This window comes from Streptomyces sp. NPDC091377 (genome assembly GCF_044757045.1).
Lineage (GTDB): Bacteria > Actinomycetota > Actinomycetes > Streptomycetales > Streptomycetaceae > Streptomyces.
Map to the genome: position 1 here is coordinate 171,256 of NZ_JBIVUE010000007.1, position 57,671 is coordinate 228,926.

Annotated in this window: 41 protein-coding genes and 1 tRNA gene (2 of these 42 only partly in view); 15 read left to right on the forward strand and 27 right to left on the reverse strand. The window is 71.3% G+C overall.

Annotation, left to right across the window (positions count from 1 at the left end):
* Both ACIQNG_RS17725 and ACIQNG_RS17730 read left to right on the forward strand, forming a co-directional pair.
* On the forward strand, window positions 1-621 hold the 3' portion of the coding sequence (locus ACIQNG_RS17725; protein ID WP_401485918.1) for a GntR family transcriptional regulator. It extends 156 nt beyond the left edge of the window; 621 of the gene's 777 nt are visible here — the last part of the coding sequence; its start codon lies off the left edge, out of view; the stop codon is at window positions 619-621.
* A gap of 680 nt (window positions 622-1,301) precedes the next feature.
* Complete coding sequence (locus ACIQNG_RS17730) at window positions 1,302-3,371, forward strand: hypothetical protein (RefSeq protein ID WP_401485920.1); 2,070 nt, start codon at window positions 1,302-1,304, stop codon at window positions 3,369-3,371.
* 372 nt (window positions 3,372-3,743) lie between these two features.
* Here the strand turns inward: ACIQNG_RS17730 and ACIQNG_RS17735 are convergent, their stop codons facing one another.
* Window positions 3,744-4,601: a phosphotransferase gene (locus ACIQNG_RS17735; protein WP_401485922.1), complete on the reverse strand. Its 858-nt coding sequence runs from the start codon at window positions 4,599-4,601 to the stop codon at window positions 3,744-3,746.
* A 608-nt stretch (window positions 4,602-5,209) separates the two neighbouring features.
* Window positions 5,210-5,386 carry a hypothetical protein gene (locus tag ACIQNG_RS17740; protein WP_401485924.1) on the reverse strand — a complete coding sequence of 59 codons (177 nt, stop codon included), beginning with the start codon at window positions 5,384-5,386 and terminating at the stop codon, window positions 5,210-5,212.
* Between the two features lie 320 nt (window positions 5,387-5,706).
* Here ACIQNG_RS17740 and ACIQNG_RS17745 point away from each other — a divergent pair, with 320 nt between their 5' ends.
* Window positions 5,707-6,855 carry a helix-turn-helix transcriptional regulator gene (locus ACIQNG_RS17745; RefSeq protein WP_401485926.1) on the forward strand — a complete coding sequence of 383 codons (1,149 nt, stop codon included), beginning with the start codon at window positions 5,707-5,709 and terminating at the stop codon, window positions 6,853-6,855.
* Between the two features lie 563 nt (window positions 6,856-7,418).
* On the opposite strand, the gene ACIQNG_RS17750 is transcribed toward ACIQNG_RS17745, so the two are convergent.
* The 4 genes from ACIQNG_RS17750 to sucC form a co-directional block, all read right to left on the reverse strand.
* Window positions 7,419-7,503 (reverse strand) — tRNA-Leu (locus ACIQNG_RS17750).
* A 186-nt stretch (window positions 7,504-7,689) separates the two neighbouring features.
* Entirely contained in the window at window positions 7,690-9,237 is a 1,548-nt protein-coding gene (locus ACIQNG_RS17755; protein ID WP_401485928.1) for an aldehyde dehydrogenase family protein, read from the reverse strand.
* Window positions 9,238-9,556: 319 nt separating this feature from the next.
* Window positions 9,557-10,441: a succinate--CoA ligase subunit alpha gene (gene sucD / locus ACIQNG_RS17760; protein ID WP_401485930.1), complete on the reverse strand. Its 885-nt coding sequence runs from the start codon at window positions 10,439-10,441 to the stop codon at window positions 9,557-9,559.
* 12 nt (window positions 10,442-10,453) lie between these two features.
* Window positions 10,454-11,584, reverse strand: coding sequence for an ADP-forming succinate--CoA ligase subunit beta (sucC, locus tag ACIQNG_RS17765; RefSeq protein WP_401485932.1), 1,131 nt, complete (start codon window positions 11,582-11,584; stop codon window positions 10,454-10,456).
* Window positions 11,585-11,741: 157 nt separating this feature from the next.
* Between sucC and ACIQNG_RS17770 the strand changes: the two genes are divergently transcribed.
* The 4 genes from ACIQNG_RS17770 (at window position 11,742) to ACIQNG_RS17785 (ending at window position 18,438) form a co-directional block, all read left to right on the forward strand.
* Window positions 11,742-13,436: a thiamine pyrophosphate-binding protein gene (locus tag ACIQNG_RS17770; protein WP_401424725.1), complete on the forward strand. Its 1,695-nt coding sequence runs from the start codon at window positions 11,742-11,744 to the stop codon at window positions 13,434-13,436.
* A gap of 11 nt (window positions 13,437-13,447) precedes the next feature.
* The gene (gene frc / locus ACIQNG_RS17775) at window positions 13,448-14,689 is read left to right on the forward strand and encodes a formyl-CoA transferase (RefSeq protein ID WP_401485934.1); all 1,242 of its coding nucleotides are present in this window, start codon (window positions 13,448-13,450) and stop codon (window positions 14,687-14,689) included.
* A 93-nt stretch (window positions 14,690-14,782) separates the two neighbouring features.
* Complete coding sequence (locus tag ACIQNG_RS17780; protein WP_401485936.1) at window positions 14,783-16,927, forward strand: acetate--CoA ligase family protein; 2,145 nt, start codon at window positions 14,783-14,785, stop codon at window positions 16,925-16,927.
* Between the two features lie 125 nt (window positions 16,928-17,052).
* Window positions 17,053-18,438 carry an OFA family MFS transporter gene (locus tag ACIQNG_RS17785; RefSeq protein WP_401485938.1) on the forward strand — a complete coding sequence of 462 codons (1,386 nt, stop codon included), beginning with the start codon at window positions 17,053-17,055 and terminating at the stop codon, window positions 18,436-18,438.
* Window positions 18,439-18,671: 233 nt separating this feature from the next.
* Here the strand turns inward: ACIQNG_RS17785 and ACIQNG_RS17790 are convergent, their stop codons facing one another.
* From ACIQNG_RS17790 to ACIQNG_RS17880, 19 genes are all read right to left on the reverse strand, one after another.
* A complete protein-coding gene (locus ACIQNG_RS17790; RefSeq protein WP_401424731.1) occupies window positions 18,672-19,724 on the reverse strand; it encodes a sugar phosphate isomerase/epimerase family protein in 1,053 nt (350 codons plus the stop codon).
* 43 nt (window positions 19,725-19,767) lie between these two features.
* Entirely contained in the window at window positions 19,768-21,225 is a 1,458-nt protein-coding gene (locus tag ACIQNG_RS17795; RefSeq protein WP_401485941.1) for a nucleotide pyrophosphatase/phosphodiesterase family protein, read from the reverse strand.
* Window positions 21,222-22,391, reverse strand: coding sequence for a metabolite traffic protein EboE (gene eboE / locus ACIQNG_RS17800; protein ID WP_401424733.1), 1,170 nt, complete (start codon window positions 22,389-22,391; stop codon window positions 21,222-21,224). The genes ACIQNG_RS17795 and eboE overlap by 4 nt, the downstream gene beginning before the upstream one ends.
* A gap of 3 nt (window positions 22,392-22,394) precedes the next feature.
* Window positions 22,395-23,243: a TatD family hydrolase gene (locus ACIQNG_RS17805; RefSeq protein ID WP_401424735.1), complete on the reverse strand. Its 849-nt coding sequence runs from the start codon at window positions 23,241-23,243 to the stop codon at window positions 22,395-22,397.
* Entirely contained in the window at window positions 23,243-23,920 is a 678-nt protein-coding gene (locus ACIQNG_RS17810) for an EboA domain-containing protein (protein ID WP_401485944.1), read from the reverse strand. The genes ACIQNG_RS17805 and ACIQNG_RS17810 overlap by 1 nt, the downstream gene beginning before the upstream one ends.
* Complete coding sequence (locus ACIQNG_RS17815; RefSeq protein ID WP_401485946.1) at window positions 23,917-24,822, reverse strand: sugar phosphate isomerase/epimerase family protein; 906 nt, start codon at window positions 24,820-24,822, stop codon at window positions 23,917-23,919. Before ACIQNG_RS17815 ends, ACIQNG_RS17810 begins: the two co-directional genes overlap by 4 nt.
* A complete protein-coding gene (locus ACIQNG_RS17820; protein ID WP_401486312.1) occupies window positions 24,819-25,730 on the reverse strand; it encodes an SCO3242 family prenyltransferase in 912 nt (303 codons plus the stop codon). Before ACIQNG_RS17820 ends, ACIQNG_RS17815 begins: the two co-directional genes overlap by 4 nt.
* Window positions 25,731-27,280: 1,550 nt before the next feature.
* Window positions 27,281-28,450, reverse strand: a complete 1,170-nt coding sequence (locus ACIQNG_RS17825) for an inositol-3-phosphate synthase (protein ID WP_401485947.1) — start codon at window positions 28,448-28,450, stop codon at window positions 27,281-27,283.
* Between the two features lie 204 nt (window positions 28,451-28,654).
* Window positions 28,655-32,377: a ThuA domain-containing protein gene (locus tag ACIQNG_RS17830; RefSeq protein WP_401485949.1), complete on the reverse strand. Its 3,723-nt coding sequence runs from the start codon at window positions 32,375-32,377 to the stop codon at window positions 28,655-28,657.
* Window positions 32,378-32,643: 266 nt separating this feature from the next.
* Window positions 32,644-33,642, reverse strand: a complete 999-nt coding sequence (locus tag ACIQNG_RS17835; RefSeq protein ID WP_401485951.1) for a sugar phosphate isomerase/epimerase family protein — start codon at window positions 33,640-33,642, stop codon at window positions 32,644-32,646.
* A 13-nt stretch (window positions 33,643-33,655) separates the two neighbouring features.
* On the reverse strand, window positions 33,656-34,987 hold the full coding sequence (locus ACIQNG_RS17840) for a Gfo/Idh/MocA family protein (protein ID WP_401485953.1): 1,332 nt from the start codon (window positions 34,985-34,987) through the stop codon (window positions 33,656-33,658).
* 1,732 nt (window positions 34,988-36,719) lie between these two features.
* Window positions 36,720-37,760 carry a substrate-binding domain-containing protein gene (locus tag ACIQNG_RS17845; protein WP_401424744.1) on the reverse strand — a complete coding sequence of 347 codons (1,041 nt, stop codon included), beginning with the start codon at window positions 37,758-37,760 and terminating at the stop codon, window positions 36,720-36,722.
* 17 nt (window positions 37,761-37,777) lie between these two features.
* Window positions 37,778-38,797: an ABC transporter permease gene (locus ACIQNG_RS17850; RefSeq protein ID WP_401424746.1), complete on the reverse strand. Its 1,020-nt coding sequence runs from the start codon at window positions 38,795-38,797 to the stop codon at window positions 37,778-37,780.
* Window positions 38,794-40,311: a sugar ABC transporter ATP-binding protein gene (locus ACIQNG_RS17855; RefSeq protein ID WP_401485955.1), complete on the reverse strand. Its 1,518-nt coding sequence runs from the start codon at window positions 40,309-40,311 to the stop codon at window positions 38,794-38,796. Before ACIQNG_RS17855 ends, ACIQNG_RS17850 begins: the two co-directional genes overlap by 4 nt.
* A gap of 311 nt (window positions 40,312-40,622) precedes the next feature.
* Complete coding sequence (locus ACIQNG_RS17860; protein WP_401424749.1) at window positions 40,623-41,804, reverse strand: ROK family protein; 1,182 nt, start codon at window positions 41,802-41,804, stop codon at window positions 40,623-40,625.
* Between the two features lie 206 nt (window positions 41,805-42,010).
* Window positions 42,011-42,688, reverse strand: coding sequence for a GntR family transcriptional regulator (locus ACIQNG_RS17865; RefSeq protein ID WP_401424750.1), 678 nt, complete (start codon window positions 42,686-42,688; stop codon window positions 42,011-42,013).
* Between the two features lie 280 nt (window positions 42,689-42,968).
* On the reverse strand, window positions 42,969-43,907 hold the full coding sequence (locus ACIQNG_RS17870) for a beta-ketoacyl-ACP synthase III (protein ID WP_401424752.1): 939 nt from the start codon (window positions 43,905-43,907) through the stop codon (window positions 42,969-42,971).
* Window positions 43,908-44,047: 140 nt separating this feature from the next.
* A complete protein-coding gene (locus ACIQNG_RS17875) occupies window positions 44,048-44,182 on the reverse strand; it encodes a hypothetical protein (RefSeq protein ID WP_401485958.1) in 135 nt (44 codons plus the stop codon).
* The gene (locus tag ACIQNG_RS17880; RefSeq protein ID WP_401485960.1) at window positions 44,151-45,536 is read right to left on the reverse strand and encodes an OFA family MFS transporter; all 1,386 of its coding nucleotides are present in this window, start codon (window positions 45,534-45,536) and stop codon (window positions 44,151-44,153) included. The genes ACIQNG_RS17875 and ACIQNG_RS17880 overlap by 32 nt, the downstream gene beginning before the upstream one ends.
* Before the next feature lie 376 nt (window positions 45,537-45,912).
* On the opposite strand from ACIQNG_RS17880, the gene ACIQNG_RS17885 reads away from it, so the two are divergent.
* The 5 genes from ACIQNG_RS17885 (at window position 45,913) to fdhD (ending at window position 52,532) form a co-directional block, all read left to right on the forward strand.
* Entirely contained in the window at window positions 45,913-46,884 is a 972-nt protein-coding gene (locus ACIQNG_RS17885; protein WP_401485962.1) for a 2-dehydropantoate 2-reductase, read from the forward strand.
* Entirely contained in the window at window positions 46,881-48,896 is a 2,016-nt protein-coding gene (locus ACIQNG_RS17890; protein ID WP_401485964.1) for a molybdopterin oxidoreductase family protein, read from the forward strand. The genes ACIQNG_RS17885 and ACIQNG_RS17890 overlap by 4 nt, the downstream gene beginning before the upstream one ends.
* Before the next feature lie 5 nt (window positions 48,897-48,901).
* A complete protein-coding gene (locus tag ACIQNG_RS17895) occupies window positions 48,902-50,734 on the forward strand; it encodes an NADH-ubiquinone oxidoreductase-F iron-sulfur binding region domain-containing protein (RefSeq protein ID WP_401486314.1) in 1,833 nt (610 codons plus the stop codon).
* Window positions 50,731-51,591, forward strand: coding sequence for a 2Fe-2S iron-sulfur cluster-binding protein (locus ACIQNG_RS17900; RefSeq protein ID WP_401485966.1), 861 nt, complete (start codon window positions 50,731-50,733; stop codon window positions 51,589-51,591). Before ACIQNG_RS17895 ends, ACIQNG_RS17900 begins: the two co-directional genes overlap by 4 nt.
* 92 nt (window positions 51,592-51,683) lie before the next feature.
* Window positions 51,684-52,532, forward strand: coding sequence for a formate dehydrogenase accessory sulfurtransferase FdhD (gene fdhD / locus ACIQNG_RS17905; RefSeq protein ID WP_401424759.1), 849 nt, complete (start codon window positions 51,684-51,686; stop codon window positions 52,530-52,532).
* Window positions 52,533-52,813: 281 nt separating this feature from the next.
* Here fdhD and ACIQNG_RS17910 read toward each other — a convergent pair whose 3' ends face one another.
* Window positions 52,814-53,251 carry a MarR family winged helix-turn-helix transcriptional regulator gene (locus ACIQNG_RS17910; protein ID WP_401485968.1) on the reverse strand — a complete coding sequence of 146 codons (438 nt, stop codon included), beginning with the start codon at window positions 53,249-53,251 and terminating at the stop codon, window positions 52,814-52,816.
* A 123-nt stretch (window positions 53,252-53,374) separates the two neighbouring features.
* Between ACIQNG_RS17910 and ACIQNG_RS17915 the strand changes: the two genes are divergently transcribed.
* Both ACIQNG_RS17915 and ACIQNG_RS17920 read left to right on the forward strand, forming a co-directional pair.
* Complete coding sequence (locus ACIQNG_RS17915) at window positions 53,375-55,261, forward strand: exo-alpha-sialidase (protein ID WP_401485970.1); 1,887 nt, start codon at window positions 53,375-53,377, stop codon at window positions 55,259-55,261.
* Between the two features lie 11 nt (window positions 55,262-55,272).
* Complete coding sequence (locus ACIQNG_RS17920; RefSeq protein WP_401485972.1) at window positions 55,273-56,508, forward strand: DUF4185 domain-containing protein; 1,236 nt, start codon at window positions 55,273-55,275, stop codon at window positions 56,506-56,508.
* On the opposite strand, the gene ACIQNG_RS17925 is transcribed toward ACIQNG_RS17920, so the two are convergent.
* Entirely contained in the window at window positions 56,441-57,469 is a 1,029-nt protein-coding gene (locus ACIQNG_RS17925; RefSeq protein WP_401486316.1) for a bile acid:sodium symporter family protein, read from the reverse strand. The two genes, ACIQNG_RS17920 and ACIQNG_RS17925, sit on opposite strands and share 68 nt — an antisense overlap.
* Before the next feature lie 174 nt (window positions 57,470-57,643).
* Between ACIQNG_RS17925 and ACIQNG_RS17930 the strand changes: the two genes are divergently transcribed.
* Window positions 57,644-57,671, forward strand: the 5' portion of a protein-coding gene (locus tag ACIQNG_RS17930; protein ID WP_401485974.1) for a LysR substrate-binding domain-containing protein. Its footprint extends 836 nt past the window's final position; the window shows 28 of its 864 coding nt (coding positions 1-28); it begins with the start codon at window positions 57,644-57,646; the stop codon falls past the right edge of the window.

Sequence of the window (57,671 nt, forward strand, 5' to 3'; positions counted from 1 at the left end):
GCGCTCGCGCGCCTCGAACACACCGGTCTGGTACGCCGCGAGGCGCTCAAGGGCTACCGCGTCGCCCCGCTGTTCAGCGAGAGCGAACTGGTCAAGCTGATGGACGCGCGTCTGGCGCTGGAGCCGACCCTCACCTACGAGGCGGGCCGCCGGACCACTCCCGAGTTCCTCCAGGACGTCGCCGACAGCGTCGAGGAGTTGCGGCGGTGCGCGGCGAGTGGCGGTACGACGTCGGTGCACGCCTATCTGTCGGCCGACGAGCGCTTCCATCTGCTGATCGCCAAGCAGTCGGCCAACCCGTTCCTGGAGTCGGCCTACCGCTCGCTGAGCGGCCATGTGCAGCGCTTCCGGCTCTTCACCGAACTCGGCTCCTCCGACGCGGAGTCCCCCGCGCACGACCACGCCGCCGTCCTCCACGCCCTGACCGCCGGGGACGCCGAGGGGGCCGCCGACCTGATGCGGCAGCACATCGAGAACGCGAAGGCACGCGCGCTGAAGGACCGTCAGGCGGTGGCGGGCGACCGACCCGGCCACACAGGGGGCGGGCGCGCACCGGGTGGTGGACACGACGCGCCGCCCGGCTCCGGCACGAACGTCCGGCTCCGGCACGACGGGAAGTGAACGTACGGGAGAGAGCGGGACCGCTCTGTGCGCCCTCCCCGCGTCCCAGGACTCTCCGGCCTCGCGGCGTCGCCTGTTCCGCCTCTACAGCGACGCCACCGCACCCGACGGGCCGCCGCCACCGACGCCCTGACCGCCCGGAGGCTCGGTGCGTGAGCGACACAGCGCACTCCCCCGCTCAGCTGCGGGCCGCCGGACCTCTGGCCAGCCTGGTCGAGTGGGCCCGAAGCATCTGCATGCCCACCCGGCCCCGAAGCATCTGCATGCCCACCTGGCCCCGGATTGCTCGGCGGCCCGCGGCAGTGAGCGACCTGCTCCGATCCGCTCCGCTCCTCCCCTCGGGCGCGTCCCGGAGCGCCCCACGGCCCACAAGCGGGCGGCCACGCCCGGGAACGACCCCACGACCCACAGGTCACCGTCCAGACCTGCGTCAAGAACCATGTGAACCAGCAGTGGGACCTGCACTACGTCCGGTCCGTGGGGTCCTGATCCCCTCCCGACGACGACGCCCCACAGCCTCCCGCCCGCCGACGGCCTGCCCTCGCCCCGCGGCAACGGCTCCTGCCGCCGTCCCGCTGAGCTGCGAGCCGTCGGACAGCTGGCTAGCCTGGTGACCTGGGGGCTTCGTCAAAACACTGCAGCACGGTACACACGTACACACGGCACTCCCGGGAGTTCCCATGGCCGCACCCGTACGCCCCGCCCCGACCGCCGACGAGACCACGTTCCCGATCGACGAATCGTTCACGGCCGGACATCCGGTCAATCCGCACTGGGTCCTGCGCGGCGACGCGAAACTGACCCCTGGACCCGACGGCTGTCTGCAATTGACGCCCGACGAAACGAACAAGGCCGGCACCGCCTACCTCGACCAGCCGTTCTCCTCGCACCTCGGCGTCAGTATCGAGTTCGACTACGCCTGCGAGGGCACCGCCCCCGGCTACTTCGGTGACGGATTCTGCCTCTACCTGATCGACGGCAAGCGGACCACGGACACCGGCGCCTACGGTGCGGCGCTCGGCTACTCCCGCATGGGCGCGCATCCCGGCACGGCGATTCCGGGAGTCACCGCGGGATACGTGGGCGTCGGCTTCGACAACTACGGCAACTTCGCCTCCGACCTGGCCGGCCCCAACGGGCCCGGAGGCATGCCCGACACGCTCGGTGTACGCGGTTCCGGCACCCTGCGGGAAGGGTTCCGCTGGCTCATCGGCGCGGCGGTGTCCGGCGGCTTCCGGGCGGGCTGGCAGAAGCGCGCCCACGTCCAGATCAGCATCATCCAGGGAAGGTTGACGGTACGTCACACCATGGGCGTCGACACCGCGCTCCTCATCGACGCCTACGACCTCACCACGGCCGCCGGGCAGGTCACCCTGCCCGCCACGTTCAAGCTCGGTCTCTCGGCCAGCACGGGTGGGGCCAGGGCGGCCCACTCGATCAGGAACCTGCACGTCGCGCTGCCCGCCGACCTGCCGCTCGTCATGCAGGGCCCGGCGAAGGCCAAGGTCGGCGACAAGGTCAGCTACACGATCACGGTGGAGAACAAGGGCCCGAACGACGCCCCCGACGCGGAGGTCAACGGCACGATCCCCGCCGGCCTCTCCGACGTCACGGTGACGTACGAGATGAACGGCGCGGCGTTCGTCGAGACCGGCTCCCCCGACCACAGGTTCCGTCAGCCCGTGAACCTCCCCAAAGGCGGCAGCGCGCGGATCACCGTCCGCGGCACCCTTGCCCGCGGTGCCGCGGGAAGCACTCTCACGGCCTCCGCCCGGATCTCCTCGCCGACCCGCGCGAACACCTCCGCCCACTCCTCCGCCACGGTGGACACGCAGGTGCCGGCCCTCCCCGTGCCGGTCGGCGGCCAGGTCGTCGCGCGCAAGGGCGGGACAGGGTGGGTCCAGGGTCCCGACGCGACGACCCTCGCCGTCATCGTGGAGTCGGGCCAGGAGGGTTTCGAGGAGACCCCCGTCCACGTCGCCTCCGTCGCGGGCCACCGGTACGTGGCGAACCTCGGCGCGGTCGGCATCCACAAGACGTCCCGGAGCGGGTTCGAGGCCGGGCTGCGCTGGGTCGACCAGGCCGACCTGGACGTCGCGGAGGCGGAGGACCACGGGTTCCGGCTGGACTGGATCGCCTGCCCCCGGGACGTCGAGGGCGTCGCCTGCGGCCGGACGGATCCCGACGCCTGGCGGCAGGAGAAGGACGAGTCCCGGGTCGTCCTGGTCGACGTGGACACCAGCCACGCGGGCTTCACCACGACACCCGTGGTCGTCGCGTCGGTGGTGGGCGACCAGCTGACGGCCGACCTCAGTACGGTCGCGGTCGTCGACGCCCGCCGCGACGGCTTCACCGTCGGCATCCGCCTCAGCAACCAGAGCAACCTCAGCCCCCAGACGGCGAAGAGCAGGGGACTCCGCATCCACTGGATCGCCTGCCCCGAGACCGCCACGGCCTTCGCCGCCGGCCGCACCACCCCCGACACCTGGAAGCAGGGCAAGGACACGGGAATCCTGTTCACCGAGGCCGTGGCGCAGCGGTCGGACCTGCCGGACAGCCCCGCGTTCGTGGCCACCGTCGCGGGCGGCATCAGGGCCGCCGAACTGTGCGCCCCCGGAATCTACGGCCCCGAGCGCACGGGGTTCACCGCCGGCGTCCGCCTCAGCGACCAGGCCGCACTGCCCCCGTCCTTCGCCCACGACAACGACATCGTCGTGAACTGGATCGCGTGCGTGCACCCGACGAAGTGACCCGCCGACCCACATGACCGGTCACCCCGGGAAACCCTCACGCCCCTCCGGACAAGATCCCCCACACAACGAAGAGCCCTCAGCCCGGACAACTCCATGCTGAGGGCTCTGTGAAAGCGACCTGGGTATGTCTACGAAATACCCTTGGCCCTTGCTTGATGTCCGAGGGGGGACTTGAACTCTCCACTCGGGCAGCAGCCTGTTAGTGAGCTGAGCTGCGAAGACGTACCCGCTGATCCCTCTTCGGAGGTGTGCGGTTCGGTCATGCTCACCTGCTGTTTCTGCCCGTTCCCGGCCGCTGTTGGTCATGCGTGGGTCACGTGGCCGACCGTTCCTGAGACAGCAAGGAGCCCCTCACTGTTCAGGGCCGGCTCACAGGGTCCGTAGGCGGCTGCGGCGTTCCTTGCCCGGCTTCTGGTGGGGGTAGCCGAGGAGCTGGCAGAACCGGCCGTTGCTCGCCCGTGCGTTCTTCGCTCCCGCCTGCGCTGTCCACTGGCGGCACGTCGCCCTCACGTACGCCTCGACGGCTCTGGGGTCGGCGGTCTGCCACGGGGTGAACGCGCTCAGCCAGTCCAGCGCGGCGGTGGCGTCGTGGCCGTCCTCCATGAGCCGGACGGCCGTGTTCGCGGCATCCACCCAGACGGGGCCCAGGACGGGCCTGGCCCAGTCGACCAGGTACGCCTCACCACCCCGAACGGAGATCAGGATGTTGTGCGGATTCGTGTCCGTGTGAAGGAGACTCGTCCCCTTCAGCAACTCCTCTTCCCCGTCCTCCAGGAACCCTCCCACCCGGCTGGTCAGCTGGGGAAGGTCGCACGCCTCCAACCGGTGCTGGCTCTCCGCCCCCAGGCGGCTCATGCGGGTCAGGGTCCAGCGCACAGCCGCCAGGTCCTCGGAGCCCGGACTCAGATCGGCATGGCGTCCCTCGATGTGGATGAACGCCAGGCAATGCCATCCGGCCGTCCGGAACTGATGACGGATTCCGGGGCCGCAGCCGGTCACCACCTGATTGACCATGGCTTCGTGGCGCAGGCCGCGCATGCCGTCGTGATCCGACTCCCGGACTCCCTTGAGGAACAGGCGTCCGTGGCGGGCCGTCTCCAGGACCAGGGCGACGGAACAGTTCAGGCCCGTCGGGACGACGGCAGATCTTCGTACCGTTCCCGTCTTCGCCTCGATCTCCTGGCGTAACCCGGCCGGGAGTTCCTCCCAGAAAATGCGCTCGTTCATTGCTTCCCGTGGGCAGATGGGAAGGGGGCCGGGAGTCCAGCCCCCTTGAGTTGGTTGATCAGTTCTGAGTCGCGCCGCACTTCCGGCAGCGCTGTTTGCCGGACCATTCGGTCCACTGGTGGTCACACTCGCGCAGAACCCAGGGGTTCGGAACCTTGGGGACCATGGATGCGCTTCCCTTCACTCGACTCCTGGTTTCAGCCCCGTCCCGTCTACGGCCAGCCGCGCAGAGGACGGTTACGGGGGTCGTTGGGGTGTCCCTTGTGCATGTGGATGTGCATGGCCGTGATGACGCTTCGAACTCCCGCCGCATATCCGTCCTTCACGACGGCGGACAGCACTTCACGAAGCTGTCGGCAGACCCGGCACGTCTCGGGGCTCACGGGGCCGGGCCGGGGCGTGCTGATGTCAAGCAGCACCGCCGCCACCCTCCAGCGCGCCGGGCGGGAAGCGCAGGGCTCCGCTCACCGGGTCGCGATACCCGCCGAACTGTTCCCACCATGGGCACTGAGAGGCCCCCTGCGGGCCTGTGGGCGCGTCCGTGAGCGTGACCAACTCCGGGGCCGGGAGCCCACTCACACGGGCGTCCGCGCGCCTCTCAGGGGTCGTCACGATCCCTCACCGGTCAGTGCCTTGTACAACTCGACCTGTGCGCGGACATCGGCGCACAACCGCTCCCATGACTCCGAGGCCACCGTGTGGCACAGCTCGTACGCGTTCCTGCCGTGCTCGGCCTTGATCGCGTCCACCAGGTACGGGGAGGTCGCGTACCAGTGGCTCTCCACCCCGCCATCAGAAACGGAAGCGAACGAAGACCAGCCGCCAGGCAGTACTCCCGTACGGCCTCTGCCAGATGCGCCGCCGGTGCCCCCAGTGCGCTGGTGATCTGCCGAATGCGTGGCTGTAGGTTTGGGCACGTCGTCAACCCCTTGATGGTTGGGTGGCCATGCCCCCGGACGTTCGCGCGTCGCGGGGGTCCCTGCTGTCTTGAGACTCAACCGAAGGACAGCGGTCAGTGCCACAGCAGAACTGCCCTATCCAGGCTGCATTTTGGCCGCAGGGGGTACCCTCACCAGGGAAGACGGCAACCGGACGGAGTACGGGCATGGCAGGCAGGCGGGAGCGCCTAGCACAGCGCCGGAAGACACGTGGCTATACGCAGGAGTCGTTTGCCGAAGCCCTGCGGGTAGATCGCAGCACAGTGCAGCGCTGGGAGCGTGGGGAGGTCGAACCCCAGCCGTACCAGCGACTAAGAATGGCCAAACTTCTGCACATTGATCCCGAGGAACTTGACGCACTTTTGGTACCTGACAGCCCGGGGCTGCCCGTACTCAATAGCGACGGGGGGGAAGGTCTCGCGCACGCTATCCGTGAAATGTCACAGCGTCTCGTCATGCTGGACAACGAATTGAATGGCCTGCCCATTGCGGATGTAGCCGCACGCTCCTTCAAGAAGGTGCACCGCCGCTTAGGGGAAGGGGATTACGACCGAAAAGCTGAACACGATATTCAGGCGGCGGCAGCCGAGTTGGCTGAAGTCGCAGGATGGGCACTTTTCGATGCCGAAAAACAAGGCCCTGCCCGCAGGTTCAACCAAGAGGCACTATTCTTGGCGAAACTCTCAGGAGATCGAGCAATTGAACTGCTGATCATGCAAAATATGGCCATGCAGGCAGGGTGGGTAGGGCGCCCCCGCGAAGAATTTGCAATTGCGCGATCCGTGATCGAGAGAGGGCGAATCTCCCCTCGCGTCGAAGCTATCTTCAGAGTCCGCGAAGCGAAAGGGTTGGCCGGGTCAGGTTACGAGACGGAAGCGGCCCGCGCCTTCGATCATGCACGTTCCCTCATCCAGGAAAGCGCACGGAGCGACGATCCTCATTGGGCGTGGTGGGTTACCGCAGACGAGATCAACGGACATCAGGGATTCGCATTCCAGGAAACCGAACAGTGGAAGCAGGGTATTCCCTACCTGCAAAGCGCTTGGCTTCAGGAGTCAGGGGTAAGAGTGGGCTACAGGCTCATTCGGGCTGTGCGACTCCTCGACTGTTTTCTTAGGGCGCAGGCGTGGCGGGAAGCTGAGGATTTGACCGAATCCCTTATCCCTGTAATTGGTGAGACATCTTCTACTCGTACACTTAGGCTTCTCACCAAGGCTGCACAAAATGGCAAGTCCGCGCACGGCGCGCCGAGTAACCTGCGGGACGCGCTAGACCACATCGAATCCGTGATAAGGGAAGACCCGTACGACATTTAAGAAACCGCGCTGGAAACAAAGAAGGATGGCGACCACAACGCGGTGATCTACGTGGATCAGGCCCGTCATGAACATCCTGAACTGGCAGAGAAGCAGCGCCAGGACACCGAGCGGAAGCGGCTCGGCATCGCCTGGACGGATCGTGACTCGTGTTCGCCCGCGACGGCTTCAAGCTGTACCGGGGTGAGGCGGGTGGCCCCCAGGACCCGGAGAAGGTGTCTGCCCGGTGGCGCACCCTGCGCACCCTGCGCACCCGTCTGAACCTCCCTGACGGCTTCAGGGTCCACGACTGGCGGCACAGCAAGGTCACCAACGATCTCGACTCGGGCGAGAACCCTGTAGAGGTCTCCGCGAAGTCCGGCACCACTCGCCGGGCTACACCATGGCCAAGTACGGCCACTCCCGTAAGGACGGGGCGCGGAAGCTCGCCGCTGCCGGTGCGGGCCGTATCGGCCCGTCATCCCTGGTCTGACCTGGGAAATCTCCAGGCTGTTGGTCACGTGGTTGGTCACACCACAGCCCGGAAATGCAAGAAACCCCACATGAAGTGGGGTCTCAGCCGGTGTCCGAGGGGGGACTTGAACCCCCACGCCCGATAAAGGGCACTAGCACCTCAAGCTAGCGCGTCTGCCATTCCGCCACCCGGACAAGGTGTCCGTCGCCTGGTGCGGGGGCCTCCCCGCGGCGACATGGACAACAATACCAAGGTTTCGGAGCACCTCTCACCTGCGTTTTCCGTACCTCCAGCACCCCCGGAGGGGACGGGGGTGCCCGAGGCTGCACGGACTCGGGGAGGCTCACCACTCGGAGTGACGAAACCGTCACCTCTCGTCGTCAAGGCATCAGGTGGTACTCCGGGAAGTTCCCCGGCAGCCGCTCCCCCGCCGGACCCTGGGTCACGGCGCGTACGAGCAGGTCCCCGCCGACGAAGGCGCCGCTCCAGGAGGCGCCGAAGCCGCCGAAGAGTTCGTCGCGGTCGCCGCGTGAGCGTGCCGTGCCGTGGCCGACCTTGAACGCGCGGATCTGCGGGGCCAGCCGCTCGTAGGTCGCCCGGTCGTCGGTGGAGAGGGTGGCGACCAGCGCGCCGTTGGAGGCGTTCATCGCGGCCAGGAGTTCGGCCTCGGTGTCCACCAGGACGATCGTGTCGACCGGGCCGAACGGCTCGGCGTGGTGGAGGGGCGAGGACGGCGGCGGGTTGAGGAGGGTGACCGGCTGGACGTAGGCGGACGTGTCCTGACCGGGCAGGAAGCGGCTGTCGGAAGGGCTGCCGCGATGCAGCGGTACGGCGCCGCGGTCGATGGCCTCGGCGACCTGGTCGTTCAGCTCCTTCGCCTTGGCCGCGTTGATCACCGGTCCGAAGTCCAGCGCCGGGTAGGCGTCGGCGGGGTCGGACACGGCGAGCGGGTGGCCGACCTTGAGCGTGCGGACGGCCGGGAGGTACGCGGCGAGGAACGCGTCGAACAGCTCACGCTGGACCACGAAGCGCGGGTAGGCGGTGCAGCGCTGCTTGCCGTAGTCGAACAGCTTGGGGACGACCGCCGCCAGCGCGTCCCAGTCCGAGTGGTTCCAGATGCCCCAGGTGTTGAGTCCCTCCTGTTCGAGGATGTGCCGTTTACCGAGGTCGGTGACGGCGGTGGCGACGGCGGCACCGGTGTCCCGGCCTCCGACGAAGGAGACACAGCCGATCTCGGGCGCCCGCACCAGCGCCTCCGACAACTCGCCTCCGCCGCCGCTGACGAGGGTCACGGGGATGCCCTCGCGGGCGGCGAGCGCGGCGGCCAGGGTCAGACAGGCGACGCCGCCGTCGGTCGGGGTCTTGGCGATGACCGCGTTGCCCGCCAGTGACTGCACCAGCATCGCGTGAACGAGCACGCTCATCGGGTAGTTCCAGCTCGCGATGTTGGAGACCGGGCCGTCCAGCGGGGCGCGGCCCTCGATCATCGGCTCGATGCCGTCGACGTACCAGCGCACTCCGTCGATCGCCCGGTCCACGTCCGCGGTGGCCAGCCGCCAGGGCTTGCCGATCTCCCAGACGAGCAGCAGGGCGAGGAGTTCGCGGTGCCGGGTGAGCGCGTCGAGGGTGGCGGCGACCCTGGCGCGGCGTTCGGCGAGCGGAACGTACCGCCAGGCGCGGTGCTGGTCGAGCGCGGCGCGTACGGCGTTGCGGGCGGTGGCGCGGTCCAGGCGCGGCGGGCCGGCGATGGGACCGCCGTCGACGGGGGTGCCGGCGGGCAGGACCCGGCCGTCGGCGTGCCAGGCGGCGTTCCAGAGGTTGAGGACCCGGTCGTCCCGGAAGGCTTCGGGGGCCACGGCCAGACAGCGCTGCCATGCCTCGGACCAGGAGGTGCCGGACTTGAGGGTGAGGGGTGCTTCGGTTGCCATCGTGGGGCTCCGCTCTCGGTGCACAGTCGGGGCGGGAGTCGTGCGCGGCCGACCTCGCGCGAGGCGCGCGCGGAGGGTCGTAACAGGTCGTGAAGGGCCTTGAGGGAAGGGGCGGGGAAGGGCGGTCGTACGGCGTGTCGGGGTGTGGGCGGGGTGTGGGCGTACGAGGCGGGGGCGGGGATCGGCGTACGAGGCGGGGCGGGGTGTGGGGCGTACGAAGCGGGTGTCATCGCGGTCATCCCGCCTCGCCCCTCCCACCTCACCCCGCCTCGCCCCGCCTCGCCTCGACTCGACTCACCCCAGGTCAGCCCTGCTCAGCTCAGCCCGCGTTCTCCAGTGCCGCCAGCACCAGGCGGGCCGTCTCCGTCGGGGTGTTGCCCACCTGGACGCCGGCCTGCTCCAGTGCCGTCTTCTTCGCCCGGGCGGTGCCCGAGGAGCCGGAGACGATGGCGCCCGCGTGGCCCATGGTCTTGCCCTCGGGGGCGGTGAATCCGGCGATGTAGCCGATGACGGGCTTGGTGACCTCGGCGCGGATGTGGGCGGCGGCCCGTTCCTCCGCGTCGCCGCCGATCTCGCCGATCAGGACGATGAGTTCGGTGTCGGGGTCGTCCTGGAAGGCGGCCAGGCAGTCGATGTGGGTGGTGCCGACGACAGGGTCGCCGCCGATGCCGACGCAGGTGGAGAAGCCGATGTCGCGCAGTTCGTACATGAGTTGGTAGGTGAGGGTGCCAGACTTGGAGACCAGGCCGACGCGGCCGGGTTTGGTGATGTCGGCGGGGATGATGCCGGCGTTGGACTGGCCAGGGGTGATCAGGCCGGGGCAGTTGGGGCCGATGACGCGGGTGCCGCGCTGTGCGGCGTGGGCGGTGAAGGCGACGGAGTCGTGGACGGGGATGCCCTCGGTGATGACGACCGCGAGGGCGATGCCGGCGTCGGCGGCCTCGGTGACAGCGGCCTTGGCGAAGGCGGGCGGCACGAAGACGACGGTGACGTCCGCGCCGGTGGCCTCCATGCCCTCGGCGACGGTGCCGAAGACCGGGACCGCGCGGTCGTCGAAGTCGACGCTGCGGCCCGCCTTGCGCGGGTTGACCCCGCCGACGACATCGGTGCCCGCGGCGAGCATCCGCCGGGTGTGCTTCATGCCCTCGCCGCCCGTCATGCCCTGGACGAGGACCTTGCTCTCCTTGGTGAGGTAGATCGCCATGTCCCGGCTCCTTCAGGCGGCGTGGGCGAGTTGGGCTGCGGTGCGGGCGGCGTCGTCCATGGTGGCGCGCTGGTGGACGTACGGGTGGGCGTGCCGGTCGAGGATGGCGCGGCCCCGTGCGGCGTTGTTGCCGTCGAGGCGGACGACGAGCGGCTTGGTGAGCCGGACGGTGTCGAGGGCCTGGACGATGCCGTCGGCGACGGCGTCGCAGGCGGTGATGCCGCCGAAGACATTGACGAGGACGGATTTCACGGCTGGGTCGGAGAGGATCACGGCGAGTCCGTCGGCCATGACCTGCGCGGAGGCTCCGCCGCCGATGTCCAGGAAGTTGGCGGGTCCGGCGCCGCAGCCGGCGACCACGTCGAGGGTGGACATGACCAGTCCGGCGCCGTTGCCGATGATGCCGACCTCGCCGTCGAGCTTGACGTAGGTGAGGTGGCGTTCGGCGGCCAGGGCCTCCAGCGGGTCGTCGTGCTCGACGTCTTCGGCGCCCCAGCGGGTCTGGCGGAAGCGCGCGTTGTCGTCCAGGGTGACCTTGCCGTCGAGGGCGAGGATCTGGCCCTGTGCTGTCCTGACCAGCGGGTTGACCTCGACCAGGAGGGCGTCCTCGCGGACCAGGACCTCCCACAGACGGACGAGGACATCGACGGTCTGCGGGGGCAGTCCGGCGGCCTCGGCGATCTCACCGGCCTTGGCCGAGGTGACTCCGACGGCCGGGTCGACCGGAACGCGAGCGACCGCTTCCGGCCGAGTGGCGGCGACCTCCTCGATGTCCATCCCGCCCTCGGCGGAGGCGATCGCGAGGAACCGGCCCGCGGCGCGGTCCAGCACGTAGGAGACGTAGTACTCGGCCGCGATGTCGACGGGCTGGGCCAGCATGACCGTGCCGACCGTGTGTCCCTTGATGTCCATGCCGAGGATCTGGCGGGCCGTCAGTTCGGCGGCGGCCGGGTCGGCGGCGAGCCTGACTCCGCCCGCCTTTCCGCGGCCACCCGTCTTGACCTGGGCTTTCACCACGACCCTGCCGCCCAGTTTGCGGGCGATCTCCCGGGCTTCCTTGGCCGAGTCGGTGACCTCGGCCCGTGGCACCAAGATGCCGTGTTCTGCGAAGAGTTCCCTTGCCTGGTGTTCGTACAGGTCCATCTCGGCTCCTGACTGAAAGTGTCGCACGCCCCCTGGACACCACCCACCGGATGCGGGATAACAAGCTTCATACAGTATTCGTCGACTGTATGCAATGTACCGCGAGACCGCTCCAACGAGACCGCTCCAACCCCCTACGAAGGGACAGGACTTCGCCATGCCTGACGACAGCCGCGACCAGAACGAGCAGCTCATCTCGGGTGGGCACCTCGTCGCCAAGGCCCTCAAGGCGGAGGGCGTGGAGGTCATCTACACCTTGTGCGGCGGCCACATCATCGACATCTACGACGGCTGTGTGGACGAGGGCATCGAGGTGGTCGACGTCCGCCACGAGCAGGTCGCCGCGCACGCCGCCGACGGCTACGCCCGGATCACCGGCAAGCCCGGCTGCGCCGTGGTCACCGCCGGGCCCGGCACCACGGACGCCGTCACCGGCGTGGCCAACGCCTTCCGCGCCGAGTCCCCCATGCTGCTCATCGGCGGACAGGGGGCGCTCACCCAGCACAAGATGGGGTCCCTCCAGGACCTGCCGCACGTCGACATGATGACGCCGATCACCAAGTTCGCGGCGACCGTGCCGCACACCGCCCGCGCCGCCGACCTGGTGTCCATGGCGTTCCGTGAGTGCTACCACGGCGCTCCCGGCCCGTCCTTCCTGGAGATCCCCCGTGATGTGCTCGACGCGAAGGTGCCGCTCGCGCACGCGCGGATCCCGCGGACCGGTGCCTACCGGGCGTCCACCCGCTCGGCCGGTGACCCCGAGGCCATCGAGAAACTCGCCGACCTGCTGGTCCACGCCGAGAAGCCGGCCATCCTGCTGGGCAGTCAGGTCTGGACGACCCGCGGCACCGAGGCGGCCATCGAGCTGGTACGCGCGCTGAACATCCCGGCGTACATGAACGGCGCCGGCCGCGGCACCCTCCCGCCCGGCGACCCGCACCACTTCCAGCTCTCACGCCGCTACGCCTTCTCCCACGCCGATGTGATCGTGATCGTCGGCACCCCCTTCGACTTCCGCATGGGGTACGGCAAGCGGCTGTCGGCCGACGCCACCGTCGTCCAGATCGACCTCGACTACCGCACCGTAGGCAAGAACCGCGACATCGACCTCGGCATCGTCGGTGACGCCGGGCTGGTGCTGAAGTCGGTCACCGAGGCGGCCTCCGGCCGGGTCGACGGGGGCGCGTCCCGCCGCAAGGAGTGGCTGGACGAACTGCGCTCCGCCGAACAGACCGCGTTGGACAAGCGCCTGCCCCAGCTGCGCTCGGACGCCTCACCCATCCATCCGTACCGGCTGGTCAGCGAGATCAACGACTTCCTCACCGAGGACTCGATCTACATCGGTGACGGCGGCGACATCGTCACCTTCTCCGGGCAGGTCGTCCAGCCCAAGTCACCCGGCCACTGGATGGACCCGGGACCGCTCGGCACCCTCGGCGTCGGTGTCCCGTTCGTGCTCGCGGCCAAGCAGGCCCGGCCCGACAAGGAGGTCGTCGCGCTCTTCGGCGACGGCGCCTTCTCGCTCACCGGCTGGGACTTCGAGACCCTCGTCCGCTACGACCTCCCCTTCGTCGGCATCGTCGGCAACAACTCCTCGATGAACCAGATCCGCTACGGCCAGGCCGCCAAGTACGGCAAGGAACGCGAGCGGGTCGGCAACACCCTCGGCGACGTACCCTACGACAGGTTCGCCCAGATGCTGGGCGGCCACGGCGAGGAGGTCCGCGACCCCGCCGACATCGGCCCCGCACTGCGCCGCGCCCGTGAGTCGGGCAAACCGTCGCTGATCAACGTCTGGGTCGACCCGGACGCGTACGCCCCCGGAACCATGAACCAGACCATGTACAAGTGAGGAGGCCCACCATGCCCCCGACCTCGGCCAAGGCCCTCGAAGGCGTCCGCGTCCTGGACATGACCCATGTCCAGTCCGGGCCCTCCGCGACCCAGCTCCTCGCCTGGCTCGGCGCGGACGTCGTCAAGCTGGAGGCCCCCACCGGCGACATCACCCGCAAGCAACTGCGCGACCTGCCGGACGTGGACTCCCTGTACTTCACGATGCTCAACTGCAACAAGCGGAGCATCACCCTCAACACCAAGACCGAACGCGGCAAGGAAATCCTCACCGAGCTGATCCGGCGCTCCGACGTCATGGTCGAGAACTTCGGACCGGGCGCGATCGACCGGATGGGCTTCACCTGGGACCGTGTCCAGGAGATCAATCCACGGATCGTCTATGCCTCCATCAAGGGGTTCGGCGACGGCCCGTACACCAACTTCAAGGCGTACGAGGTCGTCGCGCAGGCCATGGGCGGGTCGATGTCGACCACCGGTTTCGAGGACGGGCCGCCGCTGGCGACGGGAGCCCAGATCGGTGACTCCGGGACCGGTGTGCACGTGGTGGCGGGCATCCTCGCGGCGCTGTACCAGCGCGAACACACCGGGCGCGGGCAGCGGGTGAACGTGGCCATGCAGCACGCTGTGCTCAACCTCTGCCGGGTGAAGCTGCGCGATCAGCAGCGCCTGGCCCATGGTCCCCTCGCTGAATATCCCAACGAGGACTTCGGCGACGAGGTTCCCCGTTCCGGGAACGCGTCCGGCGGCGGCCAGCCCGGCTGGGCGGTCAAGTGCGCGCCGGGCGGCCCGAACGACTACGTGTACGTCATCGTGCAGCCGGTGGGCTGGCGGCCGATCAGCGAACTGATCGGCCGGCCCGAACTGGCCGACGACCCCGAGTGGGCGACCCCGGAGGCGCGGCTGCCCAAGCTCGGCAAGATGTTCCAACTGATCGAGGAGTGGTCCTCGACGCTGCCCAAATGGGAGGTGCTGGAGCAGCTCAACGCGCACAACGTCCCGTGCGGGCCGATCCTGTCCACCCGGGAGATCATCGAGGACGCCTCGCTGGCCGCCAACGAGATGGTGGTGCGGGTCCCGCACCCCGAGCGCGGCGAGTTCCTCACCGTCGGCAGCCCGCTCAAACTCTCCGACTCCCCCGTCGACGTCCGCAGTTCGCCCCTGCTCGGCGAGCACAACGAGGCGGTCTACGTCGGCGAACTGGGCCTCGGCGACGAGGAACTACACCTGCTCAAGTCGAACGGAGTGATCTGACGTGACGGTCGGACGGAGTGACGAGGCGGTCGGACGCAGCGACCTGACGGTCGGAAGGAGTGACCTGACGGTCGAACTGGGTGATCTGACGTGATGGCCGAAGACCGGGCGCCGAGGGTGCGGACGCTCCTCGACGCCGTGCGGGCCGAGGGTCGGACCGCGCTGACGGCACCCGAGGGCAAGGTGCTCGCCGACGCGTACGGGATCGCCGTACCCGGTGAGGAACTGGCGACGGACGTGGACGAGGCGGTGGCGTACGCGGCGCGCTTCGGCGGACCGGTCGTCATGAAGATCGTCTCGCCGGACATCCTGCACAAGACCGACGCCGGCGGGGTCGTCGTCGGGGTGGAGGGCGCGGCCGACGTGAAGGCCGCGTTCCACCGGATCGTGGACAACGCGCGCGCGTACGACGCGAACGCCCGGATCGAGGGCGTCCAGGTGCAGGAGTTGCTGCCGCAGGGGCAGGAGGTCATCGTCGGCGCGGTGACGGATCCGACGTTCGGCAAGGTGGTGGCGTTCGGCCTGGGCGGTGTGCTGGTCGAGGTCCTCAAGGACGTCACGTTCCGGCTGGCGCCGGTCGACTCCGACGAGGCGCTGTCGATGCTGGACTCGATCCGCGCGGCGGAGATCCTGCGCGGGGTGCGCGGCGCCCCGGCCGTGGACCGGTGGGCGCTCGCCGAGCAGATCCGGCGGGTCTCTCAGCTCGTCGCCGACTTCCCGGAGATCGCCGAGGTGGATCTCAACCCGGTGATCGCCACGCCGGACGGTGCGGTCGCGGCCGACATCCGGATCATCCTGTCCGAGGCCCCGGCCAAGCAACGCCGCCGCTACGCGCGCGGGGAGATCCTCACCTCGATGCGCCGTCTGATGCAGCCGACGTCGGTGGCGGTCATCGGCGCGTCGAACGAACAGGGCAAGATCGGCAACTCGGTCATGCGCAACCTGGTCGACGGCGGCTTCGCCGGCGAGATCCACCCGGTGAATCCCAAGTCCGATGACATTCTCGGCCGTAAGGCGTACAAGAGTGTCACGGACGTTCCCGGTGAGGTGGATGTGGCCGTGTTCGCCATTCCCGCCAGGTTCGTGGCGGCGGCGCTGGAGGAGGTCGGGCGCAAGGGGATACCCAACGCCGTGCTGATCCCCTCCGGGTTCGCGGAGACCGGGGAGCACGCGCTCCAGGACGAGATCGTGGCCATCGCCGAGCGCCACGGCGTCCGTCTCCTCGGCCCCAACATCTACGGCTACTACTCGACCTGGCAGGACCTGTGCGCCACGTTCTGCACGCCCTACGACGTCAAGGGCGGCGTCGCGCTGACCTCGCAGTCGGGCGGCATCGGCATGGCGATCCTGGGCTTCGCGCGGACCACCAAGACCGGCGTGTCGGCCATCGTGGGCCTGGGCAACAAGTCGGACCTGGACGAGGACGACCTGCTGATCTGGTTCGGTGAGGATCCGCACACCGAGTGCATCGCGATGCACCTGGAGGACCTCAAGGACGGCCGCGCCTTCGTGGAGGCCGCGCGGGAGACCGTGCCGAAGAAGCCGGTCGTGGTGCTGAAGGCGGGCCGTACGGCCGCGGGTGCCAGGGCGGCGGGCTCGCACACCGGCGCCCTCGCGGGCGACGACGCCGTGTACGACGACATCCTGCGCCAGGCCGGGGTCATCAGGGCGCCCGGTCTGAACGACATGCTGGAGTACGCGCGCGCGTTGCCGGTCCTGCCGGCGCCCCGGGGCGACAACATCGTGATCATCACGGGCGCGGGCGGCAGCGGGGTGCTGCTGTCCGACGCGGTGACCGACAACGGCCTGTCCCTGATGGAGATCCCCGAGGACCTGGACGCGTCCTTCAAGGAGTTCATCCCGCCCTTCGGGGCCGCGGGCAACCCGGTGGACATCACCGGCGGCGAGCCGCCGTCGACGTACGAGGCGACGATCCGGCTCGGTCTGGAGGACCCCCGCATCCACGCGCTGGTCCTCGGCTACTGGCACACCATCGTCACCCCGCCCATGGTCTTCGCCGAACTCACCGCGCGCGTGGTGGCGGAATTCCGGGAGCGCGGCGTGGAGAAGCCCGTCGTGGCCTCGCTCGCCGGTGACGTCGAGGTCGAGGAGGCGTGCCAGTACCTCTTCGAGCGGGGTGTCGTGGCCTATCCGTACACCACCGAGCGGCCGGTGGCCGTCCTGGGCGCCAAGTACCGGTGGGCGCGGGCGGCCGGTCTGTTGGGGGGCCGCTCATGAGATGAGTGAGCCGAAGGGGCCGGCCGGCGGTGTGTGTCGGCGGGCCCCGGGGGCCCATGAGCGCACGAAAGGCATGGGACAGGGGGCGCTGGCCAGATCTTTCGACGCAAGGGGTGCGAGTAACTGTGTCAACCACCGATGTTCCACGGGTCGCCGCGTTCCGCGAGGTGACCGACAAGAACGGACGCGTCTACCGCGTCGGCGAGTCCGACCTCGACATCATGGGGCGCAAACGCAAGTGGATGGTCATCCTGCCGTGGATCGGCATGATGGGCATCTCGTCCGCCGAGTACGCGTTCGCGTCCGCGGAGGACACGCTGCACATCGCGCACAGCTGGAACAGCCTGCACATCTTCTGGATGATGACCGTTTGGATCTTCTTCCAGGCGGCGGTGGCCTTCCCCGCGGGGAAGCTGCGGGAGAGCGGCCGACTGCCCGCCCGCTGGGCGATGATGCTGGGCGCCGCCGGCACCCTGATGGGCTATCTGTCACTGGCCTACGCGCCACATGTCATCGTCGCCTACGTCGGCTTCGGCATGTTCAGCGGTATGGGCGCGGGCATGGTGTACGCCACCTGCGTCAACATGGTGGGCAAGTGGTACCCGGAGCGCAAGGGCGGCAAGACCGGCTTCGTGAACGGCGGTTTCGCCTACGGTTCGGTGCCCTTCGTGTTCCTCTTCACCGGCTACATGGATCTGACGAACTTCCGCTGGGTGCTGGTCGGGGTGGGTCTTCTCCTCGCGGGTGTCGTCGCCGGCGCCGGCTACTTCTTCCGGGACCCGCCGAAGAACTGGTGGCCCGCCGAGGTCGATCCGCTGAACCCGCCGAAGGACCCGCGCGCGGCCCGCTCGATGCGCATGAACCCGCCCGCGGTCCACCAGTACTCCCCCAAGGAGGCGTGGCAGACCGGCCGGGTGGCCCTGATGTGGTTCTGTCTGGCCTGCACGTCCGGCGTGAACATCTTCGGTATCGCCTTCCAGGTGGACATCGGTGAGGAAGCCGGGTTCGCGGGCGGCATCGTGGCGACGGCCATGTCGCTGAAGGCGATCGTCAACGGCACCGGACGCGGTGTCATCGGCTGGCTCTCCGACCTGTACGGCCGTAAGCGCTGCCTGCTGGCGGTCTGTGTGATCCTGGGGCTCTCCCAGTACGGCATCCTCTGGTCGGCCGAGCTGAAGAACCTCCCGCTGTTCCTGGTCTTCTCCTCCATCTCCGGCTTCGGCGGCGGCGCGATCTTCCCGATGTTCGCCGCGCTCACCGCGGACTACTTCGGTGAGAACAACAACGCGTCCAACTACGGCATGGTCTACAGCGCCAAGCTCGTCTCCGGTCTGGGCGCGGGCATGGGCGCGGTGGTCGTCGGCGCCTGGGGGCACTCCGGTGCCTTCGTCCTGGCCGGGTCGATCTCGCTCTTCGCCGGCTGCATGGCCCTGTTCCTGAGCCCACCGGGACGCGACAAGGACAAGCGCATCACCCCCAACCCCCACCCGCTCGGCGACGAGACGGGATGACATGACAGCCGACCCCGTCGCCCCGACCGGCTCACCGGCAGGACCCGCCGCCGCAGCACGTCCCCACCACGTCTTCGCGTCCGTCCGGGGCTGCGCCTAGGACAGCGCGTCCCGACCTGCCGAAGGAGGCCCTCCCCAGCCGGGGGAGGGCCTCCTCGCGGTCCATCGACCAACGACGGTGCCGCGCCGCTGCTTCTACGGCGGTGGCGGCGCCGTCCGCTCCATGGTGGCCGTCAGCACTTCTCGCGCAGGGAGTGCAGGTGGGCGCTGGAGCGGCGGGCGAAGGACAGGGAGTCGGCGGGGTTGTCGTGCTCGGCCTGCCAGTGGTGGTAGGTGCGCTGGCCCCGCAGCCGGGTGACGGCGGAGATGAAGCGCTGGTAGTCGATGTCGCCGTCGCCGACGTCGGTCATGTTGTAGCCGTAGGCGGTCGACGGGTCGTACTCGCCGTCCTTGACGTGGAACAGCGGATAGCGGTCGGGCTGGCGCAGGACGTAGCGCACCGGGTCGAAGGGGGCGGGTGTGCCGTCGGGGCGCTTGGAGAAGCGGTGCTGGCCGACGAACGCCCAGTAGATGTCCATCTCCAGGTAGACGAGGTCGGGGTCGGTCTCGGCGAGCAGTACGTCGTAGAGCCGGACCTTGGGGTTGTCGGTGGCGAAGGAGAACTCCTCGGAATGGTTGTGCTGGTAGAACTTCATGCCTCGGGCCCTGGCCGCCGCGCCGTAGGTGTTGAACTCCTCGGCGGCGCGCTTCCAGGCGTCGACGGTCGAGCCGTAGCGGAAGGGGCCGGAGGCGGTGCCGATGTGCTTGAGGCCGAGGGCCTGGGCGTCGTCCAGGACCTTGGTGAGGTTCTGGGCGAAGGTGTAGGCGTTCGGGTCGTTGGAGTAGTAGCCGACGTGGCTGCCGATCGGGTTCAGCCCGTGGTTGCGTGCCAGCCGCTTGAGCTGGGCGAGGGTGATGGGGCCCGCCGAGCCCTGGCTGTAGCCGGCCAGTTCGATCTCGTCGTAGCCGTACCGCTCCAGCTCGGCGAAGACGGGGGCGAAGCCGAGGGTGGAGATCTTGTCGCGCAGGCTGTAGAGCTGGATGCCGAGCCGGCCGGGCGGCAGGACGGGGCGGCCCCGGCCGCCGCGCCGGTCGGCGGAGTCGGTGGCGGCCTGCGCGGGGACGGCGGCGCCACCGACCAGGGCGGCGGCGGTGGCACCCGCGGCCACGCCGAGCATGCCGCGTCTGCTGAGGCGGTGGGCCAGTTCGGGGTCCTGGGCCTGGCTGGCGCGAGGCGTGCGGCTCATGGGAACTCCTTGTGCTGGGAGGGCGTTGTCAGTGGTGAGTGCTTCACTTGTGAGCAGTCGGATCGCCGGGTCCGACGGGCCGGCCGAGGCCGGCGAGGTGGAGCAGGAGTGACTTGACATCGGTGGCCGCGAGGCGGTCTCCGACAGCGCGGGGGGTGGAGCAGATGATGAGCGGACCGTCGTCGTCGCTCAGGGGAAGTCGGCCGTGGCTGCCTCGAACAGGCGAGGGATCCAGAGGCACGACCGCCATGCGGTAGCGCATGCCGAGTTTCTTGCGGGCCAGCGCGGTCGCCGCTTTGACCTTGACGTAGGGGTCGTGGGGATCCATGAACAGTTCGACCGGGTCGTAGCCGGGTTTGCGGTGGATCTCCACGAGCTGCGCGAAGTCGGGCGCGAGGTCGTCGTCCAGCCAGTAGTAGTAGGTGAACCAGGCGTCCGGCTCTGCCACGGCGACGAGTTCACCGGCGCGCGGATGGTCGAGCCGGTGGGCCTTCTTGTCCTCGTCGTCCAGGAGTCGCTCGATGCCGGGCAGATCGGCGAGGGCGGCGCGGGTGGCGTCGAGGTCCTCGGGGCGGCGCACATAGATGTGGGCGATCTGGTGGTCGGCGACGGCGAAGGCACGTGAGGCCATCGGGTCGAGGTACTCCATACCGGCCTGGGTGTGGACCTCCAGCAGTCCGGCCCGGCGCAGCGCGCGGTTGATGTCGACCGGGCGGCTCACCGGGGTGATGCCGTACTCGGAGAGTGCGACGACGGTGCGTCCTTCGGCGCGGGCGTCGTCCAGGAGCGGGGCAAGGGCCTGGTCCAGGGCGGCGGCGGCCCGGTGGGCGCGGGGGTCGTCGGGGCCGTGGCGCTGGAGGTCGTAGTCGAGGTGCGGGAGGTAGCAGAGGGTGAGATCGGGACGGCGGGTGCGGTTGATGTGGCGGGTGGCGTCGATGAGCCACTGGCTGGAGACCAGATCGGCGGTGGGGCCCCAGTAGTGGAAGAGGGGGAAGGTGCCGAGCTTCTCGGTGAGTTCGTCGTGGAGGGCGGGTGGACGGGTGTAGCAGTCGGGTTCCTTGCGGCCGTCGGCGTAGTAGACGGGGCGGGGGGTGACGGTGTAGTCGGTGTCGGCGCCCATGGCGTACCACCAGCCGACGTTGGCGACGGTGTAGCCGGGGTGGGCGCGGCGGGCGGCGTCCCAGATCTTGTCGCCCGTGACCAGGGCGTTGTGCTGGCGCCAGAGCAGGACCTCGCCGAGTTCGCGGAAGTACCAGCCGTTGCCGACGATGCCGTGCTCGGAGGGGGTGGTGCCGGTGAGGAAGGTGGACTGGGCGGAGCAGGTGACGGCCGGCAGGACGGTGCCGAGCGGGGCACGGGAGCCGGAGGTGGCGACGGAGGCGAGGTGGGGCATGTGGTCGAGGAGCCGGGGGGTGAGACCGACGACGTCCACGACCAGGAGCGGGGTCGGGCGGCCGGTCTCGGGCCGGGTGTCGGCGGTGGGCGGCGGGGGCGGGGTCACGGCAGCTCCTTGAGACCGAGGTCCGTCAGCAGGTCGCGGGCGAGGGTGAGTTCGGCGGCGATGCCGTCGGCGAGCTGACTGCGGGCGCGGGGGCGCAGTTCGGGCGGGAGCGCCTGCCAGGTGTAGGTCTCGACCTCCAGGTGGCGGGTGAGCGGGACGGGGCCGCCCACCAGGCGGGCCAGGGTGGTGCGCAGGACCGGGAGGGTGGAGGTGAGGGGTGCCGCGGGGGCGGCGTGCAGGGGGACGTGGAAGTGGGAGCGCCACGGCGCGCCTTCGGGGAGTCGCTCCCCGGCGAGGGCTTCGCCGAGGTCGTCGGTGCCGCGCAGTCCGGCGGCGGTGGCGGTGCGGGTCTGGTGCAGGAAGCGGGGTTCGTCGAAGGCGGCGAGGGCCGTGCGGACCTCGGGGAGATGGGGGTGTTCGGCGTGCAGGGCGGCGGAGAGCTGGGATTTGACGATGGGGACACCGGCCCGGGTGAGGGCGTCCAGGGCGGTGTCCGGGTCCTCGAAGGAGGTGGCGAGGTGGCAGGTGTCGACGCAGATGCCGATGCGGGGGTGGCCGATCGCGGTGAGTGGGGCGAGGGCGTCGGCGGTGGTCTCGACGACACAGCCGGGTTCGGGTTCCAGGCCGATGCGCAGGGAGCGGCCGGTGAGTTCCTCCAGCGCGTCGAGGCGTTCGGCGAGGGTGAGCAGGGCCGTGTGGGCGGCGGCGGTGCGCTCGGGTCCGGCGGCGGTGCGCCAGGCGAGGGGCAGGGTGGAGACACTGCCTTCGGTGACGTCGTCGGGGAGCAGTCCGGCGAGCAGCCGGGCCAGGGCGGTGGTGTGCTCCAGGCGTTCGGGGTCGGCCCAGTCCGGTTTGTACACGCGGTACTTGACCTCTTCGGCGCCGAAGCCCTCGTAGGGGAAGCCGTTGAGGGTGACGACCTCCAGGCCGCGCTGGTCGAGTTCGGTGCGCAGGGTGCGCAGGGCGGACGGGTCGGAGACCAGGGTGCCGGCGGCGTCCTTGGCGAGCCACAGGCCGATGCCGAGGCGGTCGCGGCCGAGGCGGCGGCGGACGGGTTCGCAGTGGTCGCGGAGTTGGGCGAGGACGCCGTCGAAGGTCTCGGCGGGGTGGACGTTGGTGCAGTAGGCCAGGTGGACGGTGGAGCCGTCGGGGTGGCGGAAGCGCATCGCTCACTCCCCGCCGCGGAGGATGGAGTTGCCCTCGTGGGTGGCGTCGGTGTCGGCGACGTCGAGGTTCAGCCGGCCGCTGAGCCCGTAGAAGGCGACCGGGTTGCGCCACAGCACCCGGTCGACGTCGTCCTCGGAGAAGCCCTCGGCGAGCATGAGGTCGCCGACCTTGCGGGTCTTGAGGGGGTCGCTGCGGCCCCAGTCGGCGGCGGAGTTGACGAGCACCTTCTCGGGGCCGTGGGCGCGGAGCACGGCGACCATCCGGCTCTCGTCCATCTTGGTGTCGGGATAGACGGAGAAGCCGAGCCAGCAGCCGCTGTCCTTGGCTTCCTTGACGGTGGTTTCGTTGAGGTGGTCGATGAGGACACGGTCCAGGGGCAGCGCGGACTCGCGGACGACGTCGATGGTGCGGCGCAGCCCGGCGAGCTTGTCGCGGTGCGGGGTGTGCACGAGGGCGGGCAGTTCGTGGTCGGCGGCGAGCTGGAGCTGGGTGGCGAGGGCGTGGTCCTCGGCCGGGGTCATGGAGTCGTAGCCGATCTCGCCGACGGCGACGACCTGGTCCTTCATGAGATAGCGGGGGAGTTCGTCCAGGACGGGGGTGCAGCGCGGGTCGTTGGCCTCTTTGGGGTTGAGGGCGATCGTGCAGTGGTGGGCGATGCCGTACTGGGCGGCGCGGAAGGGTTCCCAGCCGAGGAGGGAGTCGAAGTAGTCGAGGAAGCTGGTGGGAGAGGTGCGGGGCTGGCCGAGCCAGAAGGCGGGTTCGACCACGGCGCGGACGCCCGCGGCGTACATGGCCTCGTAGTCGTCGGTGGTCCTGGAGGACATGTGGATGTGGGGGTCGAAGATGCGCATCAGGACTCCTTGCCGTGGGGTTCGGCCGTGCTCACCTGGGGTGCGGCCTCGGTCAGGGCCAGCACGCGGCGCAGATCCTCGGGGACGGGACGGCCCGCGGCGGTGCGTTCGGCGGCGTAGTCGGCGAGCATCCGGGCGAGTTCCGGGTCGCCGGCGGCCCGTCGGGCGAGATCCGTGACCTCGGTGAGGGGGACTCCGGTGAACAGGCACTTGAGGACCGCGTGGCGCCAGGCGTGGGCGGTGAGATGGCGGGCGCCGTAGGGGCCGAGGGCGGCGGAGACGAGCCGGGTGTCGTTGGTGCGCAGGGCGTCCTCGACCAGGGGGAGGGCCTGTGGGCCGGGCACGAGATGGGGCAGGGCGTGCAGCACGGCGCGGCGTTCGGCGGCGGTGCCCTGGGCGTAGACCCGGGTCAGGGCGGCGGTGTCGGCGTGGGCGGCGTGCAGGATCAGGACGCGGGCGGCGTCGGCGTGGTCGGGGCCGCAGCGGCGGCCGGCCTCGGCGAGGCGCAGTTCCCACGCGGAGATGGGTCCGTGACTGCCGGGGTGGTCGGCGGCCTCGGTGAGGGCCCGGTCGAGCCAGGTGCGGGCGTCGGGGTCGAGCCGGGCGGTGAGACGGGTGCGCAGTTCGCCCAGGGGGGTGCCGGTGGGCTGGGGGTCCAGGCTGCTGCGGGGGTTCATCGGGGGCTCCCTTGTGGGGATGGCGTGGCGTGTCGGAGGAACGGGAGGGAGAGTTCGGCGTAGTGCGGGCCCGCGTGGGAGTGGCGGGGCAGTTCCACGACGGTCAGTCCCTGGTAGCCGGTGCCGGCCAGGGCGGCCAGGACAGCGGGGAAGTCCATCTCGCCCTCGCCCAGCGGGAGGTGCTCGTGGACGCCGCGGCGCATGTCCTCGATCTGGACGTGGCGCAGCCAGGGGGCGGCGGCGCGGACGCAGTCGGCGGGCGGGAGCGGTTCCAGGCACTGGCAGTGGCCGAGGTCCAGGGTGAGGCCGAGGTGCTCGGGGTCGCCGAGTTCGTGGCGCAGCCGGTGGAAGTCGGCGAGGGTGGCGAGGAGGTGGCCGGGTTCGGGTTCGACGGCGAGCGGGACGCCCGCGGTGGCGGCGGCGTCCAGGACGGGGGTGAGGGAGTCGGCGAGGCGTTTCCAGGCGGTGTCCGGGTCGGTGCCGTCGGGGAGGGTGCCGCTGAAGCAGTGCACGGCGTGCGCGCCGAGGTCGGCGGCGATCCGTACGGCCCGGATCAGGAGATCCACCCGGCGTGCGCGGTCCTCGGGTGCGGGGTCGAGCAGGGAGGGTCCGTGTTTGCGGCGTGGGTCGAGCACATAGCGTGCGCCGGTCTCGACGGTGACCTCCAGGCCGAGTGCGCCGAGCAGCGCGGCCGTGCTGCGGGTGCGGGCCGCCACGTCCGGGGCGAACGGGTCGAGGTGCATGTGGTCGAGGGTGAGCCCGACGCCGTCGTAGCCGAGGTCGGCGAGGAGGTGGAGGGCGTCGGCGAGCCGGAGGTCGGCGAGCCCGTTGGTGCCGTAGCCGAAGCGGAGGGGGTGGGGGTGGGGATCGGGGGGTGCGGCGGGGTGGGGATCGGGGGTCATGTGACGCTCACCTTCTTCGCGAAGCGGGCCGCGAGGGGGCCGAGGGCGGCGATGGCCAGCGCGGTGACCGGGGCGCCGGATCTGGCCGAGAGGGCGGCCTGGAGCGGGATGGTGGCGCGGATGCCGCCGCCGACGGCGCGTTGGGTGAGCGGGGGTGAGGGGTTGAGGGCCGCGTGGAAGTAGGGGCGGGCCGCGGTGGTGGCGTAGAGGGCGGCCAGGGCGGTCCGCAGTTCGGCGGCGCCGGGTCGGAGCCGGGTGACGGCGGACAGCGCGGCCCGGGGGGTGGTGCCCGGCAGGCCCCGGGTGGCTGCGTCGCCGGGGCCTGCCGGGGGTCGGGTGGTGACCTGGGTCAGGAAGGCGGTGGCGGCCAGGGCGGCGAGCGGGGCGAGCGGGGTGCCGCCCCCGGTCTCGTGGCGGGAGACGGTGGTGACCGCGAGGGTGTGGGTGCCGAGGAGCGCCGCGGAGGGCAGGGCCTCGCGGGTCCGGCCCTGGGTGGCGGCGGCGCCCATCAGCAGGTCCAGGGCGCGGGCCCCGGCCATCGCGACGGGGCCGGCCGGAGTGCGTTTGAGGCCCAGGTCGTACGCCCAGACGGTGGCCGCGAGCGGGGCGGCGACCGTGAGGGCCGGGCGGCCGGCCCGGGCGGCCAGCGCCAGCCCCGCCACGGTGAGGGCACCGGCGGCGGCGAGGGCGGCGCCCGGGCGGATACGGCCGGAGGGGAGGGGGCGGTGGGGGCGTTCGGCGGCGTCCTCCTCCCGGTCCGCCCAGTCGTTGAGAGCCATACCGGCCTCGTAGAGGCAGAGGGAGGCGCCGATGGCGAGCACGGTGCGGGAGGAAGGGCGCACCTGGGCCGCGGCGGCACCGGCCAGGGCGTCCCCGGGCACGGTGAACAGGGCGGGCAGCCGCAGCAGTTCGGCCCAGGCGCGGAGTCTGGCGGGGGCGGGGAGGCAGCCGCCGGGTGCGGTGGAGTGCGGCGCGCCGGGAGTGCCGCACTCCGAGGTGCCGGGCGCGCGGCCCTCCGCGGCACCGGGCTCGCTGTGCTCCGATGTGTCGGGCTCGCTGCCCTCTGTGGCGCCGGGCTCGCTGCCCTCTGTGGTGCCGGGTGATCGGGTGCTGACTGTCGGGGCGGGTGTGTGGTCGGCTGCGGGGGCGGAGGGCTGAGCGGGTGTGGGGCCGGAGGGCTGAGCGGTTGCGGGACCGGGTGCCGCATCAGTTGGCGGGGCCGGAGGCTCGCTGCCCGCCGGGCCGGGTGACGGACCGGCCACGGGACCGGGTGACCCGGCGTCCGTCGGGCCGGAGGGGCCGCCGTGCACTCCACCAGACGGCCGACCACCCGCCGCACCGGGCGACGAGTCGGCTGATGGGGCCGGAGGCTCGCTGCCCGCCGGGCCAGGTGACGGACCGGCCACGGGACCGGGTGACCCGGCGTCCGTCGGGCCGGAGGGGCCGCCGTGCACTCCACCAGACGGCCGACCACCCGCCGCACCGGGCGACGAGTCGGCTGATGGGGCCGGAGGCTCGCTGCCCGCCGGGCCAGGTGACGGACCGACCACGGGACCGGGTGACCCGGCGTCCGTCGGGCCGGAGGGGCCGCCGTGCACTCCACCAGACGGCCGACCACCCGCCGCACCGGGCGACGAGTCGGCTGATGGGGCCGGGGGCTCGCTGCCCGCCGGGCCGGGTGGCGGACCGGCCACGGGACCGGGTGACCCGGCGTCCGTCGGGCCGGAGGGGCCGCCGTGCGCTCCACCAGACGGCCGGCCGGCCGCCGCACCGGGGGTCGGGTCGGCTGGCGGGGGCGGGGGGACGTTGTCCGGGGGGTCGGGCAGTCGGCCGATGGCCGGTTCGGGCGCCGCAGCAGCGGTCGGGCCGGCCTGTGCGGCGCCTTCGTGGTGTCCGGTGTCCGCGACGTCGAGGCCCTCGCCCTCACCGGCATGTCCGTGGTCGCCCGCTGTCCGTCCCTCGGTGTCGCGCGCGCGTCCTTCGCGGTGCTCGGCACGGCCGACGACCTGCAACACGCGGGGCTCCCGTGCCGCCGCACGGGGGAAGCCGGTGCGGGCGGTGCGGGGCGGCAGTTGCTCCGACACCAGAGGGGAGGGCATGTGCTCCGACCCAGGGCGGGGAGGGGCCTGCCGGGAGGGGGTCGCGCCCGGCACCGTTCGCCGGGCTCGCGCGTCCGAGCCGGGGAGTCGTACGGGGACCGTCCGCAGCACGGAGAAGAGGGATCGCGCCCCCGGAGCGGTGGCACACCCTCCGGACTCGGCGCCGCCGGAAACGCCGCTCCGGCGCTGCCGGGACCCCGTGGCCGAGCCGTCCGCGACGCCCCGCAGGACATCCACCGCCCGGGCCACGGCACCGGCACCGGCACCAGCACCAGCACCAGCACCAGCACCAGCACCGATCCTCGTCCCGCTCCCGGCAGGGATCCGCGCTGTCAGGCTCCCCAGTAGCGTCCGCAACCTCATGTCCGCTCCTCTCCGGTCGTCCCGTCCGGCGCCGACCGCAGCCGCTGGGCGAAGGCCAGCAGTTCCACGTACTGCTCCCCGAGGGCCGCCGGCCCCTCCCCCACCGGGTCCTTGAAGTAGAAGCCGAGTGGGGGCAGCGGGCCCGTGAGGCCGATCTCGTGGGCGCGGGCGGTCAGTCGGGCCAGGTCCAGGACCAGGGGCGCGGCGAGTGCCGAGTCGCAGCCCTGCCAGATGGTCTGCATGACCATGCGGGTGCCGAGGAAGCCGTCGAAGGCGATGTGGTCCCAGGCGGTCTTCCAGTCGCCGAGGGACGGGACGTCGTCGATGTGGACCTCGCCCTCGGGGGCGGTGCCCAGGGTGTCGGCGAGGACCCGTTCCTTGCCGGCGTTCTTCGCCGCGGCGGCGGCCGGGTCGGCGAGGGCGGCACCGTCGCCGCCGCCGAGCAGGTTGCTGCCGGACCAGGCCCGTACCCGCAGGGCGCGCTGGGCGAACATCGGGCCCAGGACGGAGCGCAGGAGCGTCTGGCCGGTCTTGCCGTCGCGCCCGGCGTGGGGCGGTCGCGGCCCGTCCTCCTCGGCCGCGAGGGCCTCGATCTCGCGGACGGCGGCCGGGTGCTGCATGCCTTGCGACGGGGTGAAGTTGACGTAGGAGCAGCCCGAGCGGAGGGCGGCGAGGGCGTAGAGGGTGCTGGGGGGCAGGGCGTCGCCCGTGGGGACGGGTTCGGTGGAGGCGACGTTGATCACCACGGTGCGGGCCAAGCGGTGGCGCCGGGTGAAGTCCTGGATGTCGGCGGTGAAGGCCGCGATCAGTTCGGCCTCGCTCCTGGTGTCGCCCGGGGTGGGGCCGCCCGGTCGGATCTCACGGTCCGCGGCGGCCAGTTCGGCGGCGACGGCCGTCGTCAGGCCGGGTGGGATGACGCCTCCGGCGGTGAGGGTCTCGGCGCGTTTGGGCAGCGGGCAGTCCACGGTGTCGTGGCCGCCGAAGACCAGGTCGGCGAGGGCGGGCAGACCGCTGTCGGTGAACGCGGGGGTCTCGGTGACCATGCCGGTGGGCGGGTGCAGTCCCGCGGTGACGGCGGCACATCCCGTGACTACGGTCGTGGCGACGGAGCCTCGGGCTCCGATCAGCCACACTCCCACACGCGGTCGGGAGAGGGACGCGGACATGGGCAGCCTCCTTGTCGTGCGCGAACCGGGGGGCGAGAGGGAGAGGGGAAAGGGATAGGGATAGGGATAGAGGAGGGGGAGGGCGGGAGACGGCGGGCGGGGGTCCGGCGTCCCCCGCCCGCCGCCGTTCGGTGGTCCGGCGAGCCGTTCCCACGACTCACCGTTCAGGTGTCCGGCGGGCCGTCCGGCCGGCTCGCCGTTCGGTTACCCGGTGGGCAGTTCCTTCAACTGGATGTTGCGGAAGGAGACCTGGTCGTCGGCGCCGTGGTTCTGGAGGCCGATGTGCCCGTCGGTCAGGCTGCGCTGGGGGTCCTTGTTGGTGAAGTCATTGATCTTGACTCCGTTGAGGAACACCTGGAGGCGTTCGCCCTGGACCCTGATCTCGTAGGAGTTCCACTGGCCGGGCGGCCGAAGAACCTGGTCACGGGCCTTGATGTTGGCCGATTTGAACGAGTAGACGGATCCGGTGGTGCGCTCGGGCGCGTCGGTGGCGTCGATCTGGATCTCGTAGCCCTTGTTCACCGCGGACCAGGGGTCGTCGGAGGCCGGGAAGCCGACGAAGATCCCGGAGTTGTCGTCGCCCTGCATCTTCCAGTCGAGCTTGAGGGAGTACGACTTCAGCTCCTTGGCCTGGTACCAGAGCAGACCCATGCCGCCTTCGGACTGCAGGGCGCCGTTGCTGACGGTGAACTTGCCGGGTCCGGCCTGCTTCCAGCCGTCGAGGGTCTGGCCGTTGAAGATCTTCCGGTAGTCCTTGCCCGGCTTGCAGTCGGCCTTGACCTGGCCGGTGGCGTACTGCATGCCGCCGAGCAGATGGGCGCGGAAGGCTTCCTCGGTGTAGGACTCCTTGGTGTGGCCGCCGCCGGTGTAGAAGGAGCGACCGCCGCCGTAGCTCTGGCACCAGGCGATCGGGTGGTCGCCCTTCATGCTGCCGCCCTGGTAGGTCGTCTCGTCCAGGGTGGCGAGGACCTTGGCCTGCTCGCGCGGGTTGGTGCGGTAGTTGTACCACTCGTCGGTGCGCTCCCAGGTGTCGCCCAGGTGTGCGGTGGACGGGTGGTCGTGGTCCTCGACGCGGACGGTGGCCTTCTGGATGGCCGGGTGCGAGGTGAAGTAGGCGCCGACGAGGCCGCCGTAGAACTCCCAGTCGTACTCGGTGTCGGCGGCGGCGTGGATGCCGAGGTAGCCGCCGCCGTTCTTGACGTAGTTCTCGAAGGCCGCCTGCTGGTCGGCGTTGAGGACGTCACCGGTGGTGGAGAGGAAGGCGACGGCGTCGTACTTGGCGAGGTTGGCCGTGGTGAACTGGCGGGCCTCCTCGGTGGCGTCGACCGTGATGCCGGCCGGGGCGCCCAACTCCTTCAGCGCGGCGACGCCGGCCGGGATGGAGTCGTGCCGGAACCCGGCGGTCTTGGAGAAGACCAGGACCTTCTTGCCGCCCTTGAACGGCTCCTTGGAGAACTCGAAGTCGTCCAGGTCGTACAGCGCGCCCGGGCCGCCCTTGAAGACCAGGAAGATCTCCGAGGTGCGCTTGGGCAGGGACCGCAGCGGCACGTCGACGTTCTGGAAGGTCTCCCAGCCGCCGGTCGGCGGGATGTAGGCCGAGCCGTGGAGCGGGCCGTCGGGCGAGCCGGTGCGCAGTTCGATGAAGCCGCCCGCGCCGCCGGAGGAGGCGCGTACGGTCATCTTCTTCTGCCCGTCGAACTTGTAGGGCGTGAAGGAGATCCAGTCGCCGTCGTCGATGTCGCCGACGGTCTTGCCGCCGTTGGCGGCGGGCTTGTCGTACGTCCGGATGCCCGACTGGGCGCCGAAGTGCTCGGCCTGGCGGTGCAGCGGCTGGAGCACGGTACGGGCGGTGCCGGTCAGCGTCTCCTGGCCGTTGGCGCCGCCGTCGGTGTAGCTGGCGCCGACGACGCCGTAGATGTTGGCGTTGGGGTCGTGGCCGCCGTCACCGGGGGGCGGTTTGAGGGTGCCCTCGCAGCCCATTTCGCTGGTCAGTTCGTGGGCGTGGGAGTCGTGGCCGAGGCTGTAGGAGACCTTGACCTTGGAGCAGTCGACCGTCTCCTCGGGGTCGGTGACGGTCACCTTGAAGGGGACGGGCTTGCCGAACTCGGCGAGGGTGCCGTTGCCGGGGACGTCGATCCGCACCTTGGGTTCGGTGTTGCCGACGACGATCCGGACGCTGGCGTTGCCGGTGTTGCCCTCGGGGTCCTTCGCGGTGAAGGTGGCGGTGTAGGTGCCGACCTTCTTGTAGCGGTGGGTGGGGTTGAGGCCCTCGCCCTTGGTGCCGTCGCCGAAGTCCCAGCCGTAGGTGAGATTCGGGGAGTCGGCGTCCTTGGCGGAGGCGGTGAAGGCGACCTTCAGACCGGCCGCGCCGGAGGTCTTGTCGGCGCTCACCTCGGCGATCGGGGAGAAGCCGTCCTGGGCGTACTCGATCCGGTACAGCGCGGAGTGCTCGTCGCCCTGGAACCAGGAGACGCCGTAGTCGAGGACGTAGAGCGCGCCGTCGGGGCCGAACTCCATGTCCATGATCTGGGTGCCGGTCCACGGGAAGTCGTTGATCTTCGCGACGGAGCCGTCGGCGTTCTGCTCGATCCGCTTGATCCAGCGGCGGCCGAACTCGCCGGCGAAGAAGTCCCCGTCGTACGCCTCGGGGAACTTCACGCTGGAGTCGAGCGCGGCGTCGTAGCGGTAGACCGGGCCGGCCATCGGGGACTCGGAGCCGCTGCCGAACTCGGGCAGGGAACCACCGTCGTACGGGATCCAGGCGGCCTGCGCGGGCGGCAGGTCGACCAGGCCGGTGTTGTGCCGGGAGGTGTTCTTCGGGGCGGCGCAGTCGAATTTCTCACCGGAGGTGCCGGTGGCGAAGTCGTAGTCGACGTATGCCTCGTTGTTGCCGGTGCAGAACGGCCAGCCGAAGTTGGCGGCCTCGGTGACCTTGGCGAACTCGACCTGTCCGGCCGGGCCCCGGTTGGGGTTGGCGGAGCCCGCGTCGGGGCCGTAGTCGCCCACGTACACGATGCCGGTCTTGTCGTCGACGCTCATCCGGAACGGGTTGCGGAAGCCCATCGCGTAGATCTCGGGGCGGGTCTTGTCCGTGCCCGGGGCGAAGAGGTTGCCGTCCGGGACGGTGTACGAGCCGTCCGCGGCGACCTTGATACGGAGGATCTTGCCGCGCAGGTCGTTGGTGTTGCCGGAGGTGCGGCGGGCGTCGAACGCGGGGTTGCGGTTGTCGCGTTCGTCGATCGGGGTGTAGCCGTCGGAGGCGAAGGGGTTGGTGTCGTCGCCGGTCGACAGGTACAGGTTGCCGGCCGCGTCGAAGTCGATGTCGCCGCCGACGTGGCAGCAGATGCCGCGGGAGGCCGCGACGTCCAGGACCTTCTTCTCGCTGGCCAGGTCAAGGGTGCCGTTGGCGTTCAGGACGAAGCGGGAGAGCCGGTTGACGCCGTCGAACTTCGCGAAGTCGGCCGCGGTGCCGGTCTCCGGGGCGTCGCCCGCGGGGGTGTCCAGCGGCGGGGCGTAGTAGAGGTAGATCGCCCGGTTGTTCTTGAAGTCCGGGTCGATGCCGACGCCCTGGAGGCCCTCCTCGTCGTGGCTGTACACGTCGAGCTTGCCGGCGACCTTGGTGACGCCGCCCTGGTCGGTGAGGCGCAGGGTGCCGTCGCGTGAGGTGTGCAGGACACTGCGGTCGGGGAGGACGGCGAGCGACATCGGCTCGCCCATCTCGGGTTCGCCCTTGGCGAGCGGCACCTGCTGGAACTGCTCCTCGGCGACCGCCGGTTCGTCGTGTTCCGGGTGGCCGGGGTGAGCGCCTGCGACGGTCGCCGGGGTGCCCACGGCCAGCAACAGGCCGGTGAACAGGGCGAGGGTGGTGCGGAGCCTGCGGCGCCTCGGGGGGTGGGCGCTTTCGGTTCTCGTTCTGGTTCTGTGCACGAAGTCCCTCCGGGGAACGGGTGGGCCGTACGGGTCGGGGTGCGAAGGCGTGCGGTGCGGGCGCCGGGGTGCGCCGTCACCCCGGAGGTCTGTGTGTCCTGAACACTTCAGGGACGGTAACCGCGTCCGTCCGGGGCGAACACCCCTTGCGTCAGGATCGATCGAGCTTTCTCCCATCAGAGGACAAAGCGGGATTCGGGCAGGTCGGAGGGGGGACCGGCGGTTTTACCGGTCCCCGTTCCGCGACCCGCGTCGGATGGGTGCGGTCAGCTGTTGAACGCGGCGTCGAAGGACGCGCTGGGCGGGTCGAAGTCGAACGCCTTGAGCCGCGTGAGGGCTTCGGGGGCGCCTTGGAGCCGGTCCATCCCGGCGTCCTCCCACTCCACCGAGATCGGACCTTGGTAGTCGATCGAGCGGAGCATCCGGAAGACGTCCTCCCAGGGCACGTCGCCGTGACCGGCGGAGACGAAGTCCCAGCCGCGGCGCGGGTCGCCCCACGGGAGGTGGGAGCCGAGCCGGCCGTTGCGGCCGTCGAGGCGCTTGCGGGCCTCCTTGCAGTCGACGTGGTAGATCCGGTCGCGGAAGTCCCACAGGAACCCGACCGGGTCGAGGTCCTGCCAGACGAAGTGCGAGGGGTCGAAGTTGAGGCCGAAGGCGGGCCGGTGGTCCACCGCTTCGAGGGCGCGCTGGGTGGTCCAGTAGTCGTAGGCGATCTCGCTGGGGTGGACCTCGTGGGCGAAGCGGACGCCCTCGGCGTCGAAGACGTCCAGGATCGGGTTCCAGCGGTCGGCGAAGTCCTGGTAGCCGCGCTCGATCATGGACTCGGGCGCGGGCGGGAACATCGCGACCAGGTGCCAGATCGCGGAGCCGGTGAAGCCGATGACGGTGTCCACGCCGAACGCCGCCGCGGCGCGCGCGGTGTCGGCGATCTCGGCGGCGGCCCGCCGCCGGACGCCCTCGCCGTCGCCGTCGCCCCAGATCCGGGCGGGCAGGATCGCCTCGTGGCGTTCGTCGATGATGGCGTCGCAGACGGCCTGACCGACCAGGTGGTTGGAGATGGCCCAGCACTTCAGGCCGTACTTCTCCAGGAGTTGGCGGCGGGAGTCGAGGTACGACGGGTCGGCGAGGGCCTTGTCGACCTCGAAGTGGTCGCCCCAGCAGGCCAGCTCCAGGCCGTCGTAGCCGAAGTCGCGGGCGAGTCGGCAGACCTCTTCGAGCGGGAGATCGGCCCATTGGCCGGTGAAGAGTGTGAAGGTGCGCGGCATCTGGCGTGGCCTCCTAGAGCGCGATCGGGGTGTAGACGGAGTTCTTCTCGGCGCTCTCCTCCACGGCGGCCAGGACCCGCTGGACCTGGAGTCCATCGGCGAAGGAGGGCGCGGGGCTGCTGCCCTCGGCGATCGCGTGCACGAGGTCGCGGGCCTGGTGGGCGAAGGTGTGCTCGTAGCCGAGGCCGTGGCCCGGCGGCCACCATGCCTCCAGGTAGGGGTGGCCGGGTTCGGTGACGAGGATGCGGCGGAAGCCGCCGTGCTCGTCGGGTTCGGTGGCATCGTGGTACCACAGTTCGTTGAGCCGCTCCAGGTCGAAGCTGAGCGAGCCGCGCTCACCGTTCAGTTCGAGGCGCAGGGCGTTCTTGCGGCCGGTGGCGTACCGGGTGGCCTCGAAGGAGGCGAGGGCGCCGGACGGGAAACGGCCGGTGAACAGGGCGGCGTCGTCGACGGTGACCTCGCCGGTGCCGTCGGCTGCCGCCGCGGACAGTCCGGCCGCCGCGGACAGTCCGGCCGCCGCGCCGGGCAGCGGACGACGGCGTACGAAGGTCTCGGTGAGCGCGGAGACTCCGGCCAGCTGCTCCCCCGCCACGAACTGGGCCAGGTCGATGATGTGCGCGCCGAGGTCGCCGAGCGAGCCGGAGCCGGCCTGCTCCTTGCGCAGCCGCCAGGTCAGCGGGGCCTCGGGGTCGGCGAGCCAGTCCTGGAGGTAGGTGACCCGGACGTGGCGCAGGGTGCCGATCCGGCCCTCGGCGACCATCCGGCGGGCCAGGGTGGTGGCGGGGACCCGGCGGTAGTTGAAGCCGACCATCGCGATCCGGCCGCGGGCGTGGGCGGCGTCGGCGGCGGTCGTCATCGCCTCGGCCTCGGCGACGGTGTTGGCCAGCGGCTTCTCGCACAGGACGTGCTTGCCGGCCTCCAGCGCGGCCAGGGCGATCTCGGCGTGGCTGTCGCCGGGGGTGCAGATGTCGATCAGGTCGATGTCGTCGCGGGCGATCAGTGCGCGCCAGTCGGTCTCGGCACTGGCCCAGCCGTGCCGGTCGGCGGCGGCGCGTACGGCGTGCGGGTCCCGGCCGCAGATCGCGGACATCACCGGGCGCAGCGGCAGGTCGAAGACCCGGCCCACGGTACGCCAGCCCTGGGAGTGGGCGGCGCCCATGAAGGCGTAGCCCACCATGCCGATCCGCAGGGGCGGTTTGTCCGGTCCGCCGCTCACGGTGCCGGTACCGGAGACGGCGGTCCGGTCCGACTCCGCGGCGGCGACGCCGTCCGCTCCCTGCGCGCCGGTGTCACTCGATACCGGCGTTCCGGCCGCTGCCCCTGCGGGCTGCTGCGGCTGTCCCATGGATCAGTCCTCCTTGTGGTGTGGCGCGGTGGGGGGTTGGGGTCTGACTGTCGAAGCGGGGGGGGTGGGTCGGGGGTGGGCCCAGGGGGTGGGCCCGGGGGTGGGCCTAGTGGGTGGGCCCGGGGGTGGGTTCGGATTCGGGGTCGGGCCGGGTCCGGGGTCGGGGTCGGTCCGGGTCCGGGGCGGAGTCCGGGTCAGGGCCAGGTTCGGTCCGAGCCTGGGTCTGAGTCCGAGCCCGAGTCCGGTCCGGGTCCGGTCCGGATCCGGTCCCGGTCCGGGGTCGGGATCGGTCTGAGCCCGAGTCCGGTCCGGACCGGGTTCGGTCCAGGTTCGGTCCGAGCCCGGGTCTGAGTCCGAGACCGAGCCCGAGTCCGGTCCGGGTCCGGGTCCGGGCCCCGAGTCCGGTCCGGATCCGGGCCGGGTCCGGTCCAGGTCCGGGCCGGTCGGAGTCCGAGACCGAGACTGAGCCCGAGTCCGGTCCGGGTCCGAGTCGGAGCCGAGCCCGGGTCCGGGTCCGGGTCCGGGTCCGGTCCGGGCCCAGTCCGAGCCCGGGTCCGGTCCGGGTCGGGTCGGGTCGGAGTCCGGCTCAGTCCGAGCCGGGCCCGAGCCCGAGCCCGGGTCCCGGTCCATGTCGCGGTCCGGGTCCGGTACTACCGCCGGCTCCGGAGTGAAGCCGGCTTCCTGGGTGGGACCCCGGACAACGGGGTCCGGATGACGGGCCCCGGTTCCCGGGCCGACCCTTCCGCCCCGGCATCCGCCGGGACGGCCCTACCCAGGTCGGCCCGTCGGCCCCAGACGGAACCGTTGGCCCGGAGCGGCCCCCTTGGCCCGAAGGGGCCGGTCAGCCGCTTGGGCCGGTCGCCCGGTCGGGCCAAGAGTCCCTGCCCGGCCCGGGATCCCTGGCCGGCCAAGAGCCCTTGGTCGGCCCCGAAGCCGCGGCCGTCCCGGAAGTCCAGGTCGGTCCAGAAGCCCGAATCGATCCGGACCGCACCGGACCAGACCAGACCGGACCGGCTCGGCCCGGCGCGGCCCGGCTCGGCCGGGAAGTCCAACTCCGCCCGGAGACCAAGCGGGTCAGCGACTCGCCCCGCCCAGCGGCCGAGACCAGCCCAGGCCAGCCCAGCCCAGCCCAGCCAGTCCCGGACCGGCCCAGCGGCCCGAACCGCCCGGAAGCCCGGTTCCGACCGGAAATCCAGCCGACCGGATTCCCGAACCTCCGGACTCCCGGACCGACCGGAACCCCGAACCGCCCGAATCCCTAGGCCGACCGGAACCCCGAACCGCCCGGCTCCCCAGACCGCCCGACATCCACGGCCGACCAGATCCCCGAGCCAACCCGACTCCCGAACCACCCGGACCCGAACCACCCGGACCCCCAAGCCACCCGGACCCGAACCACCCGGACCCCAGGCCAGCCGGACCCCGGAGCCAACCCAAGCCCCGAACCGACCGGACCCTGGGACCACCCGGACCCCCGAGCCAACCCAAGCCCCGAGCCACCCAGACCCCCGAACCACCCGGACCCCGAAGCCGACCAGAACCCCAGCCGACCAGTGGTCCGAGTCGCTCCGGCACCAGGCCCACCCTCCCCGGTCACCCCTCCGGTCACCCCGGCCGGGGCGACGCGAGGGAACTCCCCTGTCCCTCGCCCGGCCCGGCCGGGAGTCAGGTCCCCCGGCCCGTCCGCCCCTCGTGTGCGGACGGGTCTGCTTCAAGCAGGGGGGCCGGCCCCTTACTTGAAGCCGGTGGACATGTATTGATCCACGTTGTCCTTGTCGACCACCGCTGAGTAGAGCGTGATCGAGGCCGGAATCTCGTACTCGGCCATCCCGCCGACACCCTTGCCCTGCCCGAGGGCGCGGGCGAGGTCGATGGCGGAGGCGGCCATGGTCGGCGGGTACAGGACGGTCGCCTTCAGCACCCCGTTGTCCTGCTTGATCGCCTGGAACGCGGAGAGCGCCCCCGCGCCGCCGACCATCAGGAAGTCGTCGCGGCCCGCCTGCTCGATGGCGCGCAGGGCGCCGACGCCCTGGTCGTCGTCGTGGTTCCACAGCGCGTCGAACTGCGACTGCGCCTGTAGCATCTGGGCCATCTTGGCCTGCCCCGACTCCACGGTGAAGTCGGCCGCCTGGCGGGCCACCTTCTTGATGTTCGGGTAGTTCTTCAGGGCGTCGTCGAAGCCCTGGGTGCGCTGCCGGGTCAGCTCCAGGCTGTCGACCCCGGCCAGCTCGATGACCTTGGCGTTCTGCTTGTCCTTGAGCCGCTCACCGATGTAGTGCCCGGCGTTGAGCCCCATGCCGTAGTTGTCGCCGCCGATGTAGCAGCGGTACGCCTGCGGGGAGTTGAAGATCCGGTCGAGGTTGACCACCGGTATCCCGGCCCGCATGGCCTTCAGCCCGACCTGGGTGAGCGCCTTGCCGTCGGCCGGCAGCACCACCAGCACATCGACCTTCTTGTTGATCAGCGTCTCGATCTGGCCGATCTGCGCGGCGGTGTCGTTGGAGCCCTCGGTGACCTCCAGCGTCACGTCCTCGTACTTCTCGGCCCGGCTCTTCGCGTTCACGTTGATCGCGTTGAGCCAGCCGTGGTCGGCCTGCGGTCCCGCGAAGCCGATGGTGACCGGCTTGCCGGGGCTGTCGGACGCGGCCGGCTGGTCGTTGCTCGCCGGCTCGTCGTCGGACGACTCGTTGCTGGTGCATCCGGAGAGGAGGACACCCGCGCCGACGGCGGCGGTCCCGAAGAGCATTCCTCTACGGCTGGTGAGCTGTGGCATGGCGGGGAACCCTTTCCTCAAGTCGTGCTCGCGGTACGGCGCTGGACCAGCACGGCGGCGACGATGATCGCGCCCTTGGCGATCTGCTGGACGTCGCTCTGCAGGTTGTTCAGGGCGAAGATGTTGGTGATGGTGGTGAAGATCAGGACACCGAGGACGGAGCCGACGATCGTGCCGCGCCCGCCGCTGAGCAGCGTGCCGCCGATGATCGCCGCGGCGATGGCGTCGAGTTCGTAGAGGTTGCCGTTGGTGTTCTGGCCCGATCCGGACAGGATGATCAGCAGGAAGGCGGCGATGCCGCAGCACAGTCCGGAGAGCAGGTACAGATACAGCCGCTGGCGGCGGACATCGATGCCGGCGAGCCGGGCGGCCTCCGCGTTGCCGCCGACGGCGACCGTGCGGCGGCCGAAGGTGGTGCGGTTCAGCAGCAGCCAGCCGATGACCGTGACGGCCGCGAAGACCAGGACGAGGGGCGGGATGCCGAGGATGTAGGCGTCACGCTCACCGAGGTCCAGGATGCTGCCGATGGTGACGATCTGCGTCTTGCCGTCGGTGATCTGGAGGGCGAGTCCGCGGGCCGAGGCCAGCATGGCGAGGGTGGCGATGAAGGGGACCATCCCGCCGTAGGCGATCAGTACCCCGTTGACCAGACCACAGCCCAGGCCGACGAGTACGGCGGTGAACAGGACGCCGGCGAACCCGTACTCCTGGGTCGCCACCGTCGTCGCCCACACCGAGGCCAGGGCCACGATCGCGCCCACGGAGAGGTCGATGCCGCCGGAGGTGATGACGAAGGTCATCCCGACGACGACCACGCCGATGATCGACGCCTGGGTGAGGACGAGTTGCAGATTGCGGGTGTCGAGGAATTCGTCGGGTTTGGTGATGCCGCCGATCACGATCAGCGCGGCGAGCACACCGAGCAGTGACAGGGTGCGCACATCGGCGCGGAACAGCGTGGCCCGCCAGGCGGGCGGTCCGCTCACCGGCGGCGCCTTCTCGGTGCTGTCCCGCGGTGGGGAGACGGGCTGCGTCATGACGCCGGGCTTCCTTCCATCACAAGGTCGAGTACGCGGGGTTCATCCAGCTCACGGGCGGGCGCGGTGTGGACGACCCGGCCCTCCCGGAGCACCAGGACACGGTCGGCGAGGCCGAGCACCTCGGGCACCTCGCTGGAGACGAGGAGCACCGCGAGGCCCTCGTCGGCGAGCCGGCGGACGACCGCGTACAACTCGGCGCGGGCGCCGACGTCGACACCGCGGGTGGGCTCGTCCAGCAGCAGCACCTTGCAGCCGCGCAGCAGCCAGCGGGCGAGGATCGCCTTCTGCTGGTTGCCGCCGGACAGGGTGCGCACGGGGACCGAGGGGTTGTCGGGCCGCAGCGACAGCTCACGGGTCGCGGTGCGAGCCGCCTTGAGTTCGGCGCCCCGGTCGATCCAGCCGAGGTGCGCGTAGCGGGACATGGAGGAGACCGACACATTGCGGGTGACGGACTCCAGCATCAGCAGGGCCTGCGCCTTGCGCTCCTCGGGGGCGAGCCCGAGACCGGCCCGTACGGCGGCCCGCACACTGCCGGTGCGCAACTCCTTCCCGGCCACCTTGACCTGACCGGCCGTCGGCTTGCGGGCGCCGTAGATGGTCTCCAGGATCTCCGAGCGTCCGGAGCCGACCAGTCCGGCCAGGCCGACGATCTCGCCGGGCCGCACGGTCAGGTCGAAGGGCTCGAACTCGCCGTCCCGGGCCAGCGCGCGCACCTCCAGGACCGGCTCGCCGGCCGGCGGTGCCACGGGCCGATCGGGGAAGACGTACTCGACGTTGCGGCCGGTCATCAGGGCGACGACGTCCTTGGTCGGCGTCGACTCGGCGGGCAGTCCGCCGGCCACCGCGCGGCCGTCCTTGAGCACGGTGACCCGGTCGCCGATACGGCGGATCTCCTCAAGGCGGTGCGAGATGTAGACGACGGCGACTCCGTCGGCGGTGAGGTCGGAGACGATCCGGAAGAGATTGTCGACCTCGTCGGGGTCGAGCGCGGCGGACGGCTCGTCCATCACAATCAGCCGTACGTCGTGGGAGAGTGCCCGCGCCATCGACACGATCTGCTGCTGCGCCGCCGACAACTCGCCGACCAGCCGCCCCGGATCGATCTCGGGGTGACCGAGGCGCTTCAGGAGCGCGGCCGTCGACGCCCGGGCGACTCCGCGCCGTACGACGAAGCCGGCGGCCGTGGGCTCATGGCCGAGGTGGACATTCTCGGCGACGGAGAGATGTTCCACCAGGTCGAGTTCCTGGTAGATGGTGGCGATGCCGAGGCGCATGGCGGCGATCGGCGAGCGCAGGGTGACCGACTCGCCGCGCCAGGTGATGGTGCCGCCGTCGGGCTGGTGGGCCCCGGCGAGCACCTTGATGAGGGTGGACTTGCCGGCCCCGTTCTGGCCGAGGAGGCAGTGGACTTCACCGGCCTGGACGTCGAGGTCGACGCCGTCGAGGGCCCGGACGCCGGGAAACGACTTGGTGATGCCGGACATGCTGAGCAGCGGTGGTTCTGGTGCCATGTGGGATCCCCTTGGCGGGCATGCGGGCCGGTTCAGGGCAGGGCCGGGTGAGGTACGGGTGAGATACGGGTGAGGTATACGGCAAAAGAAAAGCTGTTAAGTAAGACGGAGTACGACGAGCAGGTCAGGGGCGGGACGGGCAGGACGGGGATGTCGAGGTATCGGTGCGGGCACAGCTGACACGTGTCCGTCGGCCGTCCGCGCAGCGGGCGGAATGGGACGGAACAGGATGGAAGAAGGCGAAGTGGATCGAATGCGGGCGGAGGTGAGCGCGGTGGAGCGAGTGGGAGCGAGGCGGAGCGAGTGGCGCTTTACGCGGGTGAGAACAGGTGGTCGCTGATCAGTCGGGCCGCGCCGATGACTCCGGCGGTGGGCCCCAGTTCACCGAGCACGATGGGCAGATTGCCGGTCGCCAGGGGCAGCGACTGGCGGTAGACCTGGGTGCGGATCGCGGCGAGCAGGTTGTGGCCGAGTCCGGTCACCCCACCGCCGATCACCACGAGGCCCGGGTTGAAGAAGCTGACCAGGCCGGCGATGACCTGGCCGACGTGGTTGCCGCCCTCACGGATCAGGTCGAGGGCGGTGGCGTCACCGGCCGACGCGGCGGCGGCGACATCGACGGCGGTGAGGAGGCCGCCGGCCTCCAGCCGGGCCGCGAGTTCCGGGGAACGTCCCTGCTGGACCGCCTCCAGCGCGTCACGGGCGAGCGCCGCGCCGCTGAAGTGGGCCTCCAGGCAGCCCCGGTTGCCGCAGGCGCACGGGCGTCCGCCGGGCACGGCCTGGATGTGCCCGATGTCGCCCGCGCTGCCCGTCGTACCGCGGTGGACCTCACCGCCGACGACGATGCCGCAGCCGATACCGGTACCGATCTTGACGCAGAGGAAGTCGCCCACGGAGCGTGCGACGCCCGCGTGCTGCTCCCCCATCGCCATGAGGTTCACGTCGTTGTCGACCATCACCGGGCAGCCGAGTTCCTGACTGAGGGCCTCCCGCACGGGGAAGCCGTCCCAGCCCGGCATGATCGGGGGCGCCACGGGGACGCCCTCGGGGAAGCGGACCGGTCCCGGTACCCCGATCCCGGCTCCGTCGAACCCCTCGACCAGCCCGGACGCCTTGAGCTTGGCGGCCATGGCGAGGGCTTGCTCGAAGACCGCCACGGGCCCCTCGCGCACCTCCATGGGCTGGTTGATGTGGCCGAGGATCTCCAGTTCGGCGTTGGTGACGGCGACATCTATCGAGGTGGCGCCGATGTCGACGCCGAGGAAACGGAGTCCGGGGTTGAGCCGGATGTTGTGCGAGCGACGGCCACCGCGCGAGGCGGCGAGTCCGTCGGCCACCACGAGGTCGGTCTCCAGGAGCCGGTCCACCTCGACGGCCAGCTTCGACCGGGAGAGGTCGACCTGGTCGCCCAGTTGGGCACGGGAGTTGGGGCCGCCGTCGCGCAGCAGCTTCAGCAAGCGGGCCTGATGTGCGTTCGCGGGTCGCGCGGTCATACGTCTCACAGGCCCCTCCCCGCCTCATATCGGCTGTCTCCGTCGGGCTTTCGAGGGGAACGTAGCAGTGGCCGCCTCGGTGCGGAAGAACTTGCGCAGAGATTGCCGTCGACTTTTTCCACTGACAGGACAAAGACGGGGCGGCGCGGCCCCGGCCCCCAGGCCCGTCTCTGCCCTGCGCGCCCCGACGGTCTCGCGGCGGCGGGCTACCCCCGAGGGCGAGCGTGGTACGACTTCCTGGTGTGCTCCGTGTGGGCGCGCATCACCTCGGTGGCGCGCTGCTCGTCACGCCCCTTGATCGCGGCGATCAGCTCACGGTGCTCGATCCAGGACTGCTTGCCGCGCTGGCGGGCGATGGGCGCGTAGTACCAGCGGACGCGGCGGTCGACTTGGCGGGCGAGTTCGGCGAGGACCGTGTTCCCCGCCAGGTCCATCACCTTGGCGTGGAAGCGGGCGTTGAGCAGCACCGCGGCGTCCACGTCGTCGGCCGTGATGGCCTGCTCCCCCTCCGCGCACAGTTCCTCCAGCGCCGCGACCCCGGCGCTGGACGCGTTGGCGGCGGCGAGGCGCGCGGCCTCGGCCTCCAGGAGGGTGCGGACGGTCAGCAGCTGATCGGCCTCCTCCTCGGTGGGCTCGTGCACGAACGCGCCCTGGGCGGGGCGCAGATCGACCCAGCCCTCGGTGTTCAGCCGTTGCAGCGCCTCCCGTACCGGCTGGCGCGACACGCCGAGATGACCCGCAAGTTCGCTCTCGACCAGATGCTGGCCGGGTTGCAACGCGCGGGTCGTGATCAGTTCCAGCAGCGCCTCGTAGACGCGGTCTCGCAACGGCCCGGGGCGTTCCAGCTTGGGCACGGCCCCCTGGGGCAGTCCTGTCGACAGCATCGCGGTCCCCCTCCTCGGCAGGCACTGCACAATGGCTCGGCACTACGGCTCGCACTACAGCTCGCACTACGACTCAGCGCTACGGCTCGCACCACGACTCGGCACCTTGGCTCGGCCGACGGCTGGGCGTCGTCGAGCCGATGGAAAGCACGTAGGGAAAGCGCGTAGGGAAAGCGCGTAGGGAAAGCACGTAGGGAAAGCAAGTATTGATTGGCTTTCGTCTACAGTCTACGGCGCACCGATGCCAGGAACCGGGGAGTCGGCCTCGTCACACGGCGTCTCAGGGGCAGCGCACGACCTGTCCGGCGTACGACAGGTTCCCCCCGAAGCCGAACAGCAGCACCGGGTCCCCGGTGCGCACCTCGCCCCGCTCGACCAGCTTGGACCAGGCGAGCGGGATGCTGGCGGCGGAGGTGTTGCCGGAGTCGACGACATCGCGGGCGACGACGGCGTTGACCGCGCCGATGCGCTCCGCGAGCGGCTGGACGATCCGCAGGTTGGCCTGGTGCAGCACGACCGCGGCGAGTTCCTCGGGGGCGACCCCGGCGCGCTCGCAGGCGGCACGGGCGAGCGGTGCCAGCCGAGTGGTCGCCCAGCGGTAGACGGCCTGGCCCTCCTGGGCGAACCGCGGGGGCGTGCCCTCGATCCGTACGGCGTGGCCCATCTCCGGCACCGAGCCCCACTGCACCGGCCCGATGCCCGGTTCCTCGGCGGCCTCGACCACGGCGGCGCCCGCCCCGTCCCCGACGAGGACGCAGGTGGTGCGGTCGGTCCAGTCGGTGACCTCGGACATCTTGTCGGCGCCGATCACCAGCGCCCGGCGGGCGGCACCGGCCCGGACCGTGTGGTCGGCGGTGGCGAGCGCGTGGGTGAACCCGGCGCACACCACGTTCACGTCCATCGCGGCGGGCGAGGGGATGCCGAGCCGGGCGGCGACCCGGGCCGCCATGTTGGGCGAGCGGTCGATGGCGGTGGAGGTGGCGACCAGGACGAGGTCGATGTCCGCGGGGACGAGGCCGGCCGCCGCGAGGGCCTTGGCGGCGGCGTGCGCGGCCAGCTCGTCCACCGGCTCGTCGGGGCCGGCGATGTGCCGGGTGCGGATGCCGGCCCGGCTGCGGATCCACTCGTCACTGGTGTCGACCATGCCCGCCAGGTCCTCGTTGGTGAGCACCCTGGCGGGCTGGTAGTGGCCGACTGCGGCGATGCGCGAGCCGTTCATGGCTGGTGGGCCCCCTCGAATCGGGTTGCGGGATCCACCAGTCTGATCAGTGACTCACGGGTACGGCGGCAGGTGATGCCACAGGATTCGGCGGCGCTGGTTGTCGGCTTCTGTCAGCAACGGCCGGACGGTGAATCGGCTCACCCCGTGAAGAGCTGGGTCACCTTCCGCACCAGTTCGTAGATCCCGTACGCCAGCGGCAGCCCCACCCACACCCAGGCGAAGGCGATCAGCGGGCGCCGGTCAGGCGGACTCTGGCTGCTGTCGGGGGACATCGGCGGCCTCCTTCGGGGCGGGCCGGGCCTCGTGCCGGCCGGGTGCGTGATGGTGGCGGGGATGCACCGGCCGGACGAGTTCGTTGGCGACGAACCCCACGGCCAGCAGCCCGATCATGATGAGGAAGGAGGTCCCGTACAGGGACGCGCCGCTCTTCCCGGCCTCCTCCTGGTGGTCGGCGATCCAGTTGACGATCAGCGGTCCGAGCACTCCCGCGGTGGACCACGCCGTGAGCAGCCGGCCGTGGATGGCACCGACCTGGTAGGTGCCGAAGAGGTCCTTCAGATAGGCGGGGACGGTCGCGAAGCCGCCGCCGTAGAAGGAGAGGATGACCAGCGCGCACAGCACGAACAGCGGTTTGGAGGAGTCGCCGAAGACCGCGATGAGTCCGTACATCACGGCGCCGGCGCCGAGGTAGACCCGGTAGATGTTCTTGCGGCCGATCAGGTCGGAGGCGGAGGACCAGCCGATCCGGCCGGCCATGTTGGCGGCCGAGAGGAGAGCGACGAATCCGGCGGCGGCCGTCACGGACACGGGGGTGGCGGTGTCGGCGAAGAAGTCGGTGATCATCGGCGCGGCCTTCTCCAGGATGCCGATGCCCGCGGTCACGTTCATGCAGAGCACGATCCACAGGCACCAGAACTGGGGGGTGCGCAGGGCCTGGTTCGCGGACACCTGCGGGCCGGTGGAGGCCGGTCGCGCCGCTCCCCCGGCCGCCGGGGCGGTGGTGGCGGGGGTGGCAGGGGTGGCGCTGGCGGGGACCCGGACCAGCAGGACGCCCAGGGTCATGAAGAGCGCGTACGTCAGTCCGTGCACCAGGAACGCCAGCGCGATGCCGTCGCTGTCGGAGCCGAAGGAATCCAGCATCCGGGCGGACCACGGGGAGGCGATGAGGGCGCCGCCGCCGAAGCCCATGATGGCGATGCCGGTGGCCATGCCGGGGCGGTCGGGGAACCACTTGATCAGGGTGGAGACCGGCGAGATGTAGCCGATGCCGAGCCCGATGCCGCCGACGAAGCCGTAGCCGAGGACGATCAGCCAGTACTGCTCGGTGGCCGCGCCCAGCGCGGAGAGCAGGAAGCCGGACGAGAAGCAGACCAGCGCGACGGTCATGGCCCAGCGCGGGCCATTGCGTTCCACGAGGGTGCCGCCGAACGCGGCGGACAGGCCGAGCATCACGATGCCGAGCTGGAAGGGCAGCGCGCTCTGGGTGCCGCTGAGCCCGAGCGCGGACTCCAGGGGTGGCTTGAACACGCTCCAGGCGTACGCCTGGCCGATGGAGAGATGTACGGAGAGCGCGGCGGGGGGAACGAGCCAGCGGCTCCACCCCGGGGGAGCGATGGGGGGACTCATGATCCGGAACCGTAGGGACGCGCCGGGGGTGTTGAGAAGCCGGGAGTCGACCGTATGCGATGAACGGTATGCGCCACGCGCCGAACGGTCGCCGGGCAGGCGGGACGTGTCCGGGCCATGGCGGGCCGTGGCGGGTCGGCCGTGGCGGGCCGTGCGCGGACCCTTGTCGACCGTACCTCCATACTGTAGACAATATTCCGTCGACATCCTCTGCCCCGGCCCTCGGGTCACCTCGGCCCCGGGTCACCCCGACCCCGGATCACCCTGACCTCAGGTCACCCCGACCCCCGGTCACCCCGACCCCGGGTCGATCGCTCGATCGCTCACCGACCAGCCCACCTCCGCGGTATCCCTCGAACCGAACGGAGTCGCCCCCGTGAAAGTCGCAGTTCTCGGCGCCGGTGCGATCGGCGCCTATGTCGGTGCCGCGCTCCACCGCGCCGGCGCGGACGTGCACCTCGTCGCCCGTGGACCGCATCTGGCGGCCATGAGGCGGGACGGTGTGCGGGTGCTCAGCCCGCGCGGTGACTTCACCGCCCGCCCCGGCGCCACCGACGACCCGGTCGAGATCGGCCCGGTCGACTTCGTCCTCCTCGGCCTCAAGGCCCACTCGTACGCGGCGTGCGGGCCGCTGATCGCCCCCCTGCTGCATGACACGACGGCGGTGATCGCCGCCCAGAACGGCATCCCGTGGTGGTACTTCCACCGGCACGGCGGCCCCTACGACGGCCAGCGCGTGGAGAGCGTGGACCCCGGTGGCGCGGTCAGCGCGGTCCTCGCCCCCGAGCGGGCCGTCGGCTGTGTGGTCTACGCGGCCACCGCGCTCGAAGGCCCCGGTGTCGTACGGCACCTGGAGGGCACCCGTTTCTCCATCGGCGAGCCCGACCGCAGTGTCTCCGCGCGCTGTCTGGAGTTCAGCGCGGGGATGACGGCGGGCGGGCTGAAGTGCCCGGTGGAACCGGAGTTGCGCAACGACATCTGGCTCAAGCTGCTCGGCAACATCTCCTTCAACCCGATCAGCGCGCTCGCCCGCGCCACCATGCGGCAGATGTGTCTGCACGGCGGCACCCGCAAGGTCATCGAGACCATGATGACCGAGACGCTCGCGGTCGCCGAGGCCCTCGGATGCGAGGTCGGCGTCTCCATCGAACGCCGGCTCGCGGGCGCCGAGAAGGTCGGCGACCACCGCACCTCCACCCTCCAGGACCTGGAGCGCGGCAAACCGCTCGAACTCGACGTGCTCCTCGCCGCGGTCGTCGAGCTGGCGGAGATCACCGGCGTGGACGTGCCCACCCTGCGCACCGTGCACGCCATCTCGGACCTGCTCGCCCTGAGGAGCGCCGCATGACCGAAGCCCGGCAAGGCCCCCGCGAGAACCTGACCGAAGCCCGGCAGGACCCCCGCAAGAACATCACCGAAGCCCGGCAGAACCCCCGCAAGAACCGGGACCGGCAGCCCAGGACCTACACCCGGCTCACCCACCCCCTCGTACGGGACACCCGTGACGCGCCGCTGCGGCGGGCGACCTGGGAGGAGGCCCTGGAGCGTGCCGCGCGCGGCATCGACCGCAACCGCGGCGCGTTCGGCATGTTCTCCTGCGCCCGCGCCACCAACGAGATGAACTACGTCGCGCAGAAGTTCACCCGGGTCGTGATGGGCACCAACAACGTCGACTCGTGCAACCGCACCTGCCATGCCCCGAGCGTGGCGGGGCTGTCGGCGGCGTTCGGCTCCGGCGGCGGGACCTCGTCGTACGAGGAGATCGAGCACACCGACGTCATCGTCATGTGGGGCTCCAACGCCCGCTTCGCGCACCCGATCTTCTTCCAGCATGTGCTGAAGGGGATCCACAACGGCGCCCGGATGTACGCGGTCGACCCGCGCCGGACGTCGACGGCCGAGTGGGCGGAGAGCTGGCTCGGCCTCGACGTGGGCACGGACATCCCGATGGCGCACGCCGTCGGCCGCGAGATCATCCACGCGGGCCTGGTCAACGAGGCGTTCGTGGAGCGGGCGACGACCGGCTTCGAGGAGTACCGGGCGCTGGTCGAGCCGTGGACCCTGTCGCTCGCCGAGAAGGTGACCGGTGTCCCCGCCCCGGCGATCCGCGCACTGGCCCACGCCTACGCCCGCGCCGAGCGCGCCCAGTTGTGCTGGACCCTCGGCATCACCGAGCACCACAACGGCACGGACAATGTCCGCGCGCTGATCAACCTCTCCCTGCTGACCGGGCACGTGGGCCGCTACGGCTCGGGGCTCCAGCCGCTGCGCGGGCAGAACAACGTGCAGGGCGGCGGCGACATGGGCGCGATCCCCAACCGGCTGCCCGGCTTCCAGGACATCCTCGACCCGGGCTCCCGGCTGAAGTTCGAGACGGCCTGGGACACGGTGATCCAGCCGCACCACGGGCTGAACCTCACCGAGATGTTCGAGGCGATGGAGGAGGGCACCCTCAGGGCGGTCTACTGCATCGGCGAGAACCCGGCCCAGTCGGAGGCGGACAGCGAGCAGGCCGTGCGCCGGCTCGGCATGCTGGACTTCCTGGTCGTGCAGGACATCTTCCTCACCAGGACCGCCCGGCTCGCCGATGTCGTGCTGCCCGCGACCGCCGGGTGGGCGGAGACCGACGGCACCACCACCAACAGCGAACGCCGGGTGCAGCGGGTGCGGCGCGCGATCACCCCGCCCGGCGAGGCCCGCGAGGACATCGACATCCTCTGCGCCCTGGCCTCCCGGCTCGGCCACGACTGGAAGTACGCGGACGCGGAGGCGGTCTGGGACGAGCTGCGCTCGCTCTCCCCGGACCACTTCGGGATGACGTACCGGCGGCTGGCCGAGGAGCAGGGCATCCAGTGGCCCTGTCCGAGCACCGAGCGGATCGAACCGACGTATCTGCACGGCAGGCTGTGGGCCGACGAACGGGCCGACCGGGGGCGGCTCGCGCCCTTCGGGCTGGTCCGGCACGATCCGCCGGTCGACCTCACCGACGAGGACTTCCCGATCCGGCTGACCACCGGACGCCGGCTGGACTCCTACAACACCGGGGTGCAGAGCAGCGGTTTCGCCTCCCCGCTGCGGCGCGGCGAGTACATCGAGCTGTGCCCGGAGGACGCCGAGCGGTACGGGGTGGTGGTCGGTGAGGAGGTCAGGGTGAGTTCGCGGCGCGGCACGGTGGTGGCCCCGGTGTGGGTCGATCCGGCGCTGCGGCCGGGGCTGGCCTTCATGACCATGCACTTTCCCGACGAGGTGGACACCAACCAGCTGACGATCGAGGCGAACTGCCCGATCGCGGGGACGGCGGAGTTCAAGGCGTCGGCGATCCGGATCGAGAAGCTGCCCGTCGCGACCCACGTGAGGTGACACCAGTGGACCTGCACTTCGGCGACAGCAAGCCGACGGACGACGAACGGGCCGCGATCGACGCGCTGCTCGGTCCGCCGGAGTCCTCGTGGGAGGGCGCGGACCGCGAGGGGACGCGGGCCGAGGACCTGCGCTGGGCGCGGGGCGGGCGCGCGGCCCGGGACCGTCGCGATCTGCTGCTGCCGGGGCTGCACGCCGTCAACGACCGGGTCGGCTGGATCAGCGAGGGCGCCCTGGACTATCTGTGCCGCCGGCTGACCGTGCCGCCGGCGGAGGCGTACGGGGTCGCCACCTTCTACTCGCTGTTCGCGGTGCGGCCCCGCCCGGCGACCGTACTCCATGTGTGCACCGACCTCGCCTGCGCGGCGGCCGGGGCGCCCGCCCTGTGCGCGGGGATCGAGTCGCGGCTGGCGCCCGGCTCCGGGGTCCTGGTCGAGCGCGGGCCGTGCCTGGGCCTGTGCGAACGCGCCCCGGCCGCGCTCGCGATCAGGGCGGGCGACCCGGTCCGTACGGCCGTCTGCGCGCCGGCCGGTGTGGAGACGGCCGTACGGGCCGCGACCTCGCCCGGCGCGGCGCCCGAGGAGCCGCCGGCGGCGCTGGCCGTGCCGCAGGCGGGCTCCCCCGACCTGGTGCTGCTGCGCAGGGTCGGGGTGGTGGACCCGGCGTCGCTGGACGACTACCGGGCGCACGGCGGATACACCGCGCTGCGCCGGGCGTTCGGGCTCGGCCCGGCCGGGGTGATCCGTGAGGTCACCGACTCCGGGCTGGTCGGCCGGGGCGGCGCCGCCTTCCCGACCGGCCGCAAGTGGCAGGCCACGGCCGGCCGACCGGAGCATCCGCACTACGTCGTCTGCAACGCCGACGAATCCGAGCCGGGCACCTTCAAGGACCGGGTGCTCATGGAGGGCGACCCGTACGCCCTGATCGAGTCGATGACGATCGCCGGGTACGCGACCGGCGCCCACCGCGGCTACCTCTATCTGCGCGGCGAGTACCCCCGGGCGCTGGCCCGTCTCGACCACGCGATCCGCCAGTGCCGGGCCCGCGGGCTGCTCGGCGACGACGTCCTCGGTCAGGGCTACGCCTTCGACATCGAACTCCGGCGCGGCGCGGGCGCCTACATCTGCGGTGAGGAGACGGCCCTGTTCAACTCCATCGAGGGCCGTCGGGGCGAGCCGCGTTCCAAGCCGCCCTTCCCGGTGGAGAAGGGCCTGTTCGGCAGGCCGACGGTGGAGAACAACGTCGAGACGCTCGTCAACGTACTGCCGATCCTGACCCTGGGCGCCCCGGCGTACGCGGCGATCGGCACCGGCCGCTCCACCGGGCCCAAGCTGTTCTGCGTCTCGGGCGCGGTGGCCCGGCCCGGAGTCTACGAGCTGCCGTTCGGGGCGACGCTGGGCGAACTGCTGGAGGCGGCCGGGGTGCGCGAGGGGTTGCGGGCGGTGCTGCTCGGCGGCGCGGCGGGCGGCTTCGTACGGCCCGACGAGACGGACATCCCGCTCACCTTCGAAGGGACCCGGGAGGCGGGCACCACCCTGGGCTCGGGGGTGGTGATGGCCTTCGACGACACCGTGCCGCTGCCCCGGCTGCTGCTGCGGATCGCCGCGTTCTTCCGGGACGAGTCGTGCGGGCAGTGTGTGCCGTGCCGGGTCGGGACGGTACGGCAGGAAGAGGCGCTGCAGCGGATCGTGGAGCGCACCGGCGCCGACGCCGCCGGGGACATCGCGCTGCTGCGCGAGGTGGGCCGTGCCATGCGGGACGCCTCGATCTGCGGTCTGGGACAGACCGCGTGGAACGCCGTGGAATCCGCCATCGACCGTCTGGGGGCGTACGCATGACCATGACCGAGCTGGGGATCCCGCGCCGGCTGCTGGAGTTCACCCTCGACGGCGAGCCGGTGCGCGTGCCGGAGGGCGCGACCGTCCTCGATGCCTGCCGGGCGGCCGGGAAGGACATCCCGACCCTGTGCCACGGCGACACGCTCACTCCGAAGAACGCCTGCCGGGTCTGTGTGGTGGAGGTCGAGGGCTCGCGGACGCTGGTCCCGGCCTGCTCGCGCCCGGCCGAGCCGGGCATGGAGGTCCGTACCGGCACCGAGCGCGCCCGGCACAGCCGCAAGGTCGTGATCGAGCTGCTCGCCTCCTCCGTCGATCTGTCGACCACGCCCCGGGCCGCCGAGTGGATCAAGGAGTACGGGGCGGAACCGGACCGGTTCGGGCCGGACGCGGCCCGGCTGGAGGAGGACCCGAAGGTCGACAACGACCTGTATGTGCGCGATTACGACAAGTGCATCCTCTGCTACAAGTGCGTCGACGCCTGCGGCGACCAGTGGCAGAACACCTTCGCGATCTCCGTGGTGGGCCGGGGTTTCGACGCCCGGATCGCGGTCGAGCACGACGCCCCGCTGACCGACTCGGCGTGTGTCTACTGCGGTAACTGCATCGAGGTGTGCCCGACGGGGGCGCTGTCCTTCAAGTCGGAGTTCGACATGCGGGCGGCCGGGACCTGGGACGAGACACGGCAGACCGGGACCACGACGGTGTGCGCGTACTGCGGAGTGGGCTGCAACCTCACCCTGCACGTGCAGGACAATGAGATCGTGAAGGTCACGTCCCCGCACGACAATCCGGTGACCCACGGCAACCTGTGCATCAAGGGCCGCTTCGGCTACCAGCATGTACAGAACCGGGACTGACGCGACCCGGCTCGACGCGGGAACGAGGACGGGAACGGCAACGGGCAGGAAACGGGAACAGGAACGGGAACGGGAACAGGACGGATCAGGACATGGGACGAGTCACGGAACGACGCAAGGTGATCCGCATCCGGGACGGGGCCGTCTCGTCCCGCCCGGACACCCTGGTCGCCGAGGAGCCACTGGAGATCCGGCTCAACGGCAAGCCGCTCGCGATCACCATGCGCACCCCGGGCGACGACTTCGCACTCGCCGCGGGCTTCCTGGTGAGCGAGGGTGTGCTGGCCCACGGGGACGATCTGCAGTCCATCGTGTACTGCGCGGGCGCCACGGCGGACGGGAGCAACACGTACAACGTGGTGGATGTGCGGACCACGCCTGACGTCGTGATCCCCGACATCACCCTGGAGCGGAACGTCTACACCACCTCGTCCTGCGGGCTGTGCGGCAAGGCCAGCCTGGACGCGGTACGGACGACGACCCGCTGGCCGATCTCCGACACTCCCCCGGTCCGGGTGGAACCCGGGCTGCTCGCCGCCCTCCCCGACCGGCTGCGCGCGGCCCAGGCGGTCTTCGACCGGACCGGGGGGCTGCACGCGGCGGCCCTGTTCAGCGAGGCGGGTGAACTGCTGGACATCCGTGAGGACGTGGGCCGTCACAACGCGGTGGACAAGCTGGTCGGCCGTGCCCTGCGGAACGGCGGACTGCCGCTGTCCCGGGCGATCCTGCTGGTCTCCGGGCGGGCCTCCTTCGAGCTGGCGCAGAAGGCGGTCATGGCCGGGATCCCGGTGCTGGCGGCGGTCTCGGCGCCCTCGTCCCTCGCCGTGGACCTGGCGGCGGAGACCGGGCTGACGCTGGTGGGCTTCCTGCGGGGCAGCTCCATGAACGTGTACGCGGGCGAGGACCGCGTCGCCCTGCGGGCCGCGGCCACCCAGGGCTGACGACGGCTCACCGCGACACGGCGGCGGGGCCCCGAACGGCGGGGAGCGCCCCCTGCGCCACCGGGGCCCCGCCTCACACCACCGCGACGCCCCGGAACCACGCACGCATCCCGCCCCACCGCCCCCGACCCGGTCCACCGCCCCCGGGCCCGTTCGGCCGGGTGGCCGAACCGGGGGACATCCCGGAGACTGGTCTGTGTCCGACGACCCGCCCGGCGCGGGTCCAGGGGCCGCGACCACGGGCCCGGCACGACACGCCCGGCCCGGTCCGGCGCCCGGGCTCATCCCTCCGTACCGGTGATCCTTGTCAGCATGTCCACGAAGCGCTCCCGCTCGGCCGCCGTCAGCGGTGCCAGCAGCGTGTCGTTGGCCTCATGGGTGAGCAGCTCACAGCGGTGGAGGAGGCGATCGCCCTGTTCCGTGAGGGAGACCGCGTTCTTGCGGCGGTCCCGGAGGTCGGGTCTGCGTACCACGAGGCCCGCGGACTGGAGGTCGTTCAGTATGCCGACGACGTCCTTGGGGTCGAGCCCCACGTTGCGGCCGACGTCTGCCTGGGCGACCGGGCCCAGATCGCGCACGGCCGAGAGCACGGCGTGGTGCCAGGTCCGCATGCCCTCGGCGGCCAGCGCCTCCGCGACCAGCGTGCGCCCGCGCGCGGCGGCCCGGCCCAGCAGCCAACTCGGCAGCGAGCGGATCGCGGGTGACACGGCATCGGCCATGGCCACAGCGTAACCCGAAGTTGTTGGACTTCCCAATGATTGTGTGTTAATCCTTGGGACCGCCCACGATCTTGTTGGGAATCCCAACGACCCGGACGTCCGACCGTAGAAGGGCAGTCGCCCATGCCTCGTGGCCTTCGCGCACGTGTGAGAGCCGTCCTCGTGACCGCCGCCGCCTCGGCGGTGACAGCGGTCTCGCTCCCTCCCTCCGCCGCCCCCGCCGCCCCGGCCGCCGCCGCTGCCGCGGAGTTCGACCAGAGGGCGCTCTTCAAGGCCGGCCAGGACCCCGGATACGCCTGTTTCCGCATCCCGGCGGTCGTCCGCACCACCGACGGCACCCTGCTCGCCTTCGCCGAGGGCCGGGTCCTCAACTGCGGGGACGCCACGGACATCGACATCGTCGTCAAGCGCTCCACGGACGGCGGACGCACCTGGGGCCCGCTGCGGATCGTCAGCGAGGGCGCCGGCGACACCCACGGCAACCCGTCCCCGATCGTGGACCGCGAGACCGGCCGCATCCTGCTCCTCCAGACCCGCAACCCGGGCCGCACCGACAGCGCGAGCTGCGAGATCCCCTGTCAGCGCAAGCCGTACCTCCAGTACAGCGACGACGACGGCCGCACCTGGTCGGCGCCGCGCGATCTGAGCGGCCAGATCCAGCCGCCCGACTGGAACTCCTGGTACGCGACCGGCCCCGTGCACGGCGTCCAGATCAGCCGGGGCCCGCACGCCGGACGGCTGGTGCTCGGCGTCAACACCGAGACCTGGGACGGCGGCCGGGTCTCCGCCAACCACGCCGCGCTGATCCACAGCGACAACGGCGGCGCCGACTGGCGGGTCGGCGCCACCGACTCCTGGCCGATCGCCGCCGACGGCACCTTCGGCCAGAAGCCCTCCGAACTCACCCTGGAGGAGCGCTCCGACGGCAGTCTCCTGGTGAGCGGGCGCGAGCAGGACGGCACCCACCTCGGCCACCGCACCCAGGCCGTCAGCACCGACGGCGGCACCACCTTCACCGGCCCGTTCGAGGGCGTCCCCGACCTGTACGCGCCGCAGGTGCAGGGGGCCCTGCTGCCGCTCGGCGACCGGATGCTGCTGGCGAGCCCGGCCGACCCGGACCGCCGCCGCACCATGATGATCCGCTCCTCCTACGACGGCGGGCGCACCTGGGACAGCGTGGACCGCGGCACGGTCGTCTCCCGCGACTGGGCGGGCTACTCCGACCTGGCCGACCTCGGCGGCGGCGCGGTCGGCCTGCTCTACGAGGGCGGCACGGCCGACGCCCGCGACGAGATCCGCTTCGCCCGCTTCACCGAGGACTGGCTCGCGCCGCGCCGGGGCCCCGATCCGACCACCCCGGACAACGGCCCCTCCGCCCCGCCGGCCGCGGTGCTCGGCGGCGCCCGCACCACCTCCGGCGTGCACGGCGACGCCCTCGCCCTCGACGGCCAGGACGACGCGGTACGGCTGCCGTACGACCCCCGGCTGCCGCTCGGCGGCAAGGACTTCACGGCGTCCCTGTGGTTCCGCTACACCGCCACCTCCGGTGAGCAGCCGTTGCTGTGGATGGGCGGGGTCGGGGTCAACCAGCCGCAGATCTGGCTGCGCGGCGAGCCGGAGAACGACCGGGTGCGCGGGCTGATCACCACCCGTACCGGCGCCACCGCCTGGCACTCGGCGTCCCTGAGCACGCAGGGCGCCTTCAACGACGGCGCCTGGCACCATCTGGCGCTGCGCCGGGGCGGCGGTGAGCTGACCCTGTTCCTGGACGGCGCCGAGATCAGCACCGGCGACGTGTCGGGCTCGGTCAGCCGCAACTCGCCCTTCGGGGTGCACATCGGCCAGCGCATGGACAGCCGGGCCTTCTTCACCGGCGCGATCGACGACGTACGCGTCTACGACCGGGCACTGAGCGACGGTCAGCTCAGCGCGCTGCGGGTGGCGGGGGTCGGCCCGTACGCGGTGCCGGTGCTGCATCTGCCCATGGACCGGATCACCTCGGGCGGCTAACGTCGCGGAGCGTGTCCGAAGAACATCCCGAGACCGGTCGGCGGACGGGCACCTGGGTCGGCGCGCTGCTGGCCCTGGTGCTCGCCGCCGCGCTGCTCGTCGCGCTGCCCGGGGACGACGGTCCGCCGCCGGACGGGGCCGCCTGCGCGGACCGTACGATCGCCGCCTGGTCCGCCGACGAGCGGCTCACCGGCGAGTTCGCCCGCTACGGCGACGACCCGGCCCGCACCGACGACTGGACCGGCGGGGACGGCACCCATTCGGTGCGGCTGCCGGACGGCCGGCTGCTGTGGCTGTTCTCCGACACCTTCCTCGGCCGGGTGTACGCCCCGCCCAACCCGGCGGGCGAGTCCCACACCTGGCGGGATTCCGCCGCCCCGATGGTGCGCAACTCGGCGGTCGTGATGTCCGGCGGGCGTCTCGACACCACCCTCGCCGCCCCGCTCTTCCCGGATCCGGCGCCGGGTCAGTGGCGCTGGCCGGTCGCCGCCCGGGTCGAGCCCCGGGCGCCGGGCTCGGCGCAGCAGGTGGTGCGGGTGCTGCTGTGGGTGCGGGCGTCGGGGCAGGCGCCGTGGATCTACGGGGTGCCCCTGGCCACCGAGGTCGCCACGCTCTCCCTGCCGGATCTGCGGGTGGAGTCGGTGGTGAAGGTGTTCGACCAGCATCTGGTGCCCGACCCGTCCCGGCGGGTGCTGTTCGGCACCACGCTGGTGGAGGAGGACGGGTACACCTATGTGTACGGCGGTGACGACGGACAGGCCGTGGGGCGCCCGGTGTCCTCGGCGTACGTGGCGCGGGTGCCGGAGGGGCGGCTCGCGGAGCCGGGCGCGTGGCGGTACTGGAACGGCTCGGCGTGGAGCGCCCGGGACGGTCCGCGCGCGGTGCTCGGCGACGGGCGGCGGACCGGGGTGGGCAGCGCGTTCTCGGTGGCGAGGGACGACGGCACGTATGTGCTGTTCACCATGGCGGCGGGCACCGAGGGGCTGTCGAAGGTCACCTCGTACTGGTCCTGCTCCCCCACCGGCCCCTGGCACGGGCCCGGCCGCGGCTTCGACGCGCCGCTGCCGCGCGGCGGGACCGCCGCGTACAACCCGCAGGCGCATCCTCGGGCGGACGGCGACGGGCTGGTGCTGAGCTACGACGTCAACTGGATGGAGCCGACGGACGCGGCGGCGCGGCTCAACGGGAACGTGGCCCTGTACCGGCCGCGGTTCGTGACGCTGAGGCTCGCTCCGAGCGGGGGGTGACCTCGTCCTCGGCGGGGGCGACCGGGTCGTGCGAGCGGCGTTTGGCGATCACCGCGCCGACCATGAGCTGCATCTGGTGGAAGAGCATGAGCGGCAGCACGGCGAGCGCGGCCTGCGGGCCGAACAGCACGCTGGCCATGGGCAGTCCGGCGGCGAGGGACTTCTTCGACCCGGCGAACTGGATGGCGATCCGGTCCTCGCGGCCGAAGCGCAGCGCCGTGGCGCCGTACCAGGTGACCGTGAGCATCAGGGCCAGCAGCACCGCCTCGACGGCGAGGAGCCCGGCGAGCTGTGCGGGGCTGACCCGCTGCCAGACTCCGTTCACCACGCCCGCGCCGAAGGCGGCGTAGACCACCAGCAGGATCGAGCCCCGGTCCACCAGGCCGAGCACCTTCTTGTGCCGGGTGAGGAAGCGGCCGACCCAGCGGCGCAGCACCTGGCCCGCGACGAACGGCACCAGGAGTTGGAGCACGATCCGCAAGCCCGAGTCCGGGGCGAAGCCGCCCGCGCCGCCGCCGAGGAGGGAGGCGGCGAGGAGCGGGGTGAGGACGATGCCGATGAGGGAGGAGAAGGAGCCGGCGCAGATCGCGGCGGGGACGTTGCCGCGCGCGATGGAGGTGAAGGCGATGGACGACTGGATGGTGGAGGGGACCAGGGTGAGGAAGAGCAGGCCCTGGTAGAGGGGGTCGGTCAGCAGCACCGGGACCAGTCCGCGGGCGGCGAGGCCGAGCAGCGGGAAGAGGACGAAGGTGCAGACGAGGACCGTCAGGTGCAGCCGCCAGTGCTTGAGTCCGTCGACCGCCTCGCGGGTGGAGAGCCGGGCCCCGTAGAGGAAGAAGAGGAGCGCGATCGCGCCGGTGGAGACCCCGTCCACGGCGTCGGCGGCGGCTCCGCGCGCGGGGAGCAGGGCCGCGAGTCCCACCGTGGCGAGCATCAGCAGGATGTAGGGGTCGATCGGCATCCGGCGGGGCCGACGCAGGCGTTTCACGGTGCTCCACGGGCTCGTGCTGTCACTCGGTTCGCGGAGGCCGCGGGACCCCCGTGCCATTGTGCTCCTCACCGACTTGATCGGGAATCCCGTACACCATGCTGACTGCCATCACGAATCGTGATAAGAGCGTCTAGACTCGGTCGGGTGTACGACCCCTCCCAGTTGCGGACGT

Coding starts and splice junctions, on each gene's coding strand:
- ACIQNG_RS17915 (WP_401485970.1), top strand. CDS start 53,375: ATGCCTCGTGGCCTTCGCGCACGTGTGAGAGCCGTCCTCGTGACCGCC.
- ACIQNG_RS17755 (WP_401485928.1), bottom strand. CDS start 9,237: ATGGCAACCGAAGCACCCCTCACCCTCAAGTCCGGCACCTCCTGGTCC.
- ACIQNG_RS17865 (WP_401424750.1), bottom strand. CDS start 42,688: ATGCTGTCGACAGGACTGCCCCAGGGGGCCGTGCCCAAGCTGGAACGC.
- ACIQNG_RS17810 (WP_401485944.1), bottom strand. CDS start 23,920: ATGAACCCCCGCAGCAGCCTGGACCCCCAGCCCACCGGCACCCCCCTG.
- ACIQNG_RS17855 (WP_401485955.1), bottom strand. CDS start 40,311: ATGGCACCAGAACCACCGCTGCTCAGCATGTCCGGCATCACCAAGTCG.
- ACIQNG_RS17730 (WP_401485920.1), top strand. CDS start 1,302: ATGGCCGCACCCGTACGCCCCGCCCCGACCGCCGACGAGACCACGTTC.
- eboE (WP_401424733.1), bottom strand. CDS start 22,391: ATGCGCTTCCGCCACCCCGACGGCTCCACCGTCCACCTGGCCTACTGC.
- ACIQNG_RS17845 (WP_401424744.1), bottom strand. CDS start 37,760: ATGCCACAGCTCACCAGCCGTAGAGGAATGCTCTTCGGGACCGCCGCC.
- ACIQNG_RS17900 (WP_401485966.1), top strand. CDS start 50,731: ATGACCATGACCGAGCTGGGGATCCCGCGCCGGCTGCTGGAGTTCACC.
- sucD (WP_401485930.1), bottom strand. CDS start 10,441: ATGGCGATCTACCTCACCAAGGAGAGCAAGGTCCTCGTCCAGGGCATG.
- ACIQNG_RS17870 (WP_401424752.1), bottom strand. CDS start 43,907: ATGAACGGCTCGCGCATCGCCGCAGTCGGCCACTACCAGCCCGCCAGG.
- ACIQNG_RS17735 (WP_401485922.1), bottom strand. CDS start 4,601: ATGAACGAGCGCATTTTCTGGGAGGAACTCCCGGCCGGGTTACGCCAG.
- ACIQNG_RS17875 (WP_401485958.1), bottom strand. CDS start 44,182: ATGTCCCCCGACAGCAGCCAGAGTCCGCCTGACCGGCGCCCGCTGATC.
- ACIQNG_RS17745 (WP_401485926.1), top strand. CDS start 5,707: ATGGCAGGCAGGCGGGAGCGCCTAGCACAGCGCCGGAAGACACGTGGC.
- frc (WP_401485934.1), top strand. CDS start 13,448: ATGCCCCCGACCTCGGCCAAGGCCCTCGAAGGCGTCCGCGTCCTGGAC.
- ACIQNG_RS17925 (WP_401486316.1), bottom strand. CDS start 57,469: ATGCCGATCGACCCCTACATCCTGCTGATGCTCGCCACGGTGGGACTC.
- ACIQNG_RS17770 (WP_401424725.1), top strand. CDS start 11,742: ATGCCTGACGACAGCCGCGACCAGAACGAGCAGCTCATCTCGGGTGGG.
- ACIQNG_RS17890 (WP_401485964.1), top strand. CDS start 46,881: ATGACCGAAGCCCGGCAAGGCCCCCGCGAGAACCTGACCGAAGCCCGG.
- fdhD (WP_401424759.1), top strand. CDS start 51,684: ATGGGACGAGTCACGGAACGACGCAAGGTGATCCGCATCCGGGACGGG.
- ACIQNG_RS17780 (WP_401485936.1), top strand. CDS start 14,783: ATGGCCGAAGACCGGGCGCCGAGGGTGCGGACGCTCCTCGACGCCGTG.
- ACIQNG_RS17805 (WP_401424735.1), bottom strand. CDS start 23,243: ATGCGCATCTTCGACCCCCACATCCACATGTCCTCCAGGACCACCGAC.
- ACIQNG_RS17880 (WP_401485960.1), bottom strand. CDS start 45,536: ATGAGTCCCCCCATCGCTCCCCCGGGGTGGAGCCGCTGGCTCGTTCCC.
- sucC (WP_401485932.1), bottom strand. CDS start 11,584: ATGGACCTGTACGAACACCAGGCAAGGGAACTCTTCGCAGAACACGGC.
- ACIQNG_RS17840 (WP_401485953.1), bottom strand. CDS start 34,987: ATGGGACAGCCGCAGCAGCCCGCAGGGGCAGCGGCCGGAACGCCGGTA.
- ACIQNG_RS17910 (WP_401485968.1), bottom strand. CDS start 53,251: ATGGCCGATGCCGTGTCACCCGCGATCCGCTCGCTGCCGAGTTGGCTG.
- ACIQNG_RS17860 (WP_401424749.1), bottom strand. CDS start 41,804: ATGACCGCGCGACCCGCGAACGCACATCAGGCCCGCTTGCTGAAGCTG.
- ACIQNG_RS17825 (WP_401485947.1), bottom strand. CDS start 28,450: ATGTCCGCGTCCCTCTCCCGACCGCGTGTGGGAGTGTGGCTGATCGGA.
- ACIQNG_RS17835 (WP_401485951.1), bottom strand. CDS start 33,642: ATGCCGCGCACCTTCACACTCTTCACCGGCCAATGGGCCGATCTCCCG.
- ACIQNG_RS17850 (WP_401424746.1), bottom strand. CDS start 38,797: ATGACGCAGCCCGTCTCCCCACCGCGGGACAGCACCGAGAAGGCGCCG.
- ACIQNG_RS17790 (WP_401424731.1), bottom strand. CDS start 19,724: ATGAGCCGCACGCCTCGCGCCAGCCAGGCCCAGGACCCCGAACTGGCC.
- ACIQNG_RS17815 (WP_401485946.1), bottom strand. CDS start 24,822: ATGACCCCCGATCCCCACCCCGCCGCACCCCCCGATCCCCACCCCCAC.